The following is a 57671-nucleotide window of genomic DNA, read 5'->3' on the forward strand; positions in this document are numbered from 1 at the left end:
TTAGGATATAAAACAGCTAAAAGACGCATCGCTATGGAACTTCGGGATATGATTACCGCAATTCTAATAATATTTGCAGGGGGTGATCCTGCAAAAGTCTTCAAAACTTAAAACATAAAAAATGGTCGGAAATTTCTTCCGACCATGACTACTTTTTAAGGGCTTTTTTTTATTTCAATCTATCAGGATTCTGCTTTAGAAAGCTTTCCCATCCGGAATAAGATTTAGTATCTGATATCGTTCCGGAATTAAAATGATGGCATACCGCAACAGCAAGGCCGTCGGAAGCATCTAAATATTTTGTTGGGAACTCCTTTAAGTTAAGTAGATTCTGGAGCATTCCTGCAACCTGTTCTTTACTGGCATTTCCGTTTCCGGTGATGGCCATTTTGATTTTTTTAGGAGAATATTCAGTGATAGGAATATTTCTGTAAAGACTGGCAGCCATAGCAACTCCCTGTGCACGGCCCAATTTCAGCATACTTTGTACATTCTTTCCAAAGAAAGGAGCTTCCAGGGCTACTTCATCAGGATGAAACTCATCAATAAGGGATAATGTTCTTTCAAAAATATATTTGAGTTTCGTTTCGTGATTAGGATATTTCTTTAAAATAAGCTCATGGATAGAAACCATCTCCATTTTTCCTTTTTTTACGGAGATAATACCAAATCCCATTACTGTAGTTCCCGGGTCAATACCTAAAATTATTTTCTCTGAAATCATTGCCCCAAAGATAAGGCTTTCTAGGCTTTAAGTATAAAAAAGTATTGAACTGAATTGTCATTTATGTTTGATATATTTAAAACTTTAGTACCTTTAAACAAAAATGATTATGAAAAATGTATTTAATGTACTCATTGTTCCTGTTTTTCTGTTTTGCAGCTTCCAAAAAGAGAATGGAGAGCCTCAAAACAAGAAATTGAATTCAGAAACGGTTATAAAGAAAAGTGAGAGAATTATTTATCTGTTTTTCAAGGCGGATAAAGATCAGTCAGGAAACGCAAAGATTACCCTTCAGAACAGTAAAATTGCAGATGGCAGATTGAAACATATCTCTTCTTTTGAAAGAAATGAAGTTCGTAAAGGAGATCTTATTATCAGTTTGACAAGTTCAAACGGAAAAGAAGTGGCTCAACAGCTTGTAAGAGATCCTTTCAATCCTGAAATGGAAGTATACGAAAAAGAAGGAATCACCAGACATAGAGCTTCCCTTCAAAAAACGGAGTTCAGTGCAAGATTTTCCTTTTCTGAGAATGTTCAGATGGTGAAAGTTGAAAAAGCAACTGAAGACGGAGTACAACTATTATTTACACAAAAGCTATAATATGAAAAAAGTTTTATTTTCCCTTTTAATAGGAAGCAGCTGTTTTGCCCAGACATTTGAAACGGTTCCGCTTTTACAGAACGGAGACAATAGTAAGCGTGTTATTATTGCTATTCTGGGAGACGGATTTACCGCGGCACAGCAAACCGATTTTACTACATCTGCTCAAAATACAGTTAACTACCTTTTTACAAAAAGTCCTTATACAGAATATAAAAATTACTTTAATGCGTACGCTGTAAAAGTAATTTCTACAGAATCTGGAGTGAAGCATCCGGGGACGGCAACAGATGTTGTGGAGCCCGTAATTCCTGTATCCAATCCTAATAACTATCTTGGTTCTACTTTTGATGTCGGAGTTCACAGATGCTTATACAGTAATACGTCCAATACAGTAGGACAGGTATTGGCTGCCAATGTTCCTGATTATGATATCACCTATGTATTAGGGAATTCTACAGAATATGGTGGTTGTGGAGGAACTTATGCTTTTGCTTCGTTAAATGCTTCTGCAAATGAAATTGTAGTACACGAGCTGGGGCATTCCTTCGGAAAATTAGCTGATGAATACTGGTTTGCAGGATCATTGGAATCACCAAATAAAACTCAAAACTCTAATCCTGCTACCATAAAATGGAAAAACTGGGTAGGATTGAACGGGGTAGGAGTATACGCTCATGCTGAAAGTCCTACATGGTTCAGACCGCATCAGAGTTGTGAGATGAGGTATCTCAACCAGCAGTTTTGTTCTGTGTGTAAAGAAGCGATCATTGAAAGAATTCACTCTTTGGTTTCTCCTGTAGATTCCTATACACCGGCAAACAATACTTCAGTGGATGCTACTTCTAATGTTACTTTCACAGTAAATGAAATTCTTCCTATTCCTAATACATTGGTAAATACCTGGACCTTAAACGGTATGCCTCTGTCATCATCAACAGGATATTCAGTCACAGTTACACCAGCACAGCTTAATGAAGGAAATAATACACTTACAGTTTCTGTAGTAGATAATAATCCGCTTTTGAAAGTTGATAATCACAGTACCCTTCACGTTACCAATGTTACATGGACGCTTAGTAAAGCTACTCTTGGTACTTCGGAAGTGAAAGCAGAAGAAAGACGTTTCAGTATCTATCCAAATCCTACGGACGGAGAGTTTTTTATTAAAGGAAAACAAGGCTTCTCAAAAGATGTGAAAGTAGAAGTTTATGATGCTTCCGGGAAAATGATTCCATCCAGATTTGAACTCAATGATTCCGCAATAAAGGTGGATATTAAAAACTATCCGGTAGGCACTTACCTGCTGAATGTAAAAGAAAACAAAACGCTGATTCTTTCTCAGAAAGTCATCAAAGAATAATATAACGAAACCGGCTGTAGCAGCCGGTTTTTATTTTGTTAGTTTTTTTTCAGCAATAGGAATCCATTGCTCTTCATGACGCAGGAGTAAAATCTTATCAACTAAGAATTTAGTTTGATATTCTTTCCCTTTGTATTTATCCCAGGCTTTGAGGTAATTCTCCCAGGTCAGATTTCTATATCCTACAGTCATGTGAGGATGAAAAGAATATTTACCAAAATTAAACTGTTCCTTTACTCTTTGATAAAGCTCTGTTAAATATAAGTTTTCTGTTGGCTGAACATAAAGCACCGGATTTTTAGGATTAGGAAAGCTTCCAAATCCATTCAGTTCGATCTCAAAAGGAGTCATTTCTGTATTGATTTTCTGAAAAGCAGTATGAATGTCACTTTCCAGTTCCAATTCTCTGGAAAATGGAGGGAAGAGCGTAATGTGGGCTTCATTCTTTAAAGCTTTGGAATTAGCATAATAAATGGCTAAATCTTTTTTAAAGACTTTTACTTCTTCAATAATCTCCTGAGGAGGGTAGATGGCTATGAAGTACATTTTTTTCATAGTATAATTTAAGCTTTTTTAACGGCCAGAGAAAATTAATCCTTTGATCTAAGTTGTGCAAGTGTATTTTCAAGATGATCTGTGATCTTTTTTACTTCAATATGAGGTCTGAAGATTACGCCTTTTCCTCTTTCCTCATCGGCAATATTCGAAAGTATTATTACAGAAGTCTTTGTATCCGGGTAATAGATGTTTAAAGAAGGGGAACCTTTAATATAGCCGCTGTGGAAATAAGAATTTGGCAGTCCTATATTAAGCATGATTCCATAAGCATAGCCTATCTTTCCGAAGGTGGCATGGTGCCTTTCCGAGCTTTTTGCCATGAATAGCTTCAGTGTTTCAGGTTTTAAAATTTTTCCACCATACAAAGCATTGTTCCACGAATGAAGATCCTGAATGGTTGATAATATTCCGCCGGCTGGAGTTCCTATTTCTTTTCCGCCTAATCTTTTCGGCATATTCGGAACTTCTGAAAACTTAGCAGGTGTACCGACATAAGCACTTGCAAAGTTATTTCCTTTAAAAATATTTCCAGTTGAAGAATGAGCCATTCCTGCTTTTTTGAACAGTTCCAGAGCATTCTCATCATATGACTTTCCGGATACTTTTTCCACAATCTTTCCAAGCGTATTAAATCCGTCATTGGAATAGAAAAAATCTGAACCGCTTTTAAACATCAGCTTTCCACCCATCAGGTTCAATCCTGAAGTATGATTGAGTAACTGATGAATCGTAATGTTTTCATATTCTTTGGTCTGGAATTCCTTCAGATATTTTGAAGCTTTATCCGTTACATTAAGTTTTCCCTGTTCCATCTGAAGCAGAATCATGACAGCAGTGAACTGCTTGCTTACAGATCCTATCGCAAAAATAGTATTGCTGTCAATTTTAGTTTTCCTTTTAAAATCCGAATAACCATTTTCTCTTCTATAAAGAGGAAGAGAGTCTTTAAAAACGGCAATGCTTCCATTGAAATGATACTTTTTGAAAGTGGAATCAAGCTGTTGTTCTAAAAGTGTTTTCTGAAAAGCTGCAATAGTAGAATCAACAATAGCTTTCTTGTCAACAGGAGCAATTTTAGGAGTTTCAGTGGTGCAGGAAAACAAAAAACAGAAAAGGGACAGGATAATAAAATTTTTGATCACAGGTGTTGTATTTTTTTAATGATGATTGATACTCTTAAAGATACTAAAATATCCAAAAGAGTAGTAAGGGAAGCAAATTGCGTGCTAGGATGAGGTACCGGAGCAATTTAATAAGGATTTAATCTATACTTGTGAAGTATTCGGTAAATATTTAACCTTATGAATGAAATCCTGAACGAAATGAAATAATAGATTGAAAAAGCCTGTGAAAGAATATTCACAGGCTTTTTTTATAGTAGATCACAAAACCAGAAAACGTATTCTCCATCTTCTTCATCAGGAGATGTTTTTGGTTTAGGATACGTTTTCTTTACTGTTTCTCCAATTTCAAACTGAATTGGATTTTTGAAAATCGGCCCATCAAAAGTAAAGGTATGAAATTCCCCATTTTCTCCGCATGGATCTACATTTTCAGGAAGATCATCAATGAATTTCTGATCAATAATTCGTCCGGCAAAGCTTTTATCAAGGTAAGATCCATTGACGCAGGTTACAATGGTTTTAAAGCCAAGATCTAAAAATTCATGGATGAGGTGGGAGGTATTTTGTTTCCAAAGAGGAAATACAGCTTTTATCCCGATGGTATTTAGTTGGTCTTCTCTGTATTTTCGCAGGTCTTCTAGGAAAATATCCCCAAAAACAGAATGAGTAATACCCTGAGCCTGTATTTCAGTCATTGTTTTACTCATAATTTGCTGATACTCTTCCATGGATGGCTCTTTGGGAAGTTCCATTTTAATTAACGGAATCCCGAGGCTTTCTGCTTGTTTTTCTAAAAAAGAAATGGGAACGCCATGCATAGAGATTCTTTGAAACTCCTGATTGATGCTGGTCAGCAGAGTTGCAATCTCGTACCGATCTTCCTGTAGTATTTTATAAAGGGCAAGGGCAGAATCTTTTCCGCTGCTCCAGTTGAATAAAGCTTTTGGTTTCATTTAAAATAAAAATCTCTCAAAAATAGGGAGATTTTGTGGTTAATACGATATGAAATACTATTGCCGGTAGGATACAATCACTCCGTTTTCCACATCATATTCTTCGAAGAGTTCTTTCGCATAGGCTTCCGTTAGAAAATAAGACCGGATATTGTTTTTCTTTTTATTTTCTTCATATTCTTCCTTAGAGATCAACACACCATCAAGAAAATACAGAAAGTCATTATTCTTAGGATTGGGTTGCAATTCTTTTGCTTTATTCAAATCCAGAGTTACCGAGAAATCATCTTTAATCTGCCTGCTTTCAATAAAAAGGAAATACTTATTTTTGTTCCATTCATCATCCTTACCTGTCTGATTTTCAATGACAAAAATGTTTTTAAATTTTATATTATCAGAAGGAATGTTTAGGTAATTCTCATAGCCAGAACTAAATTTTTGGGTGGGAGTAAGAATGGTAATAAAATAATTTTGACTTAAAATTTTTTCATTTCCCAAAAGCTTAATTTTCAGATTTCTGGTCACATTACCTTTAGGATAATATCCTTTTGATCCATAAGGAGGCTCTTCTACTGGCTTGACGGCATAGACAATAAGTCCGTCCAAATTATCATATCTTCGGAGGGTATCCATTTTTGTTTTTTGTGCCTCGATATTAGACATGAATAGTACGGAAAGGAAAACTCCTCCGGCCAATTTATTCAAAGGAATATCAGACAGACTATAGCTGATGATTGGCTTTTTACCAGGAGAAGATATTCTGCCTGCCTGAATTCTTCCACAAATGGAATCATTGGATTGCAATAATACTTTGATTTCTTCATCCGTTTTCTGCGTAAGATCATGGACTTTCCTTGAACAAAAATCACAAAAACTTCCGCCGGGAACATCCTGCATGTTTTCTCTGCCGACGTGGCAAGGCTCATTGATTCGAAATTCCTTTTCCATGATATCAGTTTTGTTTAGATTAAAAATACAAAAAAACTCCTGAACCTATCAGGAGTTTTTTATTTACAAAGGAGATTTCCTTATTTTGAAGCTGGCTTTCCGTAGTTGTTTAGGGAGCTTGTAACATCAACTCTATCTTTCTCTGCCTTATCTCTTTTTTGTAATTCTTCCACATTTCTAACCATATCGCTTTTATGAGCATTGTCCACAGGAGTAGTTTTACAAGAACTTAATACCACAAAAAGGCCAAACACCGAAATAATTTTAATACATGTTTTCATTCAAATTTTTTGCTGGCAAATATATAGGATCACATCAGTTTATTTTTAATTTTTAACAAACATTATAAACAAGCCCATCAAAAATTATAATTTTTTCACATTAAAAATAAAAAAACCTCAAAGAATTTCTTTGAGGTTTGATGTATAAAAAATGTCTGTCACATAGACTTACATATTTCTTCTGTACTTACCACCTACTTCAAATAAAGCATTGGTAATTTGTCCTAAAGAACAGTATTTCACAGCATCCATCATCATTTCAAACAAGTTTTGCTGGTTGATGGCTGCGTGCTGAAGTTGTTTTAAAGCTTCTTCAGATCTGCTCTCATTCGCTTGCTGGAAGTTATGAAGAGACACAATCTGTGCTTGTTTTTCTTCTTCTGTAGAACGGATAACTTCTCCCGGTAAAACGGTTGGGGAACCGTCTTTTCCTAAGAAGGTATTTACTCCGATGATCGGATATTCGCCCGTATGTTTCAACCATTCGTAATGCATTGATTCTTCCTGGATTTTTGAACGCTGGTACATGGTTTCCATTGCACCAAGAACACCGCCTCTTTCTGTAATTCTGTCGAATTCTGCATATACAGCTTCTTCTACAAGATCTGTTAATTCTTCAATGATGAATGATCCCTGAAGTGGATTTTCGTTTTTCGCTAATCCTAATTCTTTATTAATGATCAGCTGAATAGCCATTGCTCTTCTTACAGATTGCTCGGTAGGTGTTGTAATTGCTTCATCATAAGCATTTGTGTGAAGAGAGTTACAGTTATCATAGATCGCATAAAGTGCCTGAAGTGTAGTTCTGATGTCGTTGAAATCAATTTCCTGAGCATGCAGAGAGCGTCCTGAAGTCTGGATGTGGTATTTCAGCATCTGGCTTCTTTCGTCTGCTCCGTATTTTAATTTCATTGCTTTAGCCCAGATTCTTCTTGCTACACGTCCAATTACTGAATATTCAGGGTCGATACCGTTAGAGAAGAAGAAAGATAAGTTCGGTGCAAAATCATTGATATCCATTCCACGGCTTAAGTAATATTCCACATACGTGAAACCGTTTGCCAATGTGAATGCCAATTGGGAAACCGGGTTGGCTCCTGCTTCAGCAATATGATATCCTGAAATAGAAACAGAGTAGAAGTTTCTTACTTTTTCTGTAATGAAATATTCCTGAACATCACCCATTAATCTCAAGGCAAATTCTGTAGAGAAGATACATGTATTCTGAGCCTGGTCTTCTTTTAAGATGTCAGCCTGAACTGTACCACGAACAGTAGCGATTGTTTTTGCTTTGATTTCCGCATATACATCTGCAGGAATCACTTCATCTCCTGTTAGTCCTAAAAGCTGTAGTCCCAAACCATTATTGGATGGAGGAAGTTCCCCGTTGTATTTTGGTCTTTCTAACCCTTTATCATCAAATTTCTCCTTCAGCTTAGCTTCTACTTTAGCCTCTAAACCATTTTCTTTGATATATTTTTCAACATTTTGGTCGATGGCAGCATTCATGAAGAAAGCTAACAGCATCGGTGCAGGGCCGTTGATGGTCATTGAAACCGAAGTCAATGCATTTACCAGATCAAATCCGGAGTATAATTTCTTAGCATCGTCCAATGTAGCGATAGAAACTCCTGCATTCCCGATTTTACCATAAATATCTGGTGGTAAAGCAGGATCCTGACCGTACAATGTTACAGAGTCAAAAGCTGTAGAAAGACGTTTTGCAGGCATTTCTGCAGAAACATAATGGAATCTTCTGTTGGTTCTTTCAGGGCCTCCTTCCCCTGCAAACATCCTTGTAGGATCTTCACCGGTTCTCTTGAACGGATAAATACCTGCAGTATAAGGGAAACTTCCCGGAAGGTTTTCCTGTCCTTTCCATTGGATCAGATCACCCCAGTCATTGTATTTTGGTAATGAAATTTTTGGAATTCTTAGGTGAGATAAAGATTCTGTAGAAGTTTCAACTTTGATCTCTTTTCCTCTTACGAAATAAGAATAAAACTCTGCTTGGAAAGCTTTTTTTGTATCGTCCCAAGTTCTCAGGAAATCGATATTATCCTGTTGAAGCTCTTTTTCTGCTTTTTGATATTCAGCATCCAAAACTTCATTGGATATGATATTTTTTACGCCTTCAATATGATACATTTTTCTGGCTAATTCTGCCTGTTTTTCAATATTGATGTCGTATTGTTTATTATTTTCAACAATTTCAGAAAGGTAACGAACTCTTTTTGGAGGAATAATAGTTACTTCTTCTGTAATTTCCTGCTCCACAAAAGTTTTTAGATTTAATTCAGAGAATTTATCATTTACTTTTGAAACTAATCTGTTGTATAATTCTGTAGTTCCGTGATCATTAAACTGAGATGCTTTGGTTGCATACACCGGCATATCATCTAATGGACTTTCCCATAGCAAATGGTTTCTCTGGAACTGTTTTCTTACCGCCTGAAGAGCATCCAATGCGCCACGTTTGTCAGATTTATTCAATGCTACCAAATCTGCATAGTCTAACATGTCGATTTTTTCCAACTGTGTAGAAGCTCCATATTCAGGAGTCATTACATACATGGAAACGTCTGCAAAATCCGAAACTTCTGAACCAGACTGCCCGATCCCTGAAGTTTCAAGAATGATTACATCCGGATGTGCCAGTTTCAGTACATTCAGTGCAGAGTGAATGAAAGGAGAAACAGAAACGTTGTTTTCTCTGGTAGCCATAGAACGCATATAAACTCTAGGATCATTGATCGCGTTCATACGGATTCTGTCTCCCAATAAAGCACCTCCGGTTTTCTTTTTCGAAGGGTCAATGGAAATAATGGCGATTTTTTTGTCAGTATTTGAACGTAAGAAACGTCTTACCAATTCATCTGTTAAAGAAGACTTACCTGCTCCTCCGGTACCAGTAATACCAATGATTGGAATGGTTAAATCTTTGGATTTTTCATCGATAGCCTTTACAAGTTCCGGTTTTTCTTCTGAGAAGTTTTCAACGGCAGAGATGATTTGTGCAATGCTTGATGGGTTTTCAAAACTGATATCATCAAGATCTTTTGCTGTAACGTCTTTTCCTGTAGCAAAATCTGATCGGTGTACCAGATCATCAATCATTCCCTGAAGTCCAAGTTCACGGCCGTCATCCGGAGAATAAATTCTGTCGATTCCGTAAGACATTAAATCTTTGATCTCTTCCGGAAGGATTACACCGCCACCGCCGCCAAAAATTTTGATCTGAGGTGAATTTTTTTCTCTCAAAAGGTCGTAGATATATTTGAAATATTCATTGTGACCTCCCTGATATGAAGTTAATGCAATTGCATTGGCATCTTCCTGGATTGCTGTGTTTACAACTTCCTCTGCTGATTTATCGTGTCCTAAGTGGATCACTTCGCATCCTGTTCCCTGAATAACACGACGCATAATATTGATCGCAGCATCATGCCCATCAAATAATGAGGCAGCAGTTACGATTCTTACCTTGTTGGTTGGAGTATATTTTTGGGTTTCCATAAAAAATTCTAGACAGTTTCTAAGTTCTCAAATATAGTAATAAAATGAAAACCTTGACTTGTGGATTAATGTGTTGATTTTTAGATATTTATAATAAATGTTTTTTTAGTTTTGCAGACTTTGTAGAAGGTTAGGTGTGTATTTTCCAGATTATTACACAATTCTATAAAAATATAAATGTCGGTAGAATAAATCTACCGACATTTTCTCTTTGGTCTAAGCCTGAAGTTTGGTCTTTGTTGCAGGAAAGATTTCCTGTTTTATTGTTTTTCAGAAAAAAGTGTTTTTCTTTTGCTGTCCAGCCCCCAGTTCAATCCTAAGAATGAAATGAGATTATCCTTATCACCGTAATTTTTTCCGAAAGCGGCATTAATGTACACACTGTCAGATACTTTATAATTGATGATTCCATTGGAGCGGTAAGTGTTGTCCAAATCACAGCTTCTGTAGATGAATTCATATCCAATAGAGAATTTATTGTAAACAAGCTCTATTTTTCCACCAAAATCATAATTGTTGGTTTTGCTGAATCCGCTGGCCACATCGTAAACCGTTTTGTCCTGCATGTATCTTGCAACGGCGTAGAAATTCAATCTTTTTTCGATCTTTGAAGCTTCTGTAGGGGTTTCTTTAATCGTTACTTTGGGCTTTTCCTTCTTTTGATCTTCAATTATCTTTTGTTCCTCTGCCGATTTTGACTTTGGTTTAGGTTTGGGTTTTGGCTCAAGATTGATTCCTGAACTCATTGTCATCCAAACTCCGAATTTTCCGAATTGATTATTTTTAAACTGGTTATCCAAAAAGAAAGTACTGTAGGCCGAAGCTACATCCAATTGAAAAGCAGGTTTTTCGTCAAGGTATTTTTTATAATTTTCGGTTTCTGTCTTGTAATACTCAGGGACAAAATTTTCTAATGCTTTTGCCTTCATCTCATTTTTTTCATCTGGGCTGGCATTGGATGCTTCTATATCATTATATTCCTTTGATTTTCTAAACTCTTCCTGGATATCGGTTAATTCCCTTGAAATATTATTGTTTGATGCCGCAATAGCCTCTATATTTTTTTTATTTCTTACTTTAAATACTGTGGTTCGCAAAGAAAAGGATACCGATGGATTTTCTGTGTCAAGATTTTCAATTTTATAATTTCTCAGAAAGGCAAATGAGAATGAAACGTTTTTGGCTTCACTGAAAATGTTATTCTTATACTCCTCTTTATTATCCGCATTTTTAATAGTTTTAATACCTGCATATTTCAAAGCATCCATCTCCGTCAAAGGAAATAGATGGGTGGGGGTAAGTTCTACTGCGTATGCATTGGGAAGACCTTCATTTTCGCTGAATGAATTGACAATACTGGTCATGAAAGCCTTTTTCGATTTTGGGGTTTCCAAATCAGAACTCGCCAAGCCAAGAAGCATTACACTTGGAGCATTGGAAAGCTCCAGTTTGTTTAACTCTGCACTAATTTCTTTGCCTTGAGAAAATAGTAATGCCGATACAACCATCATAGTTGTCATTAATATCTTTTTCATAGCTCAATTTTTATGTACTTATAGACTCCGTAGATGAACCTGCCGGCTAAATCTTCAGTTGTTTTGCCTTTAAAGGGGTTGAAATTAAAATTCTTACTAGGGATTTGAGGGAATTCGAATTTTATTTTACATGTATTAATTAAAATCTGCAAATGGTTCACTTGCATATTAATATTGAAAGATGTTGCAAAAAGCAAATTATCAGACTTTAAATCTGCTTTTGGAATGGTAAAAGAAAATCCATCATCCTTTAAATTGTTGTCATCTATCCGCGTTCCATTGATAATAAAATGGGGATCACCAAACTGTGTATTGGCACTGATTATTACATTCACTTCAACATTGTCTTCGTTAAAGTCCGTAATTTCTACTGTTTTTTGAGGAATCTTTTTCATGTCTATTGTTTTTTAGTTTGTGAATTTTTTTCAAAATCTGATCTCTCATTTTCAATACCTTTAAAATAAGTATGATGATTTTTCAGTTTTGATTGTACTTCAAATTTATGATTTGTAATAATAGAGGTCAATTACCTTTTCGGGTGATATTGTATTGTTTTTAACCATACTATCAAATTTCTCTGAAATGAAAAAAAATGCAGCTTTAATCCAATAATTAAATAGGATCAAGAATTCTGCACCCCAATTAATTTCTCTATTTTTGCAGCATATTTTTACAGACATGCAAAAAGCTTTTATGTATTTCGCGTTAGGAACAGTAGTAAGCTTCCTGATTAATTATTTCTTTATAAGTTCGGAAAATATTGCACTTGATATTTATTATGCCTTTGCCTTTGGTTCTGCATGGGGAATCGCTTATTATCTGGATACTCCTAACTTTACACTGCCGAAAAAATTAATTCTTTCATTTGTAGCGATGGGTGTTCTGGTACTTATTGGTGCTTTAATTTTTAACCTTGAACTGGCGATTCCGTCTATCCTTAAATTTTCAACAGTCTTTGTTGCCTATTATTTATTTGCCAGCTTCAGAGGGAATAAATCCCTTAGAAACTAAACTAGTGAAGCATAATAAAACTCAGGTACATGAGTACCATAAACATCAAAAGCAATCCTATATAGTTAAAAATAAATAATACGGAACCTTTCAGAATACTTATCCTTTTTTTTTGTTTCATATACCCTGTGGTGTGCTACAAAGAAATAGATAGTCATATAGAGCCCAAGACCCAGACAAGCTAATACATATAATAACGTAAGTAAATTATTACTTGGAAGAAAGCTGGTAATCTTTTCGCTAATTATAAATACCAGTATTGCCAACAGAAGGAATGAAAAATAGTGAAGGGTAAATATACCATGATCAAAGTACCACCATTTTTTCTTGTTGTGGAACAGCCATAAAAAGAATGCAAATATCGGTAGATAAACAAAAAGTGCTTTCGGAATGGTATGGATGAAATTTTCTTTATACTTTTCCCAAATCTGATTTTTGGTATATCCATCATCCTTCAATTCAAATACTTTTCCTGCAATAGGTCTCATTATAGTATAGATTCCGGTGTCATCTTTGGCAAGAATAGAATCATATTGTTTCATGGAGTAAGCATGCATAATGGATGCTTCCTTAGGATCAAAGGTGCTGTCAAAAAGCTCAGTTTTTTTGGTACCATCTTCTATCTTTAAAGTATCCAGTGCTTTTTGAGTAACGTTTGCCGTTTCGTTGGACATAACGCCTCCTTTTTGTAAGCCTTTTACAATGTCTTTGGAAATGTCTTTCTGATCTTTTGCCTTAGTCTCTTTTTTGATATGGCTAGGTTTTTCAGCTTCCTCTTTGGCGTGAGGTAAGACATTTGGAAGGAAAAATGTGAGAAAACTTATAAATATATAGAGTTTTACGGGAGCTACATATAATTGTCTTTTCCCAGCCAGATATTCTTTGGTCAATAGTCCGGGACGGGTAAACAAATACTGTATCGTTCTCCAGAACTGCCCGTCATAATGGGTGAAATCTTCAATGAAATGAGTAAAAAGAAAATGGAAAGGCTGTCTGCTTTCAATGTTTTCTTGTCCGCAGTGTGGGCAAAACCTTTCTTCAACTTGATATCCGCAGTTTAAGCAGGTTTTGTCTTCTCTTAGTTTTCCGTGGCTCATGGATTTTAGAATATGATTAGCGCAAATATAATTATTTCAATGAAATTATAATTATATCTGTGTGTTTTACGGAAATCTTTAAAGTAAATTTAATAAAAGAAAGAGTTGAGGGAAAAAACTCTTTGCTGTTTCATTGGTGTTTTTAGAATCTTCGAAGTGTTTTTTTTCATCGGCACATGAGTTCACAAGATTTATGCCAAAATTGTAAATAGTGTTAAAATCTATTGATAGAAGGGTGTAGAACCAAGATTATATAGATTAAATAAAATATGTTTTTGGGTTACAAAAATAATTTGTACCTTTGCACACCCTTTTAGGGGTAAATTATGTTTAATCTTTAACTAAAACGTGTGAATACATTAAGTTACAAAACTGTTTCAGCGAACAAAGCTACTGCTAATAAAGAATGGGTTGTGGTAGACGCTGAAGGACAGCCGTTAGGTAGATTAGCTTCTACGGTTGCAAAGATTTTGAGAGGTAAGCACAAAACGAACTTTACACCTCACGTAGATTGTGGTGATAACGTGATCGTTTTGAATGCTGGGAAAATTACACTTTCCGGAAACAAGTGGGCTGATAAGACTTATATCTGGCATACAGGATACCCTGGTGGACAGAAGTCTATGACTGCGGCTGAACTTCAAAAGAAAGATTCTTTAAAGGTATTAGAGAAGTCTGTAAAAGGTATGTTACCTAAAAACAGATTAGGATCTGCTATCCTTAAGAACCTTTATTTATATGAAGGAACTGAGCACAAACATGAAGCTCAACAGCCAAAAACAATTAATGTTAACGAATTTAAATAATTAATTATGTCTATAGTTCACAAAATCGGAAGAAGAAAGACTTCTGTAGCAAGAGTTTATGTAAGACCAGGTTCTGGTGTTATTACAGTAAACGGGAAAGATGCTAAAGAATATTTCTCTACAGACGTGATGGTTTACAAATTAAACCAACCGTTTATCCTTTCTGAGACTGTTGGTCAGTATGACGTTACCGTAAACGTATTCGGTGGTGGAAATACAGGTCAGGCAGAGGCTATCAGATTAGGTATTTCAAGAGCTTTATGCGAAATCAACGCTGAGTTCAGATTAGCATTGAAGCCAGCTGGTTTACTTACAAGAGACGCAAGAATGGTGGAAAGAAAGAAGCCAGGTCAGAAAAAAGCAAGAAAGAGATTCCAATTCTCAAAACGTTAAGATTTCTCGTTGGCAGATGGCTTATGGCTATTGGCTACAGGAATGTATTAAATTTTTTTTAAACTTAATCTCGGCGAAAAGCCCATTGCCAAAAGCAAAAAGCAGACCGCCAATTGCCCGTTACGTTTAGCATCCAAACGCTTCTCCCATCTAAAGAAGTTGTTGATTGTTTAAAAGACGGAAAGTAAACTAACAAAAACAGAAAACATGGCAAAAGCAAATGTAAAAGACCTTTTAGAGGCTGGCGTACACTTCGGTCACATGACTAGAAAGTGGAACCCAAATATGGCTCCATACATTTTTATGGAGAAAAACGGTATTCACATTGTAGACTTACATAAAACAGCAGTTAAATTAGATGAAGCTTGCAGCGCTTTAGAAAAATTAACTTCTGCAGGTAAAAAAGTTCTTTTCGTAGCTACTAAGAAGCAAGCGAAAGAAGTGGTTGCAAAACACGCTTCTGAACTTAATATGCCTTATATTACAGAAAGATGGCCAGGTGGTATGTTAACGAACTTCGTTACTATCAGAAAGGCTGTAAAGAAGATGAACTCTATCGACAAAATGAAAAAAGACGGTACGTTCGAAACTTTATCTAAAAAAGAAAGATTACAAGTTGACAGACAAAGAGCTAACCTTGAGAAGAACTTAGGTTCTATCGCTGACATGGTGAGACTTCCATCTGCTGTATTTGTAGTTGATATCTTAAGAGAGCACATCGCGGTAACTGAAGCTAAGAAATTAGGTATTCCAGTTTTCGGTATCGTTGATACAAACTCTGACCCTAGAAAAGTTGATTTCGTTATCCCAGGAAACGATGATGCTTCTAAGTCTATTGATATGATCCTTAGCGTAGTTTCTGAATCTATCAAAGAAGGTCAGTCTCAAAGAAAAGCTGATAAAGAAAAATCTAAAGAAGAAGGAGAAAAAGTATCTGCTGATACAGATGCTGATTTCGATGCAGAATAATTGAAGATTTTCTTTTATATAGGAAAAACGCTGGATTTCGGTCCAGCGTTTTTTTATTGTTTATATACTAAGGTTTCTTAGGCATACCGTAAATTCAGGGAAATCAGGATCTGTAGTTGGAACAACTACTCCTATTCTGCATACACCGCTGCAGCACATTTCGCCCATTTCGATATTACAGCCGTCGATACAGCTTCTGTATCCTCCTTTGATTGTTCTTAGCTCACTTCTTGTGACCTTTTTTAAATTTTTCATGGTTTTAGTTTTAGTTTTTTTCCTACTCTATATGCTTTTCGGATACCGCAATTATTGAATTCTAAATATAGGGAAATATCTATTACGAATGAGATTTGTAAAATAATATTTTGATTTTGTGGAATTTAGTTCTTACACAACTATAAAAAAAAATAAAAACCCACAGAATTCTGCGGGTCATATGTTAGTTTGAAAGTTTTATAGAATAAGACGTTGTGATAAACTTTGTAGATTGGTAGGTGGAGTTGCAAACCACCCCCGACAATCTGTAGTTCTGGTTTTTCGGAACCATTGTATATCCTATTTTTCCAGCACCAATAGGGATTTTCTTGAAGAAACTGCCTCCGCTTACTGTAAGAACCATATTGCATGAAGATAGGTTTTCTACCGAAATAGAGGTCCTGGGATTCTTAGGATCATCACTGTTAAGAAGATCATTAAGAACATCAGCGGTCTCTGGTTTATAGGTCTTAATAAGTTCACTATATTCTCTTTCTACATTAGCTCTATTCCCGGTATTACTTGTAGGGTAAGGGTAGGAGGTTCTTCCCGGATAGCTGCCATAATTTACATTACAGCTTACAAGGATTAATGAAATTCCGGTAAAAACTAATAGTTTTTTCATCCTATTTTACTTTTTGATTTTTGTTTTTTCGGAGACTTTTCCGGTGTTGGTTCTTTTTGGACAGATTTCACTTCTGTACCAGCCTGTTTCGGATTGTCTATCGTTACAAATATACTTTTTTTAATGTCTTTCCGCGAGGAATATTTTATATCGCAGATGTTGCTGCTAAGCGTATAGGAGTCCTTATTGAGTACAATAAAGTTTTCCGCACGGGCAGGAACAGCAAGATTGTAAAATTCTTTTCCTTCAATCCGCAGGACGATATTGCAGTCTGAATTATTTTTGAATAAGAGAATAGCTTCATTACGATTGATATCCTCATTAAACATGGCATTAAGTAGCTTTACTGTTTTTTCCTTGTGCTGAACAGAGGTTTCAGCAATGAGCTTCTTGAATTCCTCAGCATCATCTGAATTAGGATTTCTCATAATGCTCTTAGGAATATCCGTAATGATGGGCCTTGTTTCCATAGGTTTGGCATTGCGGGCTCCCTTTGTCCATTCAGCGTTTTTTAAAGCAATAAGCTTTGGTTTGAGCACAGTTTTCTTAGGATCGTCAGGGTGTGCGTTCTTCAGGTATTCTTCAATTTCTTTAATGTTTGTGCTTTTTAAAATGTCTTTACTGCCTTTTTGAGCCTGTGTAAAGTTGGGAATAAGAAATGTGAAGAATAGAATCATTAAAAATTTTTTTTTCATCAAGTTTTTCTATTTCATCAGCTTATCCGGAATTTAATGTAAGTAATCGTTTTTCCTTTCGCCGAGAAGAGCTCTTCATAATACGTTTTGATATCTCTCAAATGTTCCGTATTAGGATCGTATTCTGGGGCACCATAGATGTCATGGTGAGCAGAAATAATCTCATAACCTGCTCCCTGTAAATATCCAAGGGTATATCCATGCAGAAATTCAGAATCGGTTTTCAGGTGGATAATTCCTCCTGGCTTCAGGAATTTTTTATAACGGTCTAAAAAGTCCGGATGTGTTAATCTGTGTTTTGTTCTTTTGTATTTTATTTGTGGATCCGGGAAGGTAATCCAAATTTTATCTACTTCATTTTCAGCAAAGAAATAATCTACAAGTTCGATTTGCGTTCTTAGGAAAGCCACATTCGTCATGTTGCTATCCACGGCTTCTTTAGCACCAAACCAAAATCTAGCCCCTTTAATATCAACTCCGATAAAGTTTTTTTCAGGAAATGTTTTGGCGAGTCCTACAGAATATTCTCCTTTTCCACAACCTAACTCCAATACAATTGGATTGTCATTTTTAAAGAAGTTTTCTCTCCATTTTCCCTTAAGTTCGAAACCTTTTAAAGCATCTTCCCTTGTGGGTTGGATTACATTTGGTAATATTTTGTTTTCTGCGAATCTTGCTAATTTATTCTTGCCCATTGAGTTATAAAATGAGTGCAAAAATAGTGAAAATTTATGGAGAATCTTTGCCTTTTGGTGGTAAAAGACATAGAGATAATTCGTTTTTGATTGATATTATTGGCCTCCTAAAGCTACCATAATTGCCTTTTCAATTGTTTTTTGTGAAGCATATTGAGCTCCGCAAACAAGGCTGGTGAAAAGATACTGTCCTTTTTCTATAACAATTGAACCTTCGCCATGAGCAGGAACAGCCAGTCTGTATTTAGTAGTACCCACACCTTCCATTCTTACAATGATATTACAGTCTGATTTATTTTGTATCAAAATAATAGCTTCTTTAGCATTAGGGTCATTATCAAATAAAGAGTTAAGAATTTTTACGGTCTTGTTTTTATGTTCTACAGGGGATACAGCCATTAGCATGTTGAATTCTTCTGCTTCAGCATTAGGAACGGCAGCATTGGCAGCAGTGTTTACAACATATGCATTCTGAGTAGTACTTGGGGTATACACAGTGGTAGATTGTTTTGCAGCCAGTTCAGCTTTATATTTTGCAATCTGTTTCTGCTTGATGATCGCATTCATCTCATCAAAAGTGATCTTTGTAGAAGGTCTTCTCCTTAGCATGGCCAGCATTTCCTGCATATCTTTTACTTTCTGATCGGCAGGATGTGCATTTTTGATGTATTCTTTCATCATTTCCATTACCCTAGGCTTGAGTACAGATCTTCGGGGATCATCAGGATGGGCATCTCTTAAAAAGGCATTGATTTCGTAGATGCTCTTACTTTTCAAAATTTCACTGTAGTCTTTCCCTTTTTTTTGAGCAGACACAGCAACGAAAAACATACAACAAAGAAGTAAAAGTACTTTTTTCATTAATTATTATTAAATTAAAAATTCGGTGCTTCTCTTTTAATTTGCTTTCTGGGTTAGTTTTTATTTGAATAACGAAATACAAGCATTTTTATTTTTAAACACTTGTTTGTGAGATAAAAATAAACATATTTTTGAATATTAGAGAATAATCTATTGTTAAAGTTGGATAATTTATAGTGAATACATTATAAAAAAGACAAAGAAGTTGGATGTTTGGATATAAAAAATCCATGTGAAGCACATGGATTATATATTTTTAGTTATTACTTACAACCTCCTGTAGGTGAGAACTTTTAAGCCTTTTCTGATAAATAGGCATGTATTTTTCAATTGGAACCTTTATCGCTTCAAAATTTCCAGCAAGGACATAAGCTTGAATATTTTCAGAACTATAAACGAATTGAAGGAAATTGTCAATTAAATTTTCAGGAATTTTAAACCTTGTAAAATAATCTTTTCCCAAATAATTTTTGATCTGCACAACGGAGGTATTCATCCTTTCATAAGCCTGATAACGCTGTTTTTTCTTTCTGTCACCCGAAAGGATGTCATAAATACTTTCAAGGCTGAAGGTAAGCCCGCCATCCCGTAATCCGGCAACAGGTAGTTCCGGTGGAGTACCATCACCTTTTGGTTCAGGAAGGCCGATTACTTTCTTAAGAGCATATGCTTTATCTTCTTTTCTTAAAGAATTTACATCATACCGGAGATTTCCGGTAGGTTTGAACCTGCTGAGTACAATTTCCTGAATTTCATAATAAGCAATTTTAAGCTCAACCAGATTCTTTTGCACCATGGATTGAGGAGTTAGCTTAATATCTTTTCTCTCAGTAACAATAGAGGTAAACCGGATTACATCTCCAACATTAGCCGGGATATTATAATTACCATTGTAATCCGTAAGAACGGTCTTTTGAGTATTCAGGTTCGTAACATATACCTGGTTAAGATATAAAATAGAGTTGTCTCTCAGAAATACCTCTCCGGAATATATTTGTGCATTAATTTTTGCCAGAAAAATCAATAGCAGTAGAGTAAACAGTTTCTTCATATAATGCGCAAAATTACGTAGAAATAAAGCAATTCTGCCTAATTAGATGATGAATAGTGGTTAAAGTTATATTAAACTTTAAGATTTATTTGTTAAGGAGTGTTAGAAATTTATCAACAACCTAAAAAAGAGTGAATATAAGTAAAGAAGCCAGAAGAAAGAATACTTGAAATTCAGTGTCTCTTTCTTCCGGCTTTCTTTGTTTTATCTGTGCTTTACGAGGAGCCAGCTTGAATATTTTACAGTGAGCGTAGAGCCATATTCTGTCCAGGTGATAAAATACCAGTACGTTGCTGTAGGAACATATCTTCCTCCTATTCTTCCATCCCAGGTAAATCTGTTTTCCGGAGTTCCTCTGAAGACTTCGGCGCCATACCTGTCAAAGATTCTGAATACAAGATTATCGTTTGCCATCAAAGCAGAATAGTCTATTCCTTCATTATAGCCATCTCCATTCGGAGTAATGGTATTGATCAGATTGATAATGGCAAATGGTTTTTTCACCTCTTCACACATTTTTGAATCTCTCACAAATACATTGTGTGCTCCTCTCGGTACGTTGGTGAAGACATTCGAACTCTGCCATGACACTCCATCTAAAGAATATTCATAAGGAGGTGTGCCGCCACTTACTCCAACTTTTACCGTTGTCCCATCTATTTCAATTGAGGTAATCATTGGAGTTGGAAGTTCTGTAACGTTCACATACTGTTTGTAAACACAGCCATTGAAGGTAAGTTCTACCCAATAACTTCCTGGTGCAACGTTGGTGATGGAAGGGGTTGTTGCTCCCGTACTCCATAAATATCTCTCAAAGCCAGGCCCGGCATCCAATGTTGTGGTAGTTTTCGGACAAATAGCTTTATCTACTAATATATCAGATTTTTTAGGAACTTTAATATTGATGATAAGGGTACCAACTTCAGGGCATACCCCATTTTTTTGAAAACGGATATAATACGTCTGGGAAGTGGTAATATTAACAGGTGATGAAACGATATTCACATTGTTCTGAGCATCTGCTAATGTTGCATGAAAAGTATATGTAACATTCGGATCCAGGGTAAATTGAGGTATAAACTGAGTTAAATTGACACTTTTTATACCATCCAGGTTGTCATCACAAACGCTTTCTGTAACGGTTTTGGTAATCAGTGTTACTTTATCTTCGATACTGAATTGTAAAGGTTTAATCACGGTGGCACATCCATCCGGAGAATCTACCCTGATGTAAATAGTCGTTGTAGCAGTGTAGCTCCAGTTGTTAGGGAGTGTATTGTTATTTCCGGCGTTGGCATCTGCCAGATTTGCATAATATCTTACGTTGGTAAAATAATTAGGGTTATTCAATACAATAGGAGTGATATTGGAAAGGGTCACGGTGACTGTCCCATCCAGATTATCATCACAGAAAACACCATTGTAATTATCCATGACAATTGCTTTATTGAAAAGAGATAATGTTATCTGTGCAATACTTTTACAGCCGATACCGTTTTTTACAACAGCATATACGATAGTCCCGTTTGGTGCAGTGTAAGCTGTTGTATTGGTAATCAGTGCTGCAGCATTTTCATTCTGAGCATCCAAAAGGGTAGGATAATAAGTAATGGTGACAGGTGAATTATTGGTTATGTTGGCTGTAGTCAGGTTGAATGTTCCCTGTCCATTAATGTCGCAGGCAAATAATGTGGTATTCATTACCGTAAGCGCCTGAATATTGATGGTAACCGTTACCGTTTCACAGTCTGGAAAATCCGGATCATTGCCGCAAAATGTATAGGTGAATGTATCTGTTCCTGATGTTCCCGGAGTATTTACAGTATAGGTAATCACTCCGGTTGCAGCATTTACCACTGCTGTTCCAAGTGCAGGGGCTGTTGTAATCGCTACAGTACCGGGAGCTGTTGTTTGTGTAGAACTGCTTAATGCAGGAGCTATAACCTGAGAAGTACATACATTGTAGGCTTTAGTGCTTAGTTTTGTACAGTTCAGTACCTTAATTTGCTCAGTGACTAAAGGTGCACAACTTCCCATTGTAACGGAACAGGTATAATATCCCGGGAGTGTAGGGGTAATTGTAGATGTTGTAGCTCCGGGAACTATCGTTCCGTTTCTATACCACTGATAGGTGTCATAGATAAGAGGGTCTACAGTAAGAACAATTCCTGGAATACAGCCGGTTCCTGATTTTAAAATAACAGGTTGTGTAGGAAAACCTGCGAAAAATCCTCCATATCCTACAGCATCACTTCCCGCGGTAATTCCTGCCATAATAGCTTTGTCTGAAACAACGGTGATGGTTCCCGTTACATTGGGAATTCCATAGGTAACCCAATTGGTGGTTCCTGTCATATTGTAAGGTCCCGTTATGGCAAGAGGAGTTGCACTGTTTACTGTAACGTTGGCACCTCTTTCTGTAATAAGGTTTAATTTTGTTGGAATGTTCAGAACTCCTCCGACATTCCCATTGGAATGAACAAAGTTTTCGTTAATGAGTCCCAATTCATTGATCTGCTTTGGAAGATAACAGTTTAGTGCAGGAATAAAGTTGAAACCTCCTGTAGCTGTTTCATTCCCAGAGTTGGAATCTCCGGCTAGAATCTGATAGACATAGGCATTCTTTGATGTTCTGACATATAAATTATAATGTCCGTTTCCTTGAAGAATGTATTTTGAATCAGGAATCACATAATATTTTCCTGCATTGATGGTAGCTATTGGAGGGATTTCATTGTTGACGAAGATCTGAGTATTATCTTCAGTGGCAATAACCACAGCTCCTTCCATATTGGAGCCAATAGGTCCGTTTCCTTTTACCAGAGCAAATTCATTCCCAAGTCTGTTGACCGGTACTGCCTGATCCATCAAAATATCTGAACTGGAAGGGAAGTTTCCGGCATATTGTCCGTTGAAGTTTCCATTGGTGACGTTTACGGGTTTATTCGAGATGATTTTTGAACCAATAAATCCGTCAAAATTTCCTGTAATATCTCCAATCCCATCAAGAATGTAAGATTGTCCTTTGTTTAAAGTGAAAGTCATTGTTGGATTGGTAGCTCCCGTCATTCCGTTAGAAAACTGAACGGTGGGGCTATATCCGGAGATGGTAACGGTGGTGTTATCTTCTGTTGCCAGTACACTGGTCATGAAGTTGAGGATATTATTGCTTACCGTAATAGGAGCGGAGGCTGCATAGAATGTCATTCCTGTAGAGGGAATTCCTTTGGATGTAATGATTTCTGCATGGTTGAATACCGAGAACCTTAGGTTAGCATAAAAAGGAAATTCTGCTTTAAGATATAACCCTTTGGTAGTTGGGGTAAATAGATCCGTCTGCTGTGTGGTAATAATATAATTCCTTAAAACATCGAATTTTTGTGGATTGTTTTTGCTGATATTTACTGTTCCGATCAGAACATTATTGTTATAAATACTGACCGGAAAAGGGGTGGTTCTGCTGGTAGATAAATACAGTTTCTGGTAAGGATTGGGAGCGCCTGTCCTGTCTACCATGGGAGCAAACCAGTGCTCTCGGTCCAATTGGGCGAAGGTAGAGGTGAAAATATAAAATATAAATAGAAAAGATAGAATTTTCTTCATTCAGTATTAGTATTTATCACAAATTTAACAATAAAAAGTATTAAATGCTTGAAAACATAATAAAAAAGCCTCGATTTCAAAATCGAAGCTTTTAAAAATTTTATGTATGTAGTATTACTCTCTGTTTTTAACCATAATCCAACCTGTGAATTTTATCGGTGTCTGCTTGGCATTAGGTTCATTCCAGCCTATTTCATACCAGTAATTTCCTGTAGGAACTCTTTTGCTGCCATCTGCAGATCCGTTCCATTTGTATCCGTTGGTTTTGTCTGCCTGGAAGATTTTACTCCCATATCGGTCAAAAATGTTAATGACAAGATTATTTTTAACAGCTAACGAAGAATAATCTATAGCATCGTTTACCCCATCATTATTAGGTGTAATCACATTAATCAGATTAGGAACGGTGATATTCATCTGAATTGGTTCACAATTATAGTCATCTTTTACATAGATGGTGGCATTTCCTCTGCTGATATTGGTGAATACATTAGAATCCTGCCAATTGATATTATCCATAGAATATTTGTAGGGTGGAGTTCCTCCTGCAACATTTACGGTTACGGTATTATTTGAGATATCAATATTGGTAATAACCGGTTGTTCCGATGCATATACTTTTACAGTCTGCGTAGTTACACATTCTCCGGTTTTTAGTTTTACCCAATATACTCCTACTCCTACATTCTTTATTGTCTGGGTAGTTGCTCCCGTGCTCCATTCATAGCTTTTGAACCCTGGTCCTGCATCCAATGTAGTTTTTCCTTCCATACAGATGATTTTATCTGTCAATACATTTGATTTTACCGGAGCTAAAACTACAAGAGTTACCATAGCTACTCTGTAACATCCGTTTGCATTAATTACTTTGATATACACAACACCATTGGGCGCGATGTAATTATTAGGAGTTAAAATTTCGTTGGTTCCTGCGTGTGCATCTGCAAGAGAAGGGTAGTATTTCTTGGTAATTCCGGTTGCTAATGTTACGCTGACATTGGTAAGATTAAATAATCCGGTAGATGGATTGGCTTCCAGGAAACATGTTCTTATTAAAGCGTCATTTACGATAGGGCTTTCAGATACAGTTAGATTTAAAGTGACTTCTTCACAATCTGTAAAATCTGGATTGTTTCCGCAGAATTTATAAACGATTTTATCCGGACCAATATAATTATAAGCAGGTGCGTAGCTTATTACACCAGTATTCGGATCAATAACTGCATTTCCATTAGTAGGTGCTGTGATGATGGCTACAGTTCCCGGTACTACAGTTTGAGTAGAAGTTGAGAATGTAGGGACAATTTGTTTTACTCCATCACATACCGTATCATTGATAATCGTTTTCTTAAGACAGGTATATACTTTATAGACAGGAGTGATCACTGGAGGACATGATCCTACAGTGATTTTTACTGTGTAATTTCCTGATTGTGTAGGCGTATAGGAATGGCTTGTAGCCCCCGGTATAGGATTGTTTTCTTTATACCATTGGTAGGTATCAAAGCTGTCATCTACTTCAAGAACAATTCCCGGAATACATTCACCATTTTGTTTTGCAATAACGGGAATGGAAGAGAATCCTGCAAAATAGCCACCATATCCCACTACACCACTTCCTCCGGAGATACCGGCTGTAACAGCTTTTGTTGAATTAATGGTAACATCTCCTGAAATATCGGGAACGGAATAAGATACCCAGTTGGGTGTTCCTGTTACCTGATAAGGGCCTTGTGAAGTTGGCAATTGTGCTCCGTTTACAGTAACAACAGCACCTGCTTCTGTCAGGATGTTCAGTTTTACAATATGTCCTGAAAGGGTTGTAGAATAAGGAAGATCTTTAATTTTTCCAATCTCATCAATTTTTCTTGGAAGATAGCAGTTCAATGGCGGGATATAATTAAACCCAAGTGTTGCGTTGCTGGCTCCAACCCCTGCCATAAGTTGATATACATATACATTTTTTGTGGTTCTGATGTACATGTTGTAGTGATTATTACCTTGATTGATATAGTTGGTATTATTGATTTTGTTGACTCTATAACTTTCACCTTCAGCCAATGTTGCAGCTGGTGTAGTTGCGTTGTTAATATATACCTGAGTTCCACCTTCTGTAGCAACAATTAGGGCATCTTCCATGTTTCTACTAATGTCTCCGTTTCCTTTTACAACTACAAATTCATTTCCTAATCTGTCTACCGGTACAGACTGGTCCATGATAATATCAGAACCTTGATAGGAACCGCCAGCTGCCATGGCAAACTGACCGTTAAAATTTCCATTGGTCACGGAAATGGGTTTATCGGCCTCTATTTTAGCACCAATGAAAGCTTCTTTATTTACAGTTTTGTCACCTATACCTTCAATGATATAAGATTGTCCTTTATTCAATGTAAATGTAAGAGTTGGATTGGTAACTCCGGTCCATCCGTTGGTAAATGCCACATTGGGAGAATAGTTTGAAACGGTAACCGTGGTATTATCTTCTGTTGCCAGAATTCCGGCAGTGAAATTATACTCGCTGTTAAGTTCTTCAATGGGAGCGGTGACAGCATAGAATTTTGTGCCAATTCCTGCTTTTCCTTTTGAAGTTAATATTTCTCCATGTTGGCTTACTGAGAATCTGTAGGTGACAAAATAAGGTTTTGAACCCTTAGTATAAATCCCTTTATTTCCCACAGTGAATAGTTCACCATTGATAGTGGCAACCATTCTGTTCAATGGAATATTAAATGTCTGTGGTGAGCCTTTGCTTATGGTGACTGTTCCCAATACCGTATTATTGCTGTAGATGTCTACAGTAAATGGAATGGCAGAGTCTGTAGAAAAATACAGTGCCTGCATGGGAGTAACTACTTTTGGGGATCTGGCTGCCATGGGGGCAAACCAGTGTTCTGTATCTCTTTGGGCAAAAAGCATGTGAATGGGCACCAGTAAGAACAGGAAAATTAATAGAATCTTCTTCATGTATTATAGTTAATTAGGTTTTTTACAAAAATAGAAGAATAATTCATTGATTATGGAAATATTTCACGATATCATTATTTAATTAACAAAATAAGCCACGATAATACAATCGTGGCTTATAAAATATAGTTTTAAACTAATTATTACTCTCTGTTTTTAACAAGAATCCAACCTGTATATTTTATTGGAGTCTTTTCTTTGTTGGATTCATTCCAGGTGATATGGTACCAGTATGTTCCTGTACCCAGTTTCTTATCAAAGTGTTTTCCGTCCCATCTGTAGTTATTGAACTTATTTCCGGTAAATACCATATTTCCGTATCTGTCATATACTACAAAACTTAGGTTCTCTTTGTAAGCAAGCTCACTGTAATCTATATAATCATTTACATTATCTCCATTAGGTGTAATGGCATTTAATAGATTCGGGATTGTAATTTCTACAGAAGTAGGAGTACAGTTGTAGAAATCTTTTACATAGAAAGTGTGCTGTCCTCTGCTTAAACCTGTGAAGACATTTGAATCCTGCCAGTTAGCCGTTCCGTCAACCGCATATTTGAAAGGTGCTTTACCACCGCTTACAATTACTGTTGCTGTATTGTTGTTGATCTCAATCGTTTGGATTACCGGATCTTCAACTTTTTTCACTTTCACTGTCTGAGTAAGGAAACATCCGTTTTTACCTAGTACTACAGTGTATTCTCCAACTCCTACATCTCTGATACCTGAAGAAGTAGCGCCTGTGCTCCATTGGTATGAATCATATCCGGAACCTGCATCAAGATTAGTTTTTGCATCCATACAGATATACTGATCTACCAGGATTGGAGATTTCTTGATTGGAAGTACAATTAACTCAATTTTTGCATTCGCTGTACATCCTTCAGCAGTGGTTACTTTTACAAATACGAATCCTCCTGTTGATGGGAAGTTAGTAGGTGTTGTAATTTCGTTGATCCCTGCTGTAAGATCATTTAAAGTACGGTAGTATTTTTTAGTAACTGCATTATAGTCTGTTACTTTAGCTTTCGTAAGGTCAAAATAAGCATAAGGATCTACATCATACCAACATGCCTTAATAGAAGTATCTGTTACGATGAAAGGTACTACAGTAAGGTTTAATGTCACCTGCTCACAATCTGTAAACTCAACGGAGTTTCCACAGAATTTATAGATGATTTTGTCTGCTCCTAAATATCCTGCATTCGGAGTATAAGTGATTGTTCCGTTTGGATTCACCACTGCTGTTCCTTTTGTAGGAGGAGTTAAAATTACTACTGTACTTGGAACCACAGTTTGAGTGGAAGAAGTAAATGTAGGGGTAATAATTTTAGTAGAACAAGCATTAAGAGCCTGTGTTGTTTCTTTTAAACACGTTTGTACTTTATAGATAGGTGTTGTAACAGGAGGACATGTTCCCATTGTTACTTTAACCGTATAATTTCCTGACTGTGTAGGAGTATAAGTATAAGTTGTTGCCCCTGCAATAGCTACTCCGTCACGGTACCACTGATAGGTTTCGTATCCGTCATCTAATTCAAGAATAATTCCCGGTACACATTCACCTGTCTTTTTAGCAATTACAGGGATAGAAGAGAATCCTGCAAAATAACCTCCGTATCCGGCAGAACTAAATCCTCCGTTGATACCAGCTGTTACAGCTTTTGTAGAAGTAATATTAATGTTTCCTGTTACCCCGGTAATTCCATAGGTAACCCAGTTTGTGTTTCCTGCCACCGGATATGGTCCGTCTGTTGCAGCTATAGGCATGCCATTTAGCAATACAGTAGATCCTGTTTCTGTTAAGATATTTAGTTTTACAATGATATCCTGCACAGCACTCGCCCCTCCGGTACCAATAGGCATCTCATTGATTTTTCCGATTTCGTCAATTTTTCTTGGAAGGAAACAGTTCAATGGTGGAATATAGTTGAATCCATTAGTAGCATCACTTCCCAGAATTCCAATAAATTGATATAAGTATACATTTTTAGTCGTCGAAATGAACATATTTGAATGTCCTGAAGTACCCTGAGCTACATAGCTGGTTTCATTAATTCTGTACCATTCTCCTGCAGCAAGTGTTGCAACAGAAGTACCTCCGCCATTTAAAAATACCTGAGTGTTATCTTCAGTAGCAACAATAAGACCTCCCTCCATATTTAAGTTAGGAGCAGTAGATCTTGTTTTTACCATGGCAAAAGTATTTCCAAGTCTGTCAACTGGAACCGACTGATCCAGAACCGGGTCACTTCCCGATGGTGCAGTAGAGAAATTGGCATTACAGCTTCCGTTGGTAAGTGTGATGGGCTTATCAGCAACTATTTTTGCACCGATAAAACCTGTCTTGTTTGCAGACTGAGATCCTGATCCTGCAAGAATGAAAGACTGGCCTTTTTGTAACGTGAAAGATTGGGTATTACCAGTAGGTGTTCCGTTAATGAAAACCACTCCGGCAGTTGCATTCCATGTTACTGTTACATTGGTGTTGTCTTCAGTAGCCAAAACACCTGCTGTAAAGTTTTGAATGCTGCTGGTATTTGTATTAGGAGCGGTAGCAACAAAAAATGTTTTTCCAATTCCGGCTCTTCCTTTACTGGTAATGACTTCCCCGTGAACACTTTGGGCAAGTCTTAAACTACAGTAAAAAGGTTTGGCTGCTTTTAAATACAGTCCTTTATTACCAACATTGAACGCTTCAGTAGTGGTACCTGTAGAAATAAGGCTATTGGTAACCTTGTAAGTTTGCGGGCTACCTTTACTGATGGTAACCGTAGTAACTACAGCATTGTTGTTATAAACGGTTACATCAATGGGTGTTAATGAATCAGTGGAAAGGTATAGCATATTGGTATACCCTCCAACACTGTCATAATAAGGAGCAATCCAATGCTCGGTATCCCTTTGTGCAAAGAGTGGATTAATTGTCAAAAAAATTAATACCAAACTGAGTAGAAATCTTTTCATGTGTATGGAATTAGGATTTCTACAAAATTAAAATAAAAAATGAAATACTTTTAATAAAATTTAAATAAATGTTAAAAAGTTACTCTCGATTTTTAATTAAAAGCCATCCTGAGTATGAAACTGGTAATTGGGTGTCAGGCTCATTCCATCTGATAATATACCAATAAGTTCCCGTAGGAAGATTTCTTCCATTGACTGTTCCATCCCATGTATAATTCTTGTCAGAAGACTTATAAACAGAGGCTCCATAACGGTCTGCCACCTCAATAGTGACATTTTTTTTGATTTTTAATTCTGAATAATTCAGAACGTCATTAATTCCGTCTCCGTTCGGAGTAATGGTATTGATCAGGTTGAGCACCAGAAACTCTTTGGTTACATGGGTACATCTGTCAGAACCCAATACATATACCGTATGAAGACCTCTTGATAATGCTGTGAAAATGTTGGAAGTCTGATAGTCGAAACCATTTAATGAATACTTATAAGGAGCAGTTCCTCCGGTTACAAAAACGGTTGCTGTAGTACCTGTTACCTCTATTTTAGTAATAGTAGGTGCCTGTGAAGAGGTTATATTGACATACTGACGGTATACACATCCGTTGAATCCAAGGTCTACATAATAGGTTCCGGGTCCTACAGAAATACTTGGAGAAGTAGCACCAGTACTCCATAAATACGAAGTGAATCCCGGACCGGCATCCAGCATTATTTTTTCATCAGAACAGATCACATGATCATTCAGCTTGTTAGATTTTTTTGGAGTTTTCAGATTAAGCGTTAAAACAGCTGTATTCGGGCATGCAGTAATGCTTTGGAATCTTACATAGAAAATACTCGCCAATGAAGTAAGAGTCTGTGATGCAGAAATGGGGTTTAAACCAGCCTGAGCATTCGCCAGGGAAGTGTAAAATGATAAGATAACGCCTGGATCTGCTGTAAATAGAGCTTTATAGTCATTAAGATTTACAGCTTCGGAACCATTAAGATCATTGTCACAGATATCAGCCTGTGCATTGTTGGTAATCAAAGGAATTTTATTTCCGATTGTAAAACTGATCTGGCCTAAAGCAGGGGGGCATTCCCCAACAACACCGGATACTCTTACATAAACAGTGGTGCTAGCGGTGAACGTCCAGTTGGCAGGAAGTGTGTTATTGTTTCCGGCATTGGCATCAGCCTGATTAAGATAATATTTTACCGTGAAGTTGGCAGGATTGGTAACAATTTGAGGAGTTACGCTCGTAAAATTGACACTTACAATTCCATCAAAATTATCATCACAAATGGCCGCATTGAAGTTAATTGTGTTAATATTGGGAGTAGGATAAGTATTTAAAGTAATGGTTGCTGTTTTAGAACATCCATAGATTGAAGTTACATTCGCATATATGGTTCCGGCTTGTCCTGAGTAGGCAGCTGGATTAGTAATCTGACCTGTTAAGTTTTGATTGGTAAAGTAAGTAACGGTAGCACCAGGTTCCGAAGTTACATTAGCTGTAGTAAGGTTAAATGTTCCGTTTCCGTTAGCTGCTGCACAGGAATTTAATGAAGCATTGTTTACCTGAAAAACATGGGTGTTGACTACGATTTTAAAATATTCAAAAGCTGCCGGATTTCCGTTCCCCTGAATATAATAAGTGAATGTATCTGTAGTATTGGCTGTAATACCGGCATTAGGAGTATATATAAGTTGTCCTGTTGTCGGATTTATGCTTACGTTTCCGTTCGTGGGTGATACAATAATATTTGTATAAGAAGGATCAATAGTTTGGGTTGAATTACTAAATACCGGATTGATGATTTTGGTATTACAAGATCCAATATCATAAGTCGTTGTAGTGATAGGTGGACATGCAGTATAATCAAATTCTGCAGTAAGTCTGGATTCGCAGTTTGTTCTGGTGATAGAACAGGTATATATTCCTGTACCATATAAATCAGGATTGATGGTTGGGGTAGTTGCTCCTGTAATCGGATTTCCGTTCAGATACCATTGATAGGCATCATAACCGGTTTCTACAGAAAGCTGAACTCCATTATAACAGTCTCCTGTCTTTGTAATCACCGGAACAGAAGAGAATCCTGCGAAATATCCTCCATACCCTACGGCCCCATTTCCTGCAGCAATACCTGCAGTAACCGGTTTTGTAGAACCTACAGTAATATTTCCTGTCACACTTGGAATAGAATAAGTAACCCAGTTCGGATTTCCAGTCACCGGAGCCGGGCCTGTACCTGCCGCAATAGGGCTTCCATTGATGGTAACTGCAGCACCAGCTTGAGTAATAATATTAAGTCTTGTATTGAAGGTATCAGTTCCAATTTTATTAATAAATCCGATTTCGTTAATTTCTTTAGGTAAAAAACAGCTTAAAGGCGGGATAAAATTCATTCCTCCCGTAGCATAAACCGTACCTGTAGAAGTTCCTGCCAAAAGCTGATATACATATACATTATTATTGGCGGAAATACTCATATTGTAATTTCCGTTCACCTGATTGATATAGTTTGTTCCCTGAACAACATAGTATTGTCCTGCATTCAAGGTAACATTATTCAAAATTGTTCCGTTTACAGTAAGCTTTGTATTATTTACTGTTGCAATCACTACGGCTACTTCCATTCCGGAATTAGCTGGGCCATTTCCTTTCATCATCACAAAATCTTTTCCCAATCTTTCTACAGGAACAGCCTGATCCATCAGAACGTCTACATTGGTATTGTTTTGAGTGGTATAAATACTGTTGAAATTTCCATTGGTTACAGAGATTGGTTTATTGGAAACAATTTTTGCTCCCACCAGTCCCGTTAAATTATTAGAATTAAGATTGCTCTGTGCTTCAATGATGTATGATTTTCCTTTATTGATGGTGAAAGTTCTCGAAGGAGCTGAAATACCATCAGAGAAAACAACGGCAGGGTTGTATCCTGATAAAGTTACCGTAGTATTATCTTCAGTTGCAGTAACTCCAATAGTGGAGTTTACATAGGGTTTGGCAGTTGTATTGGGAGCCATTCCTACAAAGAATGTTTTCCCAAGTCCGGCTAATCCTTTTGATGTAATAAATTCAGCCTGATCCTGTACAGTAAATCTATAGCTGGCGAAGAATTTTTTGCTTCCTTTTACATACAGTCCCATTGAATTGGACGTAAACAGTCCGGATGGGGTAGAGGAAATCATCATATTGTTCGGGATAGTTACCTGAACAGGATTTCCTTTGCTGACCTGAACGGTAGAAAATACATTGTTGTTATTAAATACCTGTACAGAGAAAGCTGTTGTTTCATTGGTTGAAAGATAAAGGTAACCTTTCGGAGTTCCGAGGAGACTGCTTGCAGACATAGGAGCAATCCAATGCTCAGAATCCAATTGTGCATTCACAAATAAACAAAGAAAAGTGCAAAAAGCTAATAGAAGTTTTTTCATGCGTTATTATAAGGGGCCGCAAATTTAAACATTAATAATCAATTTTTTATGCAAAAAAAGTTTTGAAATAACGTTTATTCTGTATTTGCTGAATATTTAAAATTCCCGTCATATTCTGTTAATAATCACATGCTTTTATGGAATAAAAAAATCCCGGTGAACTTCACCGGGATTCTATATTTTTTGAAAAAGGGTTAGCTTATAGGCTTACTCTTACAAATCCTGTTACTTTTAGGTCTGCGTTTACAGATTTTACATAATCAGCAACTGAGATACTTCCGTCTTTAATGAAATCCTGGTGTACCAAAGTGTTGTCTTTGTAGAATCTCTGCATTTTACCTTTAAGAATGTTATCGATAATGTTTGCAGGCTTACCTTCTTCAGTAAGTTTGTGTCTTTCGATCTCTAATTCTTTATCGATAGTTTCCTGAGAAACTCTGGTTTCGTCCAAAGCGATTGGGTTCATAGCTGCAACCTGCATAGAAACAGCTTTAGCAGCTTCGTCAGCTCCATCTACTTTAGCAGAAAGAGAAGAAATTGCAGCAATTTTGTTTCCAGCGTGGATGTAAGCTCCTAAGAAATCTCCTTGGATTCTTTCGAAAGATCCGATTTCGATTTTCTCACCGATAACTCCTGTTTGCTCAACTAATTTTTCAGCAACAGTCATTCCGTGGAAATCTGTAGCTAAAAGCTCTTCTTTAGTAGCAGCAAAAATTGCCATTTCAGCTAATTCGTAAGCTAGCTCGATGAACGCTTCATTTTTAGCAACGAAGTCAGTTTCGCAGTTTAGAGAGATTACTACACCTAAAGTGTTGTCCTCGTTTACTCTTGCGATTACTGCACCTTCAGCAGATTCTCTGTCAGCTCTGTTAGCAGCAACTTTCTGTCCTTTTTTTCTAAGGATGTCTACCGCTTTTTCGAAGTCTCCTTCAGCTTCAACTAGAGCTTTCTTGCAGTCCATCATACCTGCACCTGTTTGGTTTCTCAATTTTGCTACGTCTGCAGCAGCTGGTGTATAAGACATAATATCTATTATTTTTTTTATTTAAGATTAGTATTAATTTTTAGCTTAAATTTAGAGCAGTGCAAAGATAATGATTTTAATGATAAACTAAAAAATGACTTTTCACGTTATTAATATATTTAATACTATTTTAAAGATTTGATTAATGAAAAAAATCTTATTCCTTCTATTTATATGCATTTTCTCTCTTGGATTTTCCCAAAAAAAGAAAAAAACAAAATCTAAAGCTGTTGTTGAAAAAGAAACTGTTATCATCTATACAGAACAGGAAGCTGAGATTTCAAAAGAAGCCAGAGTGATCGCTGGTTTCCTGAAACAAAATCCCGGACACGCTAAAACAGATTATTTTAAAAGAAAACTGATTGATATTATTATGGCGGGGAATTCTCCCGAAGCAAAACCTACTATTAAGCCAATCAGTAAAGAAAAAATCGAAAACATTGTAAAAAATAATGAGCTGAATAGCGGTAAAACGATTGCTGTAAATAAAACTAATACAGTTAACGGTAAACCTGTTTCTGATAATACTGCTGCTGCTATTGAAGCTTTAAAAGAAGAACGAAGAACAACTACTTTTGCATCGGCAGGTTCTGCAAACTCAGCAAAAAGTGCAGGAAGTTCTAAAGCTGGACCAAGTGAGGAGAATAAAAAAACAGCAGCTATGCTTACCCATCTTTTTAATAATGATTTGAATAAGAATGAAGCCTATGTTAATATTAAAAACAGATCAGCCTGTAATCTTATCGTAAAAATAAGTGGCAAAAAATATTATAATCTGACAGTTCCTGCAAAAGGGGAAAATTTTATTCTTGTTGATAAAGGAGAATATGTAATGACAACCTCAGTATGTGATGCCAAGTATTCTGCTTTAAAGAAAATTACTCAGGATATTGAAATTGCACTCAACGTTGCAGAATAGGATAAAATAAGATAGAAGAAAGCTAAAGAAAAAAGGTTAAGAAGAAATTCTTAACCTTTTTATTTTTTTATCCTTTAAACTGACCCATTGCAATGAATTTGTCCTGTCTTTGGGTTTCAAGCTCCTGTCCTGTAAATTTGGAGAAAGCTTTGATATTTTGTAAAATTGAATTTTTCAGGTTCAAATAAGTTGTCTCCTGATCATAATGAGCACCTCCAAGTGGTTCTTCAATAATCCCATCGATGAACTTCTCTCTTAATGCATCTGCCGGGGTAAGATTCAATGCATTAGCTGCATCTTCTTTGTGATCCCAGTTTCTCCATAAGATAGAAGAGCAGCTTTCAGGAGCAATTACTGTATACCATGTATTTTCTAACATATATACCTTGTTTCCTACACCTATTCCTAATGCTCCACCACTGGCGCCTTCTCCAATGATGTAAGTGAAGATTGGAGTTTTCAGCTGTACCATTTCAAAAATATTTCTTGCAATAGCTTCACCTTGTCCTCTCTCTTCAGCTTCCAATCCTGGGTAAGCTCCCGGTGTATCTACTAAAGTTACCACAGGGATATTGAATTTTTCAGCAAGCTTCATTAGTCTTAAAGCTTTTCTGTATCCCTCCGGATTTGGCATTCCAAATCTTCTGTGCTGTCTTTCTTTAGTCGTTCTTCCTTTTTGAGTTCCTATGATCATTACTTTTTGACCATCAAGGGTAATCAATCCTCCAATCATTGCCGGATCATCAGCGAAATTTCTGTCTCCATGAAGTTCTAAGAAACTGCCTTTGTCTGCCATTCCGTTGATATAGTCTATTGTGTAGGGACGATCCGGATGACGAGACAGTTGTACTCTCTGCCAAGGTGTAAGATTTGAATAGATTTCTTTTTTCTTTTCTAAAATCTTATCCTCAATCTGGCTGCATGCTAATTTTACATCAACACCACTTTCTTCTCCTACTAAAGAACACGTCTGGTATTGATCCATCAATTCTTTGATAGGAAGTTCGAAACTTAAATATTCCATTTCTTGAAGTAAATTAAATCTTTCAAATGTATGAAAAATTATGGTTATTTTAGTTAAAATTATTTATAGCATTCTTTATTCTGGCGATACTTTCTTCTTTACCAAGCGTTTCCAGAATGTCCGGTACGTCTGGCCCTTTCAGTTCTCCTACTAAAGACAAACGTAGTGGCATCATTACTTTACCCATTCCTAACCCCTTGCTTTCCGCAAAATCATGCATTTTTTCTTTTAATGTTTCAGCGATAAAGTCTGTAGATTCAAAAGCAGTTGCCAATTCTCTTAGAATTGCAGATGTATCATCATTCCACGCTTTTTTCGATGCTTTTTCATCATAAGAAACAGGAGCTTCAAAGAAAAATTTCCCATTTTCATAGATGTCTTTCGGAAAAGTTGCTCTTTCTTTCATCAGTTGAATTACTTTCAACAGTTTTTCATCAGAAGCACCGGAAAGATTAAGATCTGTCTTTTTTAGGATCTGAAGAAGCTCTTCATCAGATTTCATCTGAATATACTGATGGTTGAACCACTCAGATTTTTCTTTACTGAATCTTGCACCCGCTTTATGTACTTTATGAAGATCAAATTCTTTGATCATTTCTTCCAATGGAAGAATTTCTTTATCATCAGCAGGAGACCAACCCAATAATGCTACCATATTGATGAAAGCATCAGGAAGATAACCGTTTTCTCTATATCCTTTAGAAATTATTCCTGTAGCGGGATCTTTGAAATCAAGCGGGAATACCGGGAATCCGAATTTATCTCCGTCTCTTTTGCTTAGTTTTCCTTTTCCTTCAGGTTTTAAAATTAAAGAAAGGTGTGCAAACTGCGGTGCTTCCCATTGCATTGCTTCATATAATAAGGTGTGAAGTCCTAAAGACGGCAGCCATTCTTCTCCACGGATTACGTGAGAGATTTCCATTTCGTGATCATCAATAATGTTGGCGAAATGATACGTTGGCATTCCGTCATTTTTTACCAGCACTTTATCATCTAAAGTATTGGTATTTACAGAAAATTTTCCACGGATAATATCTTCTAGATTCAATACTCTGTCAACAGGCATTTTAAAACGTACTACATAAGGAGTCTTTTCATTCAATAGTCTTTGAACTTCTTCCTCCGAAAGAGTAAGGCTGTTTCTAAGACCATTTCTTGTTTTATTGTCATAGGAGAAAACATCACCTTTTGCTTCGTATTCCGCACGAATTGCATCTAATTCTTCTGCAGTATCAAAAGCGATATAAGCATAATCGGTTTTTAAGATCTGTTCCGTATATCGATCGTAGATGTCTCTTCTTTCAGATTGTCTGTAAGGAGCATATTTTCCTCCTTTTTTAGGACTTTCATCAGGGATGATTCCGCACCATTCTAGTGCTTCTTCAATATATTCTTCAGCACCTTCTACATATCTGGCAGTATCAGTATCTTCAATTCTCAATACAAATTCTCCTCCTTGATTTTTAGCAAAAAGATAATCATATAATGCAGTTCTTACGCCTCCCAAATGTAACGGTCCTGTAGGACTTGGAGCAAAACGTACTCTTACTTTCTCCATTTCAATTTTAATTTTTGCAAATTTACTTAAAATTATGCGTTTACGGACTGATTTCTGACCAGGTATTCGCTTTTTGATTTTAACTTTTGTATTTATTTCTTTAAATTTTCTTCAAATGTTGTTTTAACTGCCTCACATTGTATTTTCGGATCATTTTTAATCTAAATATTACAATTCATGAAATTTATATTGTAGAAGTTGGATCTGTAAACAAAAATTTTTGAATTAATTTTAATGTTCTTTTTATGATCTGTTCAAGTTTGTTTTTATAATTATTTTTAATTACTAAATCACTTTTTTGTGATTGATTAAGCCTTTATTCATGAATGATTAAATCATTATTAAAATCACATATTGATGATATATGTCAGCTGTGATTATGTATTTCACTCAGTATTGAAGGTTATATTTGTGAGGAATTTTAAAATTAATACTATGAAAAAACAAATTGTATTTTGCTTCAGCTCTCTGCTGATGCTTTTCATGGGGTCTTGTTCTTCGGAAGATCTGAACAATGAAACTGCGACTCCTGATAGCCCGGCAAAAGCTAATCGTTTGTCTGCAGCAAAATTTGCAGGAGATGGAGTTTATGATGTCTTAGGACACGGTTTTGATGCGGCTGGTGAGTATGCTAACGCCAATTCTGCCGGTTTTAAAGTAATTGATATCGACAGATTCAAAACAGAGCAAGCGGGCAGGCTGATTTCTGAAAATGCAAATACCCAGCAGTATGTGGAAGAATATGGAGAGAATGCAGAAGGTTATTCCAAAATGGTTTCTACGAAAGTAGATGTTACTGCAGGAATTCCTTTATTCAAAAAGACCTTATCAGTAGGATTCAACTCTGCAGTTACTACCAACCATAAATTTGATGCTAAATATATCTACGGGAGCTATAATCTTTTAATTAAGCAAAAAAGGCTAAGATTTAACGCTACAACAGATATGCTTGCTGACTATGTAACTCCTGAGTTTACGCAGGATTTGCAAACTAAATCTCCTCAGCAGATTGTACAGGATTACGGTACTCATGTAATGGTTGATATTTACACTGGAGCTAAAATGGACATCATGTTCCAGTCTGAAACAACCAACGAAAGCCGCGATCGTGCTGCAAGAATTGGAATTAAGGTCGGAATGTCTAAAATATTTAATGTAGAAGGAGCCAATGATGTAAATACGGCAGAGTATAGTAAAAATATTAATAATAAATTATCTTACAGAACAAGAGGTGGAGATCCTTCAAAAAGTCTGGTTGGAGAGTTAAATTTGGATGAAACTACCTCGAAAATTAATATTGCAAACTGGCAAAGCAGCTCGACGGTCAATAATTCTGTGTTGGTAGAATTTGGAAATAATGGATTGGTTGTTATTTACAATCTGGTAAAAGATCCTGTTAAAAAAGCTCAGCTTAAAGCATATGTAGATCAGTATTTAAAGGATAACCAAATTTCATTAGAGTATAATACCAAAATGCTATATGGTTACCAGAATCAGCCGGACAGTAACCATTATTTTAGTTTTAATACTAATCTTGGTCCATTAAGCTATTGGACGAATGAAGGGCCAACATTCAAAGTTTTTGAATATAAAGCGCCTAATACAGTTCCAATTTACTGTTTTAAAAGCAATTCAGGAGCTCATCATTATTACAGACAATCAAGCACATTGCAGCCATCTTCTTATTGGGATGTATATATGGGAGTAGCATTTTATGCGTATAAAGATCCGGCTAGTGACAGAATTCCGGTTTACAACTATAAAGCGAGAAATCAATCAGATCATTATCTGACAGTGAATCCCAACCTTGGGCCAACAAGTTACTGGGTAAAAGAAGGAATAGCTTTCTATATTCCTGCTAACTAATTTTCAGAAATATAAATCAATTTGTGGTCATTATAAAAGTGGAGTCAGTAATTCTGACTTCACTTTTTATTTGAAATAATGCAAGAGTTCTAAAAATAGATTGGGAAAAACTAATAAATTTTATGCCTGGTTAGTAAATTTCTTTGATAAAGCTATCTGAATAGCTTGTTAAGAGGATTTTAATAGATTATTAAATTCACTAAATAATGATATAAATCATTGTGTAATTATTTTTTCACTCGCTGTTGAATATTATATTTGCGGAAACTTTTAAATAATCATGAGAAAACAAATTGTATTTTGCTTCAGCTCTCTGCTGATGCTTTTTATGAGTTCTTGTTCTACAGAAGAACTCAACAGTGAGGTAACACCTGAAAGCCCGGCAGCAAAGGCTAATAACCGATTAGCTGCGTCCAAATTTGCAGGAGACGGAATTTACGATGTTCTGGGACACGGTTATAATGTTGCCGGTGAATATGCCAATGCAACAGCAGCCGGTTTTAAAGTGATCGATATTGATCGTTTTAAAGCAGAACAGGCCAACAGACTAATCAGCGAAAACACATTCTCACAGGAATACACTGAAGAGTATGGTGAAAATGCTGAATCCTATTCTAAAATGGTTTCTACTAAAGTGAATGCTACTGCGGGTATTCCATTATTCAAAAAAACACTTTCTGTAGGTTTTAATTCTGCCGTTACTACCAACAATAAATTTGAAGGGAAATATATCTACGGAAGCTATAATCTTACTATTAAGCAAAAAAGAGTAAGATTCAATGCTACTACAGATATGTTAGGAGACTATCTGACTCCGGAATTTGTTCAGGATTTACAGACAAAAACGCCACAACAGATTGTACAGGACTATGGAACTCACGTAACGCTTGACATCTATACAGGAGCAAAGCTTGATGTTTTATTCCAGGCAGAAACAAGAAGCCAAAGCCGTGACCGTGCTGCAAGAATTGGAGTGAAAGTAGGAATGAAAGATATCTTTGATGTAGATGTAACAAACGATGTGAACACATCAGAATCATCTATGAACTATTCTAAGAAACTATCATTTAAAACAAGAGGAGGAGACCCTTCAAAAGGTTTATTGGGAGAACTGAATCTTGATACTTCAAATCCTAAAATTAATATTTCCAACTGGCAGAACAGTTCTAGTACGAGCAATTCTGTTTTGGTAGATTTTGGAAGCAACGGATTGGTTATCATCTATGATTTAGTGAAAGATGCTGCTAAAAAAGCTCAGCTTAAAGCATACGTAGATCAATATCTGATTGACAATAAGGTGTATATGGAATTCAATACGATTCCGGTTTACAGATATTATAACGGAGTAGATCATTATTATACTAAAACTCCTGGAAGCTACAGCGGATATTCTTATGAGGGAACAGAATTCAATGCATTCTTATATAAAGCACCAAACACAGTTCCAATCTACAGATATTATAACGGTAAAGATCATTATTATACAAAAACTCCAGGATATTATCAGGGATATGTAGACGAAGGAATAGAGTTTAATGCTTTTGCAACGCAACAGCCTAATACAGTTCCAATCTACAGATATTGGAATGGTAAAGATCACTATTATTCAAGATCTAGCGCAAGACCATCAGGTTATGTGGCTGAAGGAATTGAATTCTATGCCTATTAATTAAAAAATATTGATATTTTACAGTAAAGAAACCGTCTCAGTTTTGAGGCGGTTTTTTCGATAAATAAAGAAGCATACTTTCAGATTTTGATTTGAACAGGAGACCTTAAAAGAAAAAGAAATTAAAAAAAGGATAATCATTAAATTATCCTTTTGTATTTATTGTGTAATAGTATTCCAAATACTTACTGTATCATTTATTTCATTTTTTAAACTGTAGTTTTCTAAAATAAAATGAGAAGAAAGTTTCCCTTTATTCAAAATTTCCTGAGGATTCTCTTCGTAAATCTTTATGATTTCCTCTATTTTTTGAACAAACTCTATAATATTGCCATCTTCTATAGGGTTAGAAAATTCCGGCTTCAGATACTCTTTTCCACCCTGACCAGAATATCCTATTACATAGCAGCCACAAGCCATGGCTTCTGCAGGAGGAAGACCAAAGCCTTCTTTATGATTAAAGCTTAGAAAAACAGCGCTTTCTTTCATTATTTGTGCCACTTCCTGCTCTGTTTTATTATCTATTGCAACAAGATTCCAGTCTTTTAATGTACCTCTTTGTTTTAATATAGAAATGACCTGGGTCACATCATCACCAAGTTTTCTCGGCATAAAACAAATCTGCTTCTTTTTATTTTCGCTATAATTGAATACCTGATTGTCAATACCTAAGCGCATTTTGAAAACCTCAGAGTCAGAAAAAGTATATTTTAAATATCTTTCAGCGTCCTTAGAGGCTACAATGGTAGCTAGCGTTTTAGGATGATTATAAGGATTCACTTCATAATTTTCATAAATTGAAAAATAACCAAAAGTATAATAGCAGTTTTGATTAAAAATCACTTTGGGATTCTCAGGTGCCAGTTTATGAATATTTGGACCGTAAATTTCAGGAAAAACCAGAATAACATCTTTCTCAATCTCTATACTTTGAGTTTTTAAAAAACTTAAGACTAATTTTTTAGAGAAATTGATTTTTTTTCCTTTATACAGATATTTTAACTCTTTAAATAGATATGGACTGTACTTTATTGGAACATTATTATTGAACCAGTTTTCCTTTTTTCCTCTTTTTTTAAGCAGCAAATAAGCCTCGAATCCATTTTTGTTTAAGGTCTCGACCTGTCGGTAAATCTGTTTTACACCTCCACTCGCAAATTTATTAGTGGGGCATACAAAATAAATTTTAGTTTTCATGAAATGAAAGTATTGTTTTTATCCAGTTCTTAATATAGTATTTTTCTTTGATCCATTCTTCAGACTGTTCATAATCCTCCGTTAAAAAACTTTGGGGAATTGTGAAGTTTGAAGGGTCTTTCACTACAAAAATATTGTTCGGATTATAAAAATCATATTGAACAATCTCCTGATTAGTTGTGATCAATTTCTTATTCAATCCAATGGCTTCATACGGTCGGAATGATAATCCCTTTTGATGAGGATGGGCTATATCAAGAATAATTTTACTGTCCAAATAGTATTTATATGAACTTGAAAAAGGAATAATTTCATGAACCACCTCTATATTCCTAGGAAGTTTTTCTTTTATAGGAATAGATTTGTAAGTAAATAATTTTCCTTTTGCAGAGATATTATTATTGTTAAAATATTCAAAAAGAATTTGAGTTTCTTCTATTCTCTTATCATAGGTTGCTAAATAACAAACATCGACGTTTGTAATTGTTTTTTGATCTTTGATGAAGTAAAAATTGGTTATATAATTTAAATTATAATTTTTACAGTCATCTGTATCAAAACTACAACAGATATCAAATTTTTGGATGTATTCTTTTTGAGAAGGAATCTTCTGAATGCTGTCCCAAAAAAGAACAATAGATTTTTTGGATTTCTCAAGAGCGAAATTCATATCTGCCTCACTCAAAACATCTGGTCTGTTTACCAGCAAAACATCATAATCGTGAAGATTGATGATGCGTTGAATATGTTCGCCTCTTTTTATGTTTTTGAGATTTTTTTTAAGAAAGGTCTTTAAAAAAAAATTATATATTTTTTCTAAAATATTTTTGTATTGGTAGTTGAGCGTTGAATTGATATGTACTACTTCATAACCGCTATATTTTTTTAAACCATCAAAAACCACTTCATTAAACCCATAGTAACCAGGAGCTATAAATAAAAGTTTTTTTTTCATAAATTATTATTTATTTCAAAAACTTTGTTCACCCAACTGTCCAGAGTGTATCGTGCATAGATTTCCTCCGGAATTTTTTCATAAGGCGTTTCAAAGAAAGATTTGTCAAGATTACTAATATTTTTGTTTAAAATCAAAATATTATTGGGATTGTAAAAATCATAGGTTTTAATGGCTTCATTATCAGTAATGATTTTCTTCTCCAGAGACATGGCTTCAAATACCCTGAAACTTAGCCCGTATTGCCCTTCACGCATAAGATCCAATAAAACCCTTGAATTCTTATAGTATTTTGGAAGATCATTATGAGGAATCTTTTTGATGCTGAAAACCAGAAAAAGATTTTTAGGCACCGTCATGAACATATTCGTCAGCTGATGTTTCCAGGATTTTTTACCAATAATCATAATCTGGAATTTGAGTCCTTGTTCAATCAGTTTTTTTGCCAGTAATTTAATCAGTGAAACCCTTCTGTTATCATATGATGTAATATAGAAGAGATCCATTTCCGGATGCTGGTTTTCTTTTACGCAGTGAGGCAGATAAATGTAATTTGTTAATTTTTCAAACCCGTGCTTTTTGACATCTATATGATCAAAGGAGAATACTTTGTCAAAAAGGTACAGTTTATCTTCTACAGGAACCCTTTCAAGATTGTCATAAAGATAAGTAACCAAACGGTCTGTATACTTTCGGATTTTTTTTAGCGTAGAAAGATCAAATGTATCTGGATTCATCACGAGTATCTGATCCTGATGACCTAATTTTTCCAGGGAATCCAGAACATATTTCTGCCTTTTTTCAGTCTTAAGATTCTTATTTAAAAAAGTTTTGCTTAAAGCATTTACAGCTCTTTCATTGAAGTTGGAATGAGTAACGGTACTGATCTTTATATGATGAGCATCAATACCTCTTTTGCATAATGTTTCAACAATATACTTATCATAATCCCAAAAATCATAACTAATGATACAAATCTTCATTCAACTAATTTTGCTCTTTTTTTAATGATTCATAGGTTTCATAAACGCTTAAAGATTGCAGGTAAGATAATTGATATCCTTCTTTGCCGTCTAAAATTCCCAGTTTCATTATGTAGGCTTTAAAGAATTTAAAAGCTGTTTTAAGATATTGAACTAAAACACTGTACTTTTTCCCTTTTGCAGCCAGTTCTTTCCCCTTTAAAACTCCGTAATGAATCATCTTTTCTCTATATGATTCATAGTCTGAAACGGAGTAATGTAGTAATTTATTTTTTAAGATCCCAATGTTTCCGTCTACTTCCAGAGTTTCATGTACTTTTTTATCAGCCATGTATCTGGCCTTCGATTTTCTGAACAGTCTGAAGTTTTTATCAGATTGTGTTCCTGAAAAGTGAATTGGTTTCTGGGCAAAAAAGAACTTCCTGTAAAAATAGTAGGCATCTTTTTGCCTTGGTTTATCCAGCTCATCAATGATTTCCTGCTTCAGGGCCGGAGTAATTCTTTCATCACCATCCAAAAATAAAACCCAGTCATTTTTTGCAGCATCCAGAGCCAAATTTCTTTGCTTTGTAAAGTCTTCAAATTTATTCTGAATCACCTTTACATTAGGGAATTCTTTTGCAATTTCTACAGTTTTATCTGTACTAAAAGAGTCTACTACTATTATTTCATCACAGATATCAAAAGACTCCAGTACTTCCTGTATATTTTTTTCTTCGTTATATGTTATGATTAAACCACTTATATTCATCACAACGGGTTATTAGATAAGGAAGTACATAAAATGCCTCCTTAAAATTGTTTTTTAAAATAGTTTTAATCTGCCAAAGATAAGTTTTAATTTGAACTTTATTATCGAATCTTTGCCTTTTATATCAACTCTGCATAGTTCGTATGGATGCTGGGTTGGATAGTAATTAACTCTATTTCCGATTCTTACTGCAAAATCAATTCCTATTTTTTTCAAAATAGAAAAAAAAGCAGTTTTTTCCTCTTCCTTATTAGGGTATTTGCCATATGGATATGCCAAAACCTTTGAATATGCTATGCTATGGGCATCGAGAATTTGCATATTTTTTTCTAGATCTTTTTCTATAAGATCATAAGATCTGTTTTTGAGGTTTTCATGGGTATGAGTGTGAAGAGCAATCTCAAAATATTTTTTATCCAGATTTCGGATCTCATCAAAGGTCATCATAGGGTAATTTTTATACCCATTTTCTATGAATCCTGTTGGAATAAAAATGGTAGCTTTCAGATTGTATTTCTTCAATAAAGACGGCAGATATTCAAGGTTATTTCTGTATCCGTCATCAAAGGTAATGATAATATTTTTTTTAGCTGAAGTAGTAAGCTCTGAAAAAAACTGGCAGGTGTATTTTTTACGGCTTAGATAAGAAAACTGATCTTCAAGATTCCTTAAACTGACTGTAAGATCTTCATGGCTTTCCTTTTCGATCTGATGGTACATAAGAATAACCAGTCTGTTGTGCGGAAAAGCAAAGAGATACAGACGGAAATAGACGACGATAAATACCGCCAGTAAAACAGAAATAATATACAGAATCATACTACTTTACTGTATTTTGTTCACTTTCAGACAACCTTATTTTTTCACGTAATTTAATGTATTTCAAAAAAGTGTAATAAGACATTGTTTTGGCAATGTAAAATCCAGGAAATCCATCCAAAAAGCCTCGTTTGAAAATAAATACTTTGATAAATTCAAAGATAGGACTTACAATGATTTTGAATCTATTGATTCTTTTCCCTCTTTCAAACATTTTTTCCGCCATCATATCAGAATATTTATTTATTTTTGAGACATGATGGTGAATACTTTTGTAAGTATAATGATTTAGCCTTCCTTCCAGAAGTCCTGATTTCTGATCGGTAATCAAAAATTCGTGTACCTTATCATCAGAATATCGGGCGTATTTTTTTCTGAAAAGCCTGTCACGGTATACATTTCCCCATCCTCCGTATTTGATCAGGTGAATCCCAAGGTGGTTATTGAATTTAGCCATATAAACATTGAACTCCGTGCTTTCTGAAGAAACGATCTTTTGTATGGATTTTTTCATTTCTTCATCAGGAACCTCATCGGCATCCAGAAACAGAACCCATTCATGAGAACATAAATTAAGGGCATGGTTTTTTTGTTCACCATACCCATTAAATTTTTTCTCAAAGAATTTTACCTGAGGATATTTCTGAGTGCAAATCTCTTTGGTCTTATCCGTAGAAAAGCTATCAACAATAATAACTTCATCTGCTATATCTGCCAGAGAATTTAAAAGTCTTACGATATTCTCTTCTTCATTATAAGTGATGATTGCAAGGGAAATTGGCATTTATATTTAAAATTCTAATATTGTTTTCTCAATAATTCTGACACAATCCAACAATTGCTCTTCAGTAATTATCAAAGGTGGTGCCAACCTGATAATGTTACCATGAGTAGGTTTTGCCAGTAATCCGTTTTCTTTTAACTTTAAGCAGAGATTCCATGCAGTGGAACTGTCAGGGGTATCGTTGATCAGAATAGCATTTAAAAGTCCTTTTCCTCTTACTTTGGTAATAAGGTCAGTCTTTTCGATTAGCTTGTCAATTTCAGCTCTAAAAAGCTGTCCTAATTCTTCAGCTCTTTCAGATAGCTTTTCGTCTGCTACCACATCCAATGCTGCTATAGCTACTGCACACGCAATTGGGTTTCCTCCGAATGTAGAACCATGTTGTCCGGGCTTAATGACATTCATGATGTGATCATTTGCTAAAACAGCTGATACCGGGTACATTCCTCCGGAAAGCGCTTTACCTAAAATTAATATATCCGGCTGTACCTCTTCATGATGACAAGCGATTAGTTTTCCTGTTCTTGCAATACCGGTTTGAACCTCATCTGCAATAAAAAGGACGTTGTATTTTTTACATATTTCAGAAGCATTTTTAAGGAAGTTTTCATTCGGAACATATACTCCTGCTTCTCCCTGAATAGGCTCTACAAGAAATGCTGCAATATTTTCTGCTTCTCTGCTAAGAACTTCTTCCAGGGCTGCAATATCGTTGTAAGGAATTTTGATAAATCCTGGTGTAAAAGGGCCATAATTTTGATTGGCATCAGGATCATTAGAGAAAGAAACGATAGTTGTTGTTCTTCCATGGAAGTTATTTTCACAAACGATTATTTTTGCTGCGTTTTCTGAAATTCCTTTTACTTCATAGCTCCATTTTCTGGCAAGCTTTACTGCCGTTTCCACAGCTTCAGCTCCGGAGTTCATGGGTAAAACTTTATCAAACCCGAAAAGAGTAGTTATTTTCTGTTCGTATTCTCCTAATTTCGAATTGTAGAAAGCCCTTGAAGTTAAAGCCAGTTTTTTTGCCTGCTCTACTAATGCATTTACAATTTTAGGGTGAGAATGCCCCTGATTCACTGCAGAATATGCTGAAAGAAAATCATAATATCTTTTGCCCTCTACATCCCAAACGAAGACCCCTTCTCCACGATCCAGAACTACTGGAAGAGGGTGGTAGTTGTGTGCTCCGTGTTTGTCTTCAAGGTCAATAAAATACTGTGAGTTTTTTGTTTGTTCTGCTGTTGACATATATTTTGGTTTTCAACAAAATTACACAATATTAATGATATGGATGAACAAATGTGCAGTATGGTTTTGGGATATAATTGAAGTAGATTTTGGGTGTAATAATGTCGTATTAGAAAATATTTTCTTTGTTGACAGATAGTTTTTAGGTATTATATCTTTCTTATTGCAGGTTTTTTATTTTCTGCTTTTTGATTAATTTTTATTAATGAAAGTTCCAGTTATCTTTATAATGTTTAGTTTGAGCGGATTCTGTATTAGTGATCAAAAATAAAAACTGCCTCAAAAAGAGGCAGTTTCATTTTATAATTTAAAATAATCTTAGTGATTATCGTATTTTCTATCCATTACAAAATCTTCCATGAATTTTGTAGTATAGTTTCCTGCAAGATAATCTTCATTATCCATCAGTTGTCTGTGGAAAGGAATGGTAGTTTTTACTCCTTCAATATAGAATTCCTCAAGGGCACGTCTCATTTTAGCAATAGCTTCTTCACGGGTCTGAGCCGTAGTGATAAGCTTAGCAATCATTGAGTCGTAGTTAGAAGGAATAGAATATCCGGAATAAACGTGAGTATCTACTCTGATTCCGTGTCCGCCAGGGATGTTTAATCCTGTGATTTTCCCTGGAGAAGGTCTGAAGTCTGCGTAAGGATCTTCTGCGTTGATTCTACATTCAATTGAATGTAATTTTGGGTAATAGTTGATTCCTGAGATAGGAGTTCCTGCAGCAAGAAGAATTTGTTCTCTGATCAGGTCATAATCAATTACCTGCTCAGTAATAGGGTGCTCTACCTGGATTCTTGTATTCATTTCCATGAAATAGAAATTTCTGTGCTTGTCTACAAGGAATTCGATAGTTCCTACCCCTTCATATCCAATGAATTCAGCAGCTTTTACAGCAGCGTCACCCATTTTCTCACGAAGTTCGTCTGTCATGAAAGGAGAAGGAGTTTCTTCAGTCAATTTCTGATTTCTTCTCTGTACAGAACAATCTCTTTCAGAAAGGTGGCAGGCTTTACCGAATTGGTCACCAGCAACCTGAATTTCAATGTGTCTAGGCTCTTCAATCAGTTTTTCCATATACATCCCTCCGTTTCCAAAGGCCGCTACAGCTTCCTGAATGGCAGATTCCCAGTGATCTTTAAGGTCCTCAGCTTTCCAAACAGCTCTCATCCCTTTTCCACCACCACCGGCAGTAGCTTTGATCATTACAGGATATCCTGTTTCTTCAGCTACTTTTACAGCGTGCTCGTAAGATTCGATCAATCCGTCAGAACCTGGTACACATGGTACACCTGCTGCTTTCATGGTAGCTTTAGCGTTCGCTTTATCTCCCATTTTTTCAATCTGTTCAGGAGAAGCACCAATAAATTTGATCCCGTTCTTCTGGCAAATTCTTGAAAAGTTAGCGTTTTCAGATAAGAATCCGTAACCTGGGTGAATGGCATCAGCATTAGTAATTTCTGCAGCAGCAATAATGTTAGGGATTTTAAGATAGGAGTCTTTACTCATTGCAGGGCCAATACATACCGCTTCATCAGCAAATCTTACGTGAAGACTGTCTTTATCAGCAGTAGAGTATACTGCAACGGTTTTGATCCCCATTTCTTTACAAGTACGTAAAATACGCATTGCAATTTCGCCACGATTGGCTATTAATATTTTTTTGAACATCTTCTTCAATTTGAAAATTAGATAATTTGAAAATTAGATAATGTTATTTTAATGTAGAATTTAATCTAACATCTAATGTCTAACATCTAACTTCTAAATTAAGATGGATCTACTAAGAATAAAGGTTGGTCATACTCTACAGGAGTAGCATCGTCAACTAGAATTTTAACGATTTTTCCGCTGATTTCAGATTCAATCTGGTTGAATAATTTCATTGCTTCAATAACGCAAACTACTTTACCAACAGAAACTTCGTCACCTACATTTACAAATACATCTTTATCAGGAGATGGCTTTCTATAGAAAGTACCGATCATTGGAGACTTGATCGTTACATATTTACTGTCATCAGATGCAGCTTCAGCTTTCTCAGCAGCAGGAGCAGCAGGAGTTGCAACAGGTGCCGGAGCAGCTACTGCTTGAGGTGCAGTGTGGTATACTGCAGGTTGTGCATAAACAGCATCGCTTCCAGCTAATGGAGTTTTAATAGTGATTTCGAAATCTTTAGTTTTGTACTTCACTTCTGAAACTTCAGCCTTAGATACAAACTTGATAAGATTTTGTATGTCTTTAATGTCCATAAATTTGATATTTGATTTTGGTTCAAAGATACCAAAAAAACGTAAAAAACAACAAAAAACCGCCAAATTTTATCAAAATTGGGCGGTTTTTGTATTAAAATGAGGCTTTTTCAGTGAAAAGCGTCTCTTAGTTTTCTTCAGTAGCAGCTACTTCTTTTTCCAATACTACTTTACCTCTGTAGTAAAGTTTTCCTTCATGCCAGTGAGCTCTGTGGTATAGGTGAAGCTCTCCTGTTGTTGCATCTTTAGCTAATTGAGGAACTACAGCTTTGTAGTGAGTTCTTCTTTTATCTCTTCTTGTGGACGATTGTCTTCTCTTTGGATGTGCCATTTTCTAATAACTTTTTTAATTGATGAGCGATGAGATTCATCATCTCATCATATTTAAATTATTCTATTTAATTATTGTCTTTTAACTTTCTTAAAGCATCCCATCGGGGATCACTTTCATGTTCTTCTTCCTCATTTTCCTCAATATCTTTCGGACTGAAATGGTCAAGAATTTTAAGATCTTCATCATTGACGTTCGGTGATATTTTTTTCATCGGGATAGAAAGCATTACATTTTCATAAATCAAATGTGCTACGTTGAAAGCATGCTCTGTGGTAGGAATGGTAATGACATCTTCATTGCTGTCATCATATTCTTCCCCGAAATTCACCAAAATCTTGATTTCATTCTCAATAGGATAGTCGAAATCTTCATTTGTGATGTCACAAACCAACTCTACCAATCCATTAATTTTAATCTCAAATTCTAGAAAAGTAGTATGCTTATCAAGGGATACATGTACTTCTATTCTAGGATTTGTAAATTCCTGTTCAGTGTCAAATAATTGAAAGAACGTATTATCTATCTCAAACCTGAACTCGTGTTTCCCGTTTTTTAGTCCGGAAAAGCTTACGTCATAGTTTCTTAACTTGTCCATAAAATGAGTGTGCAAAAATATGCATTTTTTTTATAATAACAAATAAAATCTGAAACAAATTAATTTAAAATTTGTTTTAAAGATTTATGCTTCAGTTTCCTCCGGTAGATCTTCATCTATTCCGTTGTCTACAACCATTTTTCTTGGCTGAAGGCGGTCGTTCATCAGTTCGCTGTATTCGCTTCTGTTCTTGAAAACTTTGATGGCTGTGAAGATAGCTTCTGTAAAACTTTGCTCATCTGCCACATTTTTTCCTGCAATATCATAAGCAACTCCATGATCCGGAGATGTTCTGATAAAAGGAAGCCCTGCCGTATAATTCACTCCTTCTTCATATGCAAGCGTTTTGAAAGGTGCAAGTCCCTGGTCATGGTACATCGCTAAAACAGCATCGAAATTTTTGTATTTATTCGGCTGAAAGAAGCTGTCTGCAGGAAAAGGCCCGAATGCCAATATTCCGTTGTCAGAAAGTTCTTTGATAGCCGGGCTGATGATTTCAATTTCTTCATTGCCGATGACACCACCATCTCCTGCATGAGGATTTAATCCCAACACGGCAATTTTAGGTTTTTGAATACAGAAATCTTCTATTAATGTCTGGTTTAATACTCGGATCTGCTTCTTTATTTTTTCCTTGGAAATATTTTCAGCAATCTGTGCAATAGGAATATGATGCGTAGAAACGGCTACTTTAAGATCTTCAGTGACAAGGAACATTAATCCCTTTTTGTTGAATTTCTCTTCAAAATACCCTGTATGTCCGGCATGCTTAAAGCCCATTTTTACCATTTCATCTTTGTTGATGGGAGCTGTTACCAGAACGTCAATCTCTCCTTTCATCAAAGCTTCAGTAGCCGCCTCCAGAGAATCTATTGCCATTTTGGTAGATTCTTCTGTAGGAACTCCCAATTCTACATTAACGTTTTCTTTAGTAAGGTTAACCATATTCAGTTTTCCTGCCTGAGCCTGTGAAGCTTCGTTAACATAGTTGAAATTAAGATTCAGCTTGAAAATATTTTTCTGATAAGTGAATAATTTCCCCGAACCAAAAATTACAGGAGTGAAAAAATCCGTAATGGTTTTGTCTTTCAGAGACTTCATAATGATCTCCGGGCCGATGCCGTTGAAATCACCGATTGAAATTCCTACTCGTACTTTATGGTTTTTTGGGCTCATTTTGATTATCTTTGAAGATTATAATTTACAAATTTAGCAAAAAATAATATGTTCACAGGAATTATTGAAGCAGTTGGTGTTATTGAGAAGATTGAAGAAAAAGGAAGCAATATAGATTTTACCCTGACTTGCCCTTTTACAAACGAGCTGAAAATTGATCAGAGCCTTGCTCATAACGGCTGCTGCCTTACAGTTGTTGAAATAAAAGACAACCAATATGTGGTAACAGCGATCAACGAAACTCTTGAAAAAACCAACCTTGGAAAATGGGAATTGGGTACTGTAGTGAATCTTGAGCGATGCATGAAGATGGATGGAAGACTGGATGGCCATATTGTTCAGGGGCATGTTGATAAAACCGGTGAAGTAGTGGGAATTGAAAATAAAGACGGAAGTTATTTTATTACCATGAAATATGATAATGACGGAAGTTTTGTGACAGTGCCACAGGGTTCAATCACAGTAAACGGGATAAGTCTTACAGTGGCAAAAAGTGAGGATGTGCAGTTCTCTGTAGCCATTATTCCTTATACATGGGAATTTACCAATATGAAACATTTGAAAATTGGAGACAAAGTAAACCTGGAATTTGATATCATTGGTAAGTATATTGCTAGGTTAATTAAAAAGTAGAATGTCAATTAATAAATATAAAGGATATAGCTTAAGGAACCGTGTGTTTTTTGGTTTCCTCCTGGTATGTTTTTTAAGTGTTGTAGCTACTTCACTTGTGCCGTACTTTGTGTTGAGGAATAATTCAATGCAGCAAAGTAATATTGATATGCAGGAGAAGACCAATGCCGTAATGCGGTATCTGGATTATGCGGTTAGCCAGACTCTTGTAGAAACGAAAGATCTTCCGAATGTTTTAGGCAATAAAATCTTTGAAATAGCAGATATCAACCAACATGATATTGTTATTTATGATCTGAAAGGAGATTATCTGCTTTCCAATAAAGATGAAGCCCTGGTTGAGCAGAAAACAATTCCTATGGAGATTGTTAATAGAATTCTGGCTACTGATGCAAGGGTAGATATGGTCAGATATGATACCGCCAAAGATGCTAAGCTTACTTCTTCCTATCTTTTGTTGAAAAATAATGAACTGGAGCCGGTTGGGATTGTTTATATTCCTTTATATCATAATGAATCTGCTTATCTGGATGTCCTTCACCAGTACGTAAAATATATTCTTTTAGTTGATATTTTCCTTATTCTGTTTAGTGTATGGATCAGCTGGGTGACTTCTAACAGTCTGGCGAAGACTATTACGAAATTCTCTGATATGATTACCCGTATTACATTGTTTGAAAATGAAATGCGTCCTATCAGATATTATAAAAATGATGAGCTTAATGCTCTGGCGCGAGCTTATAACAGAATGATTCTACAGATTCAGGATCAGAAAGAAAGACTTAGGTTTAAAGCATCTGAAGAAGCCTGGAGAGAAATGGCAAAACAGGTGGCTCATGAGGTGAAGAACCCACTGACTCCTATGAAGCTGACCATTCAAAATTTTGAAAGAAAATTTGATCCGGAAGATCCGAATATCAAAGAGAGAGTAAAACAGATGAGCAAAACTATCGTTGATCAAATTGACCTGATTGCAACGGTAGCTTCAGCTTTCTCGGAATTTGCGAAACTTCCTGAAAAGAATAATGAAGTAATCAACCTGAATACAGAGGTTGAAGATATTCTCCGTGTATTCAATGACGACAGTATCTTTATGCATGCTAATAAGAATAATATTATGATCAATATGGATAGAATTTATCTTTCCAGGATTATAACAAACCTTGTTACCAATGCAAAACAAGCAGAAAGTGACGAAAGAAAGCTGATCATCAACGTGGATGTGGAACAGCATCAGAGAAGAGTAATCATTTCTGTTCAGGACAACGGGGTTGGAATTCCTGAAAATATGTACGAAAGAATCTTTGAACCGAATTTCACTTCTAAAAGCAGTGGAATGGGGCTTGGTCTGTCTATGGTGAGAAAGATGATTGAGGATTATAAAGGAGAGATCTCTGTAAAATCAGAAGTAGGGAAGGGATCCACATTCATAATTACGCTGCCTACCAATTTATAGTGAAGCCTTTTACTTTTAAGCAATTTCAAATTCAGCAGTCTAAAGATGTCTTTCGTGTAGGAACGGACGGTGTTCTGCTTGGTGCTTTAGCTGATGTTGAGTATGCTTCCAATGTTTTGGAAGTAGGGACAGGCACTGGACTGATTTCTTTAATGCTGGCACAAAGAAATGCAAAGACTCATTTTTTAGGACTGGATATTAATGAGGAGGCTGCTGCAATTACTCAACTTAATTTTGAAAATTCTCCTTTTCATGCAAGGCTGAAAAATAAGTTTCAGGATTTTAAAACTTTCGGTACAGAAGAACGGTTTGATCTTATCGTTTCCAATCCCCCATACTTTGAAGAATCAGGATCAGAGAAGGATAAGATTGCCCGTCAGACGGTGGAATTGAACTTTATACAGTTAATATCCAAAGCGTCGCAGTTGTTATCTGAAGGCGGGATTTTTTCAGTCATTATTCCTGTAGAGGCGGGAGACATTTTTATTTCAGTTGGAAAAGAAAACGGTCTGTTTCTAAACCGTAGAGTCAATATCAAAGGAATTGAAAATTCAAAGACTAAAAGATTAGTTCTGGAATTTTCCTCAGAAGAAAAAGAAATCAAAGAATCTGATTTTATTATAGAAAAAAGTCCGAGACAATACTCGGACCAATATCTTGAACTCACAAAAGAGTTTCATGTTTTTAAATAAATTAGATTGTAGAAGCAGTTGCTTTCTTAATTTCTGATATTTAATTCTTATTCGAATAACTCAGACGTATCCAATACAGAAACTTTTCCGTCTTCACATCTGATGGCTTCACCAGGGAAGTTTTGAATCATATGGTAATCGTGTGTTGCCATTACTACGGCAGCACCATTTTCAAGGGCAACCTGCTTTAATAGCGTCATAATTTCGTTGGAAGTTTCAGGGTCAAGGTTTCCTGTAGGCTCATCCGCTAATATAAGATCCGGGTGGTTAAGAAGGGCTCTTGCAATGGCAATACGCTGCTGTTCTCCTCCGGAAAGTTCGTGAGGCATTTTGTGCTTTTTGCTCTTCATGTTCACGCTTCCCAAAACCTCGTTGATGCGGTCTTCCATTTTTACTTTATCGCTCCATCCTGTTGCTTCAAGAACGAATTTTAAGTTTTTCTCAACTGTTCTGTCCGAAAGTAACTGGAAATCCTGGAATACAATTCCTAGTTTTCTTCTTAAGTTTGGAATATCAGACGGTTTTAATTTTGCCAGATCAAATCCTACCACAGCTCCGTGTCCTGATGCTAATGGAATGTGTCCGTAAAGTGTTTTCAGAAGTGAGCTTTTTCCGGAACCTGTTTTTCCGATAAGATAGCAGAATCTACCTTTTTTAATGTTCAGATTTACATCAGAAAGTACAGTAAAGTTTTTTTGCGCAATCTTTGCACTTTGTAAACTTATAATATTGTCTCCGGCGATATTGGTATGTGGCATAATTTAATTTTAAAGACTGTTTCTAACAAAAATATTTCAACTTTTAAAAATAGAAAAAAGATGTTGATCTAGCCTAAATTTTAGTAAATTTTAACAACAAAAAATGCCTGAAAAGAGACTTCTCAAGCATGTTTTGTATATGATAATAAAAAGATTATCTCTTAGCGCGTGATGCACTTACAGTTAAACTCTTTCTGCCTTTAGCTCTTCTCGCAGCCAAAACTCTTCTTCCATTTGGCGTAGACATTCTTTCTCTGAAACCGTGTTTGTTTCTCTTTTTTCTTTCTGATGGCTGGAATGTTCTTTTACTCATTACTATATGTTTAAATCGTAATTAATCTATTAATTTTCAGGTTGCAAAGATATATAAATTTTTATAAGTTACAAACTTTATATATTTTTTTTTAAAATTAAATGGAATGTTTTTCGACCGGATATTTACAAACCCTTATAGGAAAACCATTTTCCGGTGCAAAAATAATATTTAAATGATTTATATAAAAGCTCTATCTTTGAAAACTTTAATTTTAACGAAAAAAAAACACCGGATGTTTACACCAGCAGAACTTTTAGATATCAATACATTACTTACCCAAGATAGCAAAATCGTTATCCTTACCCATTATAATCCGGATGGAGATGCTATTGGTTCAAGCTTGGGATTGAAACACTATCTGAAAGTAAAAGGAATTCATGCAGAGGTAATCGTACCCAATGATTTTCCAAAATTTCTGAAATGGATGCCGGAGGCTAAAAAAGTTATTATTGCTGAATATAAAAGAAAGCTTGCTTCTGATATGATTGCTGGTGCAGATGTTATTTTCTGTCTGGATTTTAATTCTCCATCAAGAATAGGATTATTGGGAGACTGGTTGGTAAAAGCTCCAGGAAAGAAGATTCTTATCGACCACCATCAGCAGCCGGAAAAATTTGATTTCGTTTATTCCAATACGGTAATCCCTGCCACTTCACAGATGATCTATCATTTTATTGAAGCAATGAATGATGAAAAACTGGTGAATCAGGATATGTCGGAATGTCTTTATACCGGAATTATGACCGATACAGGGGGGTTCCGTTTTCGTTCTACGAGTGCCACTACACACAGGATTATTGCTAATCTTATTGAGCATGGTGCAGATCCTGCCATGATTACATCCAATACATGGGATACCAATACTGTTTCCCGTTTGCATTTGCTTGCTTTGGTTCTCGGAAGAATAGAAGTTGTAAATGACGGAACAGTAGCTGTTCTAAGTCTTACAAGAAACGAATTGAAAGAGTTTGGCTTCCAGAAAGGAGATACTGAAGGTTTTGTCAATTATGGATTGAGCATTGCCGGAGTGAAAATGTCTGCATTTTTCATGGAAGATCTATATGAGGACTTCGTTAAAATTTCTTTTAGAAGTAAAGATGATGTTGATGTGAACCAATTCTCAAGAAAATATTTCAACGGTGGTGGGCACATTAATGCAGCTGGAGGAAAATCTTTAGATTCTTTAGCTGGAACTATTATCAATTTTAAAGAGAAAGTAAAAGAGGAAGGTTTGTAGGAGCTGAGTGGAGGTTTATAAATTTTCCATATCAAAATTCCTAAACACTTTTACGAAATCCTTTTTCTTCAAGTTCCTGACAGGTATAATCGTATACCTGTTGAAACATTTCATCTATATACCTTTTGTTGAAAAGACTGTATTTCGTCATTTTGGGTGGATCTAAAAATATATTACAGAATTTCGCTTTTGAATACACCGATTTTGCGATGGCTAAGTGGAGAATTCGGTCGAATTCTTTCATCAGGCTCATTTTCTTTAATTCATCAAAGCTGATCGAGTTGACATGGGATGCTATAAGGAAGTTGCATTTGTCCATAATAGGTTCAATGGGAAGGTTGTCCAGAACACCGCCATCCACATAGATTTTTTCACCAATCCTTACGGGGGGA

At 35.8% G+C, this 57671-nt stretch carries 51 protein-coding genes (1 of these 51 running past the window's edge); 13 read left to right on the forward strand and 38 right to left on the reverse strand.

The genetic code is table 11. The features are described from left to right. Positions 1 to 169: 169 nt before the first annotated feature. Positions 170 to 724, reverse strand: coding sequence for a crossover junction endodeoxyribonuclease RuvC (gene ruvC, locus CQ046_RS04600; RefSeq protein ID WP_105701144.1), 555 nt, complete (start codon positions 722 to 724; stop codon positions 170 to 172). Positions 725 to 833: 109 nt separating this feature from the next. On the opposite strand from ruvC, the gene CQ046_RS04605 reads away from it, so the two are divergent. Continuing rightward, entirely contained in the window at positions 834 to 1325 is a 492-nt protein-coding gene (locus CQ046_RS04605; RefSeq protein WP_123906568.1) for a hypothetical protein, read from the forward strand. 1 nt (position 1326) lies between these two features. Further along, a complete protein-coding gene (locus tag CQ046_RS04610) occupies positions 1327 to 2688 on the forward strand; it encodes a M64 family metallopeptidase (RefSeq protein ID WP_105701146.1) in 1362 nt (453 codons plus the stop codon). A gap of 30 nt (positions 2689 to 2718) precedes the next feature. On the opposite strand, the gene CQ046_RS04615 is transcribed toward CQ046_RS04610, so the two are convergent. The 8 genes from CQ046_RS04615 to CQ046_RS04650 form a co-directional block, all read right to left on the reverse strand. Then, a complete protein-coding gene (locus CQ046_RS04615) occupies positions 2719 to 3243 on the reverse strand; it encodes a 2'-5' RNA ligase family protein (RefSeq protein WP_105701147.1) in 525 nt (174 codons plus the stop codon). Positions 3244 to 3278: 35 nt separating this feature from the next. After that, positions 3279 to 4388, reverse strand: coding sequence for a serine hydrolase domain-containing protein (locus CQ046_RS04620; RefSeq protein ID WP_105701148.1), 1110 nt, complete (start codon positions 4386 to 4388; stop codon positions 3279 to 3281). A gap of 230 nt (positions 4389 to 4618) precedes the next feature. Then, positions 4619 to 5323, reverse strand: a complete 705-nt coding sequence (locus CQ046_RS04625) for a diphthine--ammonia ligase (protein ID WP_105701149.1) — start codon at positions 5321 to 5323, stop codon at positions 4619 to 4621. A 57-nt stretch (positions 5324 to 5380) separates the two neighbouring features. After that, positions 5381 to 6271, reverse strand: a complete 891-nt coding sequence (locus CQ046_RS04630) for a hypothetical protein (RefSeq protein WP_105701150.1) — start codon at positions 6269 to 6271, stop codon at positions 5381 to 5383. A gap of 80 nt (positions 6272 to 6351) precedes the next feature. Beyond that, positions 6352 to 6552 carry a hypothetical protein gene (locus tag CQ046_RS04635; RefSeq protein WP_105701151.1) on the reverse strand — a complete coding sequence of 67 codons (201 nt, stop codon included), beginning with the start codon at positions 6550 to 6552 and terminating at the stop codon, positions 6352 to 6354. Between the two features lie 168 nt (positions 6553 to 6720). Further along, complete coding sequence (locus tag CQ046_RS04640) at positions 6721 to 10068, reverse strand: methylmalonyl-CoA mutase family protein (protein WP_105701152.1); 3348 nt, start codon at positions 10066 to 10068, stop codon at positions 6721 to 6723. Between the two features lie 260 nt (positions 10069 to 10328). Then, positions 10329 to 11603: a hypothetical protein gene (locus CQ046_RS04645; RefSeq protein WP_105701153.1), complete on the reverse strand. Its 1275-nt coding sequence runs from the start codon at positions 11601 to 11603 to the stop codon at positions 10329 to 10331. Next, complete coding sequence (locus tag CQ046_RS04650; protein ID WP_105701154.1) at positions 11600 to 11998, reverse strand: hypothetical protein; 399 nt, start codon at positions 11996 to 11998, stop codon at positions 11600 to 11602. The genes CQ046_RS04645 and CQ046_RS04650 overlap by 4 nt, the downstream gene beginning before the upstream one ends. Before the next feature lie 283 nt (positions 11999 to 12281). Between CQ046_RS04650 and CQ046_RS04660 the strand changes: the two genes are divergently transcribed. After that, the gene (locus CQ046_RS04660; protein ID WP_105701156.1) at positions 12282 to 12614 is read left to right on the forward strand and encodes a hypothetical protein; all 333 of its coding nucleotides are present in this window, start codon (positions 12282 to 12284) and stop codon (positions 12612 to 12614) included. A gap of 65 nt (positions 12615 to 12679) precedes the next feature. Here the strand turns inward: CQ046_RS04660 and CQ046_RS04665 are convergent, their stop codons facing one another. Continuing rightward, on the reverse strand, positions 12680 to 13711 hold the full coding sequence (locus CQ046_RS04665) for a DUF3667 domain-containing protein (RefSeq protein ID WP_228406877.1): 1032 nt from the start codon (positions 13709 to 13711) through the stop codon (positions 12680 to 12682). A gap of 350 nt (positions 13712 to 14061) precedes the next feature. Here CQ046_RS04665 and rplM point away from each other — a divergent pair, with 350 nt between their 5' ends. The 3 genes from rplM (at position 14062) to rpsB (ending at position 15879) form a co-directional block, all read left to right on the forward strand. Then, the gene (gene rplM / locus CQ046_RS04670) at positions 14062 to 14517 is read left to right on the forward strand and encodes a 50S ribosomal protein L13 (protein WP_047385928.1); all 456 of its coding nucleotides are present in this window, start codon (positions 14062 to 14064) and stop codon (positions 14515 to 14517) included. A 6-nt stretch (positions 14518 to 14523) separates the two neighbouring features. Further along, the gene (rpsI, locus tag CQ046_RS04675; protein ID WP_047385930.1) at positions 14524 to 14910 is read left to right on the forward strand and encodes a 30S ribosomal protein S9; all 387 of its coding nucleotides are present in this window, start codon (positions 14524 to 14526) and stop codon (positions 14908 to 14910) included. Between the two features lie 207 nt (positions 14911 to 15117). Next, the gene (rpsB, locus tag CQ046_RS04680) at positions 15118 to 15879 is read left to right on the forward strand and encodes a 30S ribosomal protein S2 (protein ID WP_034692922.1); all 762 of its coding nucleotides are present in this window, start codon (positions 15118 to 15120) and stop codon (positions 15877 to 15879) included. Positions 15880 to 15939: 60 nt separating this feature from the next. On the opposite strand, the gene CQ046_RS23395 is transcribed toward rpsB, so the two are convergent. From CQ046_RS23395 to tsf, 11 genes are all read right to left on the reverse strand, one after another. Next, positions 15940 to 16134 carry a bacteriocin-like protein gene (locus CQ046_RS23395; RefSeq protein ID WP_123906569.1) on the reverse strand — a complete coding sequence of 65 codons (195 nt, stop codon included), beginning with the start codon at positions 16132 to 16134 and terminating at the stop codon, positions 15940 to 15942. 184 nt (positions 16135 to 16318) lie between these two features. Then, the gene (locus CQ046_RS04685; protein ID WP_105701157.1) at positions 16319 to 16759 is read right to left on the reverse strand and encodes a DUF6759 domain-containing protein; all 441 of its coding nucleotides are present in this window, start codon (positions 16757 to 16759) and stop codon (positions 16319 to 16321) included. After that, positions 16756 to 17454 (reverse strand): DUF6759 domain-containing protein, encoded by a 699-nt coding sequence (locus CQ046_RS04690; RefSeq protein ID WP_228406878.1) that lies wholly within the window; start codon positions 17452 to 17454, stop codon positions 16756 to 16758. The genes CQ046_RS04685 and CQ046_RS04690 overlap by 4 nt, the downstream gene beginning before the upstream one ends. A 17-nt stretch (positions 17455 to 17471) precedes the next feature. Further along, positions 17472 to 18149, reverse strand: coding sequence for a tRNA (guanosine(46)-N7)-methyltransferase TrmB (gene trmB, locus CQ046_RS04695; protein WP_105701158.1), 678 nt, complete (start codon positions 18147 to 18149; stop codon positions 17472 to 17474). Between the two features lie 96 nt (positions 18150 to 18245). Then, positions 18246 to 19010 carry a DUF6759 domain-containing protein gene (locus CQ046_RS04700; protein ID WP_105701159.1) on the reverse strand — a complete coding sequence of 255 codons (765 nt, stop codon included), beginning with the start codon at positions 19008 to 19010 and terminating at the stop codon, positions 18246 to 18248. A 256-nt stretch (positions 19011 to 19266) separates the two neighbouring features. Then, positions 19267 to 20061 carry a hypothetical protein gene (locus CQ046_RS04705; protein ID WP_105701160.1) on the reverse strand — a complete coding sequence of 265 codons (795 nt, stop codon included), beginning with the start codon at positions 20059 to 20061 and terminating at the stop codon, positions 19267 to 19269. A 204-nt stretch (positions 20062 to 20265) separates the two neighbouring features. Next, a complete protein-coding gene (locus tag CQ046_RS04710) occupies positions 20266 to 23664 on the reverse strand; it encodes a T9SS type B sorting domain-containing protein (protein WP_165790463.1) in 3399 nt (1132 codons plus the stop codon). Between the two features lie 114 nt (positions 23665 to 23778). Beyond that, positions 23779 to 26631: a T9SS type B sorting domain-containing protein gene (locus CQ046_RS04715; RefSeq protein ID WP_105701162.1), complete on the reverse strand. Its 2853-nt coding sequence runs from the start codon at positions 26629 to 26631 to the stop codon at positions 23779 to 23781. Positions 26632 to 26774: 143 nt separating this feature from the next. Further along, positions 26775 to 29597: a gliding motility-associated C-terminal domain-containing protein gene (locus tag CQ046_RS04720; protein WP_105701163.1), complete on the reverse strand. Its 2823-nt coding sequence runs from the start codon at positions 29595 to 29597 to the stop codon at positions 26775 to 26777. 79 nt (positions 29598 to 29676) lie between these two features. After that, positions 29677 to 33027 (reverse strand): T9SS type B sorting domain-containing protein, encoded by a 3351-nt coding sequence (locus CQ046_RS04725; protein WP_105701164.1) that lies wholly within the window; start codon positions 33025 to 33027, stop codon positions 29677 to 29679. A 199-nt stretch (positions 33028 to 33226) separates the two neighbouring features. Further along, positions 33227 to 34051: a translation elongation factor Ts gene (tsf, locus tag CQ046_RS04730; protein ID WP_047385945.1), complete on the reverse strand. Its 825-nt coding sequence runs from the start codon at positions 34049 to 34051 to the stop codon at positions 33227 to 33229. A 145-nt stretch (positions 34052 to 34196) separates the two neighbouring features. On the opposite strand from tsf, the gene CQ046_RS04735 reads away from it, so the two are divergent. Continuing rightward, positions 34197 to 34970 (forward strand): DUF6759 domain-containing protein, encoded by a 774-nt coding sequence (locus CQ046_RS04735; protein WP_105701165.1) that lies wholly within the window; start codon positions 34197 to 34199, stop codon positions 34968 to 34970. Between the two features lie 67 nt (positions 34971 to 35037). Here the strand turns inward: CQ046_RS04735 and CQ046_RS04740 are convergent, their stop codons facing one another. Continuing rightward, positions 35038 to 35994, reverse strand: a complete 957-nt coding sequence (locus tag CQ046_RS04740; RefSeq protein ID WP_105701166.1) for an acetyl-CoA carboxylase carboxyltransferase subunit alpha — start codon at positions 35992 to 35994, stop codon at positions 35038 to 35040. A 49-nt stretch (positions 35995 to 36043) separates the two neighbouring features. Continuing rightward, positions 36044 to 37552, reverse strand: coding sequence for a glutamate--tRNA ligase (gltX, locus tag CQ046_RS04745; RefSeq protein WP_105701167.1), 1509 nt, complete (start codon positions 37550 to 37552; stop codon positions 36044 to 36046). A 435-nt stretch (positions 37553 to 37987) separates the two neighbouring features. Between gltX and CQ046_RS04750 the strand changes: the two genes are divergently transcribed. Together CQ046_RS04750 and CQ046_RS04755 are read left to right on the forward strand one after the other, a co-directional pair. Beyond that, on the forward strand, positions 37988 to 39418 hold the full coding sequence (locus tag CQ046_RS04750; RefSeq protein WP_165790464.1) for an MAC/perforin domain-containing protein: 1431 nt from the start codon (positions 37988 to 37990) through the stop codon (positions 39416 to 39418). Between the two features lie 280 nt (positions 39419 to 39698). Continuing rightward, complete coding sequence (locus tag CQ046_RS04755; protein WP_105701169.1) at positions 39699 to 41087, forward strand: MAC/perforin domain-containing protein; 1389 nt, start codon at positions 39699 to 39701, stop codon at positions 41085 to 41087. 159 nt (positions 41088 to 41246) lie between these two features. Here the strand turns inward: CQ046_RS04755 and CQ046_RS04760 are convergent, their stop codons facing one another. From CQ046_RS04760 to pdxA, 12 genes are all read right to left on the reverse strand, one after another. After that, positions 41247 to 42284 carry a glycosyltransferase gene (locus tag CQ046_RS04760; RefSeq protein ID WP_105701170.1) on the reverse strand — a complete coding sequence of 346 codons (1038 nt, stop codon included), beginning with the start codon at positions 42282 to 42284 and terminating at the stop codon, positions 41247 to 41249. After that, positions 42274 to 43239, reverse strand: a complete 966-nt coding sequence (locus CQ046_RS04765; RefSeq protein ID WP_105701171.1) for a lipopolysaccharide core biosynthesis protein rfaS — start codon at positions 43237 to 43239, stop codon at positions 42274 to 42276. Before CQ046_RS04765 ends, CQ046_RS04760 begins: the two co-directional genes overlap by 11 nt. After that, entirely contained in the window at positions 43236 to 44222 is a 987-nt protein-coding gene (locus tag CQ046_RS04770) for a hypothetical protein (protein ID WP_105701172.1), read from the reverse strand. Before CQ046_RS04770 ends, CQ046_RS04765 begins: the two co-directional genes overlap by 4 nt. 4 nt (positions 44223 to 44226) lie before the next feature. After that, positions 44227 to 44973, reverse strand: a complete 747-nt coding sequence (locus CQ046_RS04775; RefSeq protein ID WP_105701173.1) for a glycosyltransferase family 2 protein — start codon at positions 44971 to 44973, stop codon at positions 44227 to 44229. 54 nt (positions 44974 to 45027) lie between these two features. After that, on the reverse strand, positions 45028 to 45792 hold the full coding sequence (locus tag CQ046_RS04780; protein ID WP_105701174.1) for a polysaccharide deacetylase family protein: 765 nt from the start codon (positions 45790 to 45792) through the stop codon (positions 45028 to 45030). A 1-nt stretch (position 45793) separates the two neighbouring features. After that, entirely contained in the window at positions 45794 to 46576 is a 783-nt protein-coding gene (locus tag CQ046_RS04785) for a glycosyltransferase family 2 protein (RefSeq protein WP_105701175.1), read from the reverse strand. 6 nt (positions 46577 to 46582) lie between these two features. Next, complete coding sequence (gene rocD, locus CQ046_RS04790; RefSeq protein ID WP_105701176.1) at positions 46583 to 47827, reverse strand: ornithine--oxo-acid transaminase; 1245 nt, start codon at positions 47825 to 47827, stop codon at positions 46583 to 46585. Positions 47828 to 48145: 318 nt separating this feature from the next. Then, positions 48146 to 49501 (reverse strand): acetyl-CoA carboxylase biotin carboxylase subunit, encoded by a 1356-nt coding sequence (accC, locus tag CQ046_RS04795; protein ID WP_047385963.1) that lies wholly within the window; start codon positions 49499 to 49501, stop codon positions 48146 to 48148. Positions 49502 to 49599: 98 nt separating this feature from the next. After that, a complete protein-coding gene (gene accB, locus CQ046_RS04800; RefSeq protein WP_047385964.1) occupies positions 49600 to 50082 on the reverse strand; it encodes an acetyl-CoA carboxylase biotin carboxyl carrier protein in 483 nt (160 codons plus the stop codon). Between the two features lie 127 nt (positions 50083 to 50209). Further along, entirely contained in the window at positions 50210 to 50413 is a 204-nt protein-coding gene (gene rpmF, locus CQ046_RS04805) for a 50S ribosomal protein L32 (RefSeq protein WP_002976251.1), read from the reverse strand. 67 nt (positions 50414 to 50480) lie between these two features. Continuing rightward, complete coding sequence (locus CQ046_RS04810; RefSeq protein ID WP_165790465.1) at positions 50481 to 51011, reverse strand: YceD family protein; 531 nt, start codon at positions 51009 to 51011, stop codon at positions 50481 to 50483. An 84-nt stretch (positions 51012 to 51095) separates the two neighbouring features. Beyond that, complete coding sequence (pdxA, locus tag CQ046_RS04815; RefSeq protein WP_105701178.1) at positions 51096 to 52187, reverse strand: 4-hydroxythreonine-4-phosphate dehydrogenase PdxA; 1092 nt, start codon at positions 52185 to 52187, stop codon at positions 51096 to 51098. Between the two features lie 48 nt (positions 52188 to 52235). On the opposite strand from pdxA, the gene CQ046_RS04820 reads away from it, so the two are divergent. The 3 genes from CQ046_RS04820 to CQ046_RS04830 are packed head-to-tail and all read left to right on the forward strand — an operon-like array spanning position 52236 to position 54968. Then, a complete protein-coding gene (locus tag CQ046_RS04820; protein ID WP_105701179.1) occupies positions 52236 to 52820 on the forward strand; it encodes a riboflavin synthase in 585 nt (194 codons plus the stop codon). Between the two features lies 1 nt (position 52821). Beyond that, complete coding sequence (locus CQ046_RS04825; protein ID WP_105701180.1) at positions 52822 to 54276, forward strand: sensor histidine kinase; 1455 nt, start codon at positions 52822 to 52824, stop codon at positions 54274 to 54276. Further along, entirely contained in the window at positions 54276 to 54968 is a 693-nt protein-coding gene (locus CQ046_RS04830; RefSeq protein WP_105701181.1) for a tRNA1(Val) (adenine(37)-N6)-methyltransferase, read from the forward strand. The genes CQ046_RS04825 and CQ046_RS04830 overlap by 1 nt, the downstream gene beginning before the upstream one ends. A gap of 47 nt (positions 54969 to 55015) precedes the next feature. Here the strand turns inward: CQ046_RS04830 and CQ046_RS04835 are convergent, their stop codons facing one another. Both CQ046_RS04835 and rpmH read right to left on the reverse strand, forming a co-directional pair. Continuing rightward, positions 55016 to 55726: a cell division ATP-binding protein FtsE gene (locus tag CQ046_RS04835; RefSeq protein ID WP_105701182.1), complete on the reverse strand. Its 711-nt coding sequence runs from the start codon at positions 55724 to 55726 to the stop codon at positions 55016 to 55018. Positions 55727 to 55880: 154 nt separating this feature from the next. Further along, entirely contained in the window at positions 55881 to 56039 is a 159-nt protein-coding gene (gene rpmH / locus CQ046_RS04840; RefSeq protein WP_040997588.1) for a 50S ribosomal protein L34, read from the reverse strand. 235 nt (positions 56040 to 56274) lie between these two features. Here rpmH and CQ046_RS04845 point away from each other — a divergent pair, with 235 nt between their 5' ends. Then, on the forward strand, positions 56275 to 57279 hold the full coding sequence (locus CQ046_RS04845) for a DHH family phosphoesterase (RefSeq protein WP_105701315.1): 1005 nt from the start codon (positions 56275 to 56277) through the stop codon (positions 57277 to 57279). Positions 57280 to 57319: 40 nt separating this feature from the next. Here the strand turns inward: CQ046_RS04845 and CQ046_RS04850 are convergent, their stop codons facing one another. Continuing rightward, positions 57320 to 57671, reverse strand: the end of a protein-coding gene (locus tag CQ046_RS04850) for a patatin-like phospholipase family protein (protein WP_105701183.1). 455 nt of this gene lie beyond the right edge of the window; 352 of the gene's 807 nt are visible here — the last part of the coding sequence; its start codon lies off the right edge, out of view — the gene reads right to left on this strand; its stop codon occupies positions 57320 to 57322.

The sequence above is a fragment of the Chryseobacterium sp. MYb7 genome (genome assembly GCF_002979455.1).
Taxonomy (GTDB): Bacteria; Bacteroidota; Bacteroidia; order Flavobacteriales; family Weeksellaceae; genus Chryseobacterium.

Excerpts from the sequence above, each read along its gene's own strand:
- CQ046_RS04750 (WP_165790464.1), top strand. The coding sequence starts at position 37,988 with ATGAAAAAACAAATTGTATTTTGCTTCAGCTCTCTGCTGATGCTTTTC.
- CQ046_RS04775 (WP_105701173.1), bottom strand. The coding sequence starts at position 44,973 with ATGAATATAAGTGGTTTAATCATAACATATAACGAAGAAAAAAATATA.
- CQ046_RS04705 (WP_105701160.1), bottom strand. The coding sequence starts at position 20,061 with ATGAAGAAACTGTTTACTCTACTGCTATTGATTTTTCTGGCAAAAATT.
- rpmF (WP_002976251.1), bottom strand. The coding sequence starts at position 50,413 with ATGGCACATCCAAAGAGAAGACAATCGTCCACAAGAAGAGATAAAAGA.
- rpsI (WP_047385930.1), top strand. The coding sequence starts at position 14,524 with ATGTCTATAGTTCACAAAATCGGAAGAAGAAAGACTTCTGTAGCAAGA.
- CQ046_RS04715 (WP_105701162.1), bottom strand. The coding sequence starts at position 26,631 with ATGAAGAAGATTCTATTAATTTTCCTGTTCTTACTGGTGCCCATTCAC.
- CQ046_RS04785 (WP_105701175.1), bottom strand. The coding sequence starts at position 46,576 with ATGCCAATTTCCCTTGCAATCATCACTTATAATGAAGAAGAGAATATC.
- accC (WP_047385963.1), bottom strand. The coding sequence starts at position 49,501 with ATGTTCAAAAAAATATTAATAGCCAATCGTGGCGAAATTGCAATGCGT.
- CQ046_RS04735 (WP_105701165.1), top strand. The coding sequence starts at position 34,197 with ATGAAAAAAATCTTATTCCTTCTATTTATATGCATTTTCTCTCTTGGA.
- CQ046_RS04700 (WP_105701159.1), bottom strand. The coding sequence starts at position 19,010 with ATGAAAAAAGTACTTTTACTTCTTTGTTGTATGTTTTTCGTTGCTGTG.
- accB (WP_047385964.1), bottom strand. The coding sequence starts at position 50,082 with ATGGACATTAAAGACATACAAAATCTTATCAAGTTTGTATCTAAGGCT.
- CQ046_RS04605 (WP_123906568.1), top strand. The coding sequence starts at position 834 with ATGAAAAATGTATTTAATGTACTCATTGTTCCTGTTTTTCTGTTTTGC.
- CQ046_RS04615 (WP_105701147.1), bottom strand. The coding sequence starts at position 3,243 with ATGAAAAAAATGTACTTCATAGCCATCTACCCTCCTCAGGAGATTATT.
- ruvC (WP_105701144.1), bottom strand. The coding sequence starts at position 724 with ATGATTTCAGAGAAAATAATTTTAGGTATTGACCCGGGAACTACAGTA.
- CQ046_RS04690 (WP_228406878.1), bottom strand. The coding sequence starts at position 17,454 with ATGAAAAAAAAATTTTTAATGATTCTATTCTTCACATTTCTTATTCCC.
- CQ046_RS04650 (WP_105701154.1), bottom strand. The coding sequence starts at position 11,998 with ATGAAAAAGATTCCTCAAAAAACAGTAGAAATTACGGACTTTAACGAA.
- CQ046_RS04720 (WP_105701163.1), bottom strand. The coding sequence starts at position 29,597 with ATGAAAAGATTTCTACTCAGTTTGGTATTAATTTTTTTGACAATTAAT.
- trmB (WP_105701158.1), bottom strand. The coding sequence starts at position 18,149 with ATGGGCAAGAATAAATTAGCAAGATTCGCAGAAAACAAAATATTACCA.
- CQ046_RS04640 (WP_105701152.1), bottom strand. The coding sequence starts at position 10,068 with ATGGAAACCCAAAAATATACTCCAACCAACAAGGTAAGAATCGTAACT.
- rpmH (WP_040997588.1), bottom strand. The coding sequence starts at position 56,039 with ATGAGTAAAAGAACATTCCAGCCATCAGAAAGAAAAAAGAGAAACAAA.
- tsf (WP_047385945.1), bottom strand. The coding sequence starts at position 34,051 with ATGTCTTATACACCAGCTGCTGCAGACGTAGCAAAATTGAGAAACCAA.
- CQ046_RS04820 (WP_105701179.1), top strand. The coding sequence starts at position 52,236 with ATGTTCACAGGAATTATTGAAGCAGTTGGTGTTATTGAGAAGATTGAA.
- CQ046_RS04810 (WP_165790465.1), bottom strand. The coding sequence starts at position 51,011 with ATGGACAAGTTAAGAAACTATGACGTAAGCTTTTCCGGACTAAAAAAC.
- CQ046_RS04755 (WP_105701169.1), top strand. The coding sequence starts at position 39,699 with ATGAGAAAACAAATTGTATTTTGCTTCAGCTCTCTGCTGATGCTTTTT.
- pdxA (WP_105701178.1), bottom strand. The coding sequence starts at position 52,187 with ATGAGCCCAAAAAACCATAAAGTACGAGTAGGAATTTCAATCGGTGAT.
- CQ046_RS04635 (WP_105701151.1), bottom strand. The coding sequence starts at position 6,552 with ATGAAAACATGTATTAAAATTATTTCGGTGTTTGGCCTTTTTGTGGTA.
- CQ046_RS04780 (WP_105701174.1), bottom strand. The coding sequence starts at position 45,792 with ATGATTCTGTATATTATTTCTGTTTTACTGGCGGTATTTATCGTCGTC.
- CQ046_RS04765 (WP_105701171.1), bottom strand. The coding sequence starts at position 43,239 with ATGAAAAAAAAACTTTTATTTATAGCTCCTGGTTACTATGGGTTTAAT.
- gltX (WP_105701167.1), bottom strand. The coding sequence starts at position 37,552 with ATGGAGAAAGTAAGAGTACGTTTTGCTCCAAGTCCTACAGGACCGTTA.
- CQ046_RS04710 (WP_165790463.1), bottom strand. The coding sequence starts at position 23,664 with ATGAAGAAAATTCTATCTTTTCTATTTATATTTTATATTTTCACCTCT.
- CQ046_RS04845 (WP_105701315.1), top strand. The coding sequence starts at position 56,275 with ATGTTTACACCAGCAGAACTTTTAGATATCAATACATTACTTACCCAA.
- CQ046_RS04660 (WP_105701156.1), top strand. The coding sequence starts at position 12,282 with ATGCAAAAAGCTTTTATGTATTTCGCGTTAGGAACAGTAGTAAGCTTC.
- CQ046_RS04725 (WP_105701164.1), bottom strand. The coding sequence starts at position 33,027 with ATGAAAAAACTTCTATTAGCTTTTTGCACTTTTCTTTGTTTATTTGTG.
- rpsB (WP_034692922.1), top strand. The coding sequence starts at position 15,118 with ATGGCAAAAGCAAATGTAAAAGACCTTTTAGAGGCTGGCGTACACTTC.
- CQ046_RS04740 (WP_105701166.1), bottom strand. The coding sequence starts at position 35,994 with ATGGAATATTTAAGTTTCGAACTTCCTATCAAAGAATTGATGGATCAA.
- CQ046_RS04770 (WP_105701172.1), bottom strand. The coding sequence starts at position 44,222 with ATGAAGATTTGTATCATTAGTTATGATTTTTGGGATTATGATAAGTAT.
- CQ046_RS04610 (WP_105701146.1), top strand. The coding sequence starts at position 1,327 with ATGAAAAAAGTTTTATTTTCCCTTTTAATAGGAAGCAGCTGTTTTGCC.
- CQ046_RS04835 (WP_105701182.1), bottom strand. The coding sequence starts at position 55,726 with ATGCCACATACCAATATCGCCGGAGACAATATTATAAGTTTACAAAGT.
- CQ046_RS04630 (WP_105701150.1), bottom strand. The coding sequence starts at position 6,271 with ATGGAAAAGGAATTTCGAATCAATGAGCCTTGCCACGTCGGCAGAGAA.
- CQ046_RS04645 (WP_105701153.1), bottom strand. The coding sequence starts at position 11,603 with ATGAAAAAGATATTAATGACAACTATGATGGTTGTATCGGCATTACTA.
- CQ046_RS04760 (WP_105701170.1), bottom strand. The coding sequence starts at position 42,284 with ATGAAAACTAAAATTTATTTTGTATGCCCCACTAATAAATTTGCGAGT.
- rocD (WP_105701176.1), bottom strand. The coding sequence starts at position 47,827 with ATGTCAACAGCAGAACAAACAAAAAACTCACAGTATTTTATTGACCTT.
- CQ046_RS23395 (WP_123906569.1), bottom strand. The coding sequence starts at position 16,134 with ATGAAAAATTTAAAAAAGGTCACAAGAAGTGAGCTAAGAACAATCAAA.
- CQ046_RS04665 (WP_228406877.1), bottom strand. The coding sequence starts at position 13,711 with ATGAGCCACGGAAAACTAAGAGAAGACAAAACCTGCTTAAACTGCGGA.
- CQ046_RS04625 (WP_105701149.1), bottom strand. The coding sequence starts at position 5,323 with ATGAAACCAAAAGCTTTATTCAACTGGAGCAGCGGAAAAGATTCTGCC.
- CQ046_RS04825 (WP_105701180.1), top strand. The coding sequence starts at position 52,822 with ATGTCAATTAATAAATATAAAGGATATAGCTTAAGGAACCGTGTGTTT.
- CQ046_RS04685 (WP_105701157.1), bottom strand. The coding sequence starts at position 16,759 with ATGAAAAAACTATTAGTTTTTACCGGAATTTCATTAATCCTTGTAAGC.